This is a genomic window from Clostridium frigoris, assembly GCF_018861865.1.
Lineage (GTDB): Bacteria > Bacillota > Clostridia > Clostridiales > Clostridiaceae > Clostridium_AD > Clostridium_AD frigoris.
Window position 1 is genome coordinate 1 of sequence record NZ_JAHLDV010000015.1, and the last position, 57,671, is coordinate 57,671.

General features: G+C 31.7%; 49 protein-coding genes (2 of these 49 only partly in view). 39 read left to right on the top strand and 10 right to left on the bottom strand.

Annotated features, from left to right (window positions below; genetic code table 11):
• Window positions 1-171 precede the first annotated feature (171 nt).
• Entirely contained in the window at window positions 172-3,822 is a 3,651-nt protein-coding gene (locus KPL37_RS08700; protein WP_246578197.1) for a 5'-nucleotidase C-terminal domain-containing protein, read from the top strand.
• A gap of 79 nt (window positions 3,823-3,901) precedes the next feature.
• On the opposite strand, the gene KPL37_RS08705 is transcribed toward KPL37_RS08700, so the two are convergent.
• Window positions 3,902-4,624 (bottom strand): DUF4397 domain-containing protein, encoded by a 723-nt coding sequence (locus tag KPL37_RS08705; RefSeq protein ID WP_246578198.1) that lies wholly within the window; start codon window positions 4,622-4,624, stop codon window positions 3,902-3,904.
• A gap of 220 nt (window positions 4,625-4,844) precedes the next feature.
• On the opposite strand from KPL37_RS08705, the gene KPL37_RS08710 reads away from it, so the two are divergent.
• The 4 genes from KPL37_RS08710 to KPL37_RS08725 all read left to right on the top strand — a co-directional run bounded on the left by KPL37_RS08710 (window position 4,845) and on the right by KPL37_RS08725 (window position 12,195).
• Complete coding sequence (locus KPL37_RS08710; RefSeq protein WP_216148076.1) at window positions 4,845-5,120, top strand: hypothetical protein; 276 nt, start codon at window positions 4,845-4,847, stop codon at window positions 5,118-5,120.
• 696 nt (window positions 5,121-5,816) lie between these two features.
• Complete coding sequence (locus tag KPL37_RS08715; RefSeq protein ID WP_216148079.1) at window positions 5,817-7,112, top strand: hypothetical protein; 1,296 nt, start codon at window positions 5,817-5,819, stop codon at window positions 7,110-7,112.
• 113 nt (window positions 7,113-7,225) lie between these two features.
• Window positions 7,226-10,993 (top strand): beta strand repeat-containing protein, encoded by a 3,768-nt coding sequence (locus KPL37_RS08720; RefSeq protein ID WP_216148082.1) that lies wholly within the window; start codon window positions 7,226-7,228, stop codon window positions 10,991-10,993.
• Window positions 10,994-11,364: 371 nt separating this feature from the next.
• Window positions 11,365-12,195, top strand: a complete 831-nt coding sequence (locus KPL37_RS08725; protein WP_216148085.1) for a MucBP domain-containing protein — start codon at window positions 11,365-11,367, stop codon at window positions 12,193-12,195.
• A 132-nt stretch (window positions 12,196-12,327) separates the two neighbouring features.
• Here KPL37_RS08725 and KPL37_RS08730 read toward each other — a convergent pair whose 3' ends face one another.
• Genes KPL37_RS08730 through KPL37_RS08740 form a run of 3 tightly spaced genes read right to left on the bottom strand, consistent with a single transcriptional unit; the run spans window position 12,328 to window position 14,307 of the window.
• Complete coding sequence (locus KPL37_RS08730) at window positions 12,328-12,861, bottom strand: sigma-70 family RNA polymerase sigma factor (RefSeq protein ID WP_216148087.1); 534 nt, start codon at window positions 12,859-12,861, stop codon at window positions 12,328-12,330.
• 60 nt (window positions 12,862-12,921) lie between these two features.
• Window positions 12,922-14,016: a DnaD domain-containing protein gene (locus tag KPL37_RS08735; protein WP_216148090.1), complete on the bottom strand. Its 1,095-nt coding sequence runs from the start codon at window positions 14,014-14,016 to the stop codon at window positions 12,922-12,924.
• Window positions 14,017-14,019: 3 nt separating this feature from the next.
• Window positions 14,020-14,307: a helix-turn-helix domain-containing protein gene (locus KPL37_RS08740; protein ID WP_246578199.1), complete on the bottom strand. Its 288-nt coding sequence runs from the start codon at window positions 14,305-14,307 to the stop codon at window positions 14,020-14,022.
• Window positions 14,308-14,790: 483 nt separating this feature from the next.
• Here KPL37_RS08740 and KPL37_RS08745 point away from each other — a divergent pair, with 483 nt between their 5' ends.
• The 3 genes from KPL37_RS08745 (at window position 14,791) to KPL37_RS08755 (ending at window position 19,015) form a co-directional block, all read left to right on the top strand.
• Window positions 14,791-15,747, top strand: coding sequence for a hypothetical protein (locus KPL37_RS08745; RefSeq protein WP_216148093.1), 957 nt, complete (start codon window positions 14,791-14,793; stop codon window positions 15,745-15,747).
• A 275-nt stretch (window positions 15,748-16,022) separates the two neighbouring features.
• Complete coding sequence (locus KPL37_RS08750; RefSeq protein WP_246578200.1) at window positions 16,023-17,015, top strand: RpnC/YadD family protein; 993 nt, start codon at window positions 16,023-16,025, stop codon at window positions 17,013-17,015.
• A 296-nt stretch (window positions 17,016-17,311) separates the two neighbouring features.
• Entirely contained in the window at window positions 17,312-19,015 is a 1,704-nt protein-coding gene (locus KPL37_RS08755; protein WP_216148096.1) for an AAA family ATPase, read from the top strand.
• Window positions 19,016-19,073: 58 nt separating this feature from the next.
• On the opposite strand, the gene KPL37_RS08760 is transcribed toward KPL37_RS08755, so the two are convergent.
• A complete protein-coding gene (locus KPL37_RS08760; RefSeq protein WP_216148099.1) occupies window positions 19,074-20,771 on the bottom strand; it encodes a PPC domain-containing protein in 1,698 nt (565 codons plus the stop codon).
• Window positions 20,772-21,118: 347 nt separating this feature from the next.
• Between KPL37_RS08760 and KPL37_RS08765 the strand changes: the two genes are divergently transcribed.
• The 22 genes from KPL37_RS08765 (at window position 21,119) to KPL37_RS08870 (ending at window position 46,359) form a co-directional block, all read left to right on the top strand.
• Window positions 21,119-21,814 carry a YveK family protein gene (locus tag KPL37_RS08765; RefSeq protein WP_216148101.1) on the top strand — a complete coding sequence of 232 codons (696 nt, stop codon included), beginning with the start codon at window positions 21,119-21,121 and terminating at the stop codon, window positions 21,812-21,814.
• 12 nt (window positions 21,815-21,826) lie between these two features.
• Entirely contained in the window at window positions 21,827-22,606 is a 780-nt protein-coding gene (locus KPL37_RS08770; RefSeq protein ID WP_216148104.1) for a tyrosine-protein phosphatase, read from the top strand.
• Window positions 22,607-22,627: 21 nt separating this feature from the next.
• The gene (locus tag KPL37_RS08775; protein WP_216148108.1) at window positions 22,628-23,359 is read left to right on the top strand and encodes a CpsD/CapB family tyrosine-protein kinase; all 732 of its coding nucleotides are present in this window, start codon (window positions 22,628-22,630) and stop codon (window positions 23,357-23,359) included.
• A gap of 161 nt (window positions 23,360-23,520) precedes the next feature.
• Entirely contained in the window at window positions 23,521-25,407 is a 1,887-nt protein-coding gene (locus tag KPL37_RS08780) for a polysaccharide biosynthesis protein (protein WP_216148111.1), read from the top strand.
• 27 nt (window positions 25,408-25,434) lie between these two features.
• A complete protein-coding gene (locus KPL37_RS08785; RefSeq protein ID WP_216148114.1) occupies window positions 25,435-26,073 on the top strand; it encodes a sugar transferase in 639 nt (212 codons plus the stop codon).
• A gap of 17 nt (window positions 26,074-26,090) precedes the next feature.
• Entirely contained in the window at window positions 26,091-26,654 is a 564-nt protein-coding gene (locus tag KPL37_RS08790; RefSeq protein ID WP_216148117.1) for an acetyltransferase, read from the top strand.
• 22 nt (window positions 26,655-26,676) lie between these two features.
• The gene (loaP, locus tag KPL37_RS08795) at window positions 26,677-27,207 is read left to right on the top strand and encodes an antiterminator LoaP (RefSeq protein WP_216148120.1); all 531 of its coding nucleotides are present in this window, start codon (window positions 26,677-26,679) and stop codon (window positions 27,205-27,207) included.
• Between the two features lie 175 nt (window positions 27,208-27,382).
• On the top strand, window positions 27,383-27,742 hold the full coding sequence (locus KPL37_RS20070; RefSeq protein ID WP_281418651.1) for a prepilin-type N-terminal cleavage/methylation domain-containing protein: 360 nt from the start codon (window positions 27,383-27,385) through the stop codon (window positions 27,740-27,742).
• Window positions 27,743-28,401: 659 nt separating this feature from the next.
• Window positions 28,402-29,787 (top strand): glycosyltransferase family 4 protein, encoded by a 1,386-nt coding sequence (locus KPL37_RS08805; RefSeq protein ID WP_216148123.1) that lies wholly within the window; start codon window positions 28,402-28,404, stop codon window positions 29,785-29,787.
• Window positions 29,788-29,849: 62 nt separating this feature from the next.
• The gene (locus tag KPL37_RS08810) at window positions 29,850-31,694 is read left to right on the top strand and encodes a heparinase II/III domain-containing protein (RefSeq protein ID WP_216148126.1); all 1,845 of its coding nucleotides are present in this window, start codon (window positions 29,850-29,852) and stop codon (window positions 31,692-31,694) included.
• 28 nt (window positions 31,695-31,722) lie between these two features.
• Entirely contained in the window at window positions 31,723-32,946 is a 1,224-nt protein-coding gene (locus KPL37_RS08815; protein ID WP_216148219.1) for a nucleotide sugar dehydrogenase, read from the top strand.
• Window positions 32,947-32,964: 18 nt separating this feature from the next.
• Complete coding sequence (locus tag KPL37_RS08820) at window positions 32,965-34,377, top strand: phenylacetate--CoA ligase family protein (RefSeq protein ID WP_216148129.1); 1,413 nt, start codon at window positions 32,965-32,967, stop codon at window positions 34,375-34,377.
• A 253-nt stretch (window positions 34,378-34,630) separates the two neighbouring features.
• On the top strand, window positions 34,631-35,698 hold the full coding sequence (locus KPL37_RS08825; RefSeq protein ID WP_216148132.1) for a glycosyltransferase: 1,068 nt from the start codon (window positions 34,631-34,633) through the stop codon (window positions 35,696-35,698).
• Between the two features lie 152 nt (window positions 35,699-35,850).
• Complete coding sequence (locus KPL37_RS08830) at window positions 35,851-36,810, top strand: glycosyltransferase (RefSeq protein ID WP_246578201.1); 960 nt, start codon at window positions 35,851-35,853, stop codon at window positions 36,808-36,810.
• Window positions 36,811-36,978: 168 nt separating this feature from the next.
• Complete coding sequence (locus KPL37_RS08835) at window positions 36,979-38,058, top strand: EpsG family protein (RefSeq protein WP_216148135.1); 1,080 nt, start codon at window positions 36,979-36,981, stop codon at window positions 38,056-38,058.
• A 39-nt stretch (window positions 38,059-38,097) separates the two neighbouring features.
• Window positions 38,098-38,826: a glycosyltransferase family 32 protein gene (locus KPL37_RS08840; protein ID WP_216148138.1), complete on the top strand. Its 729-nt coding sequence runs from the start codon at window positions 38,098-38,100 to the stop codon at window positions 38,824-38,826.
• Between the two features lie 38 nt (window positions 38,827-38,864).
• Window positions 38,865-39,959: a glycosyltransferase family 4 protein gene (locus KPL37_RS08845; RefSeq protein ID WP_216148141.1), complete on the top strand. Its 1,095-nt coding sequence runs from the start codon at window positions 38,865-38,867 to the stop codon at window positions 39,957-39,959.
• A 50-nt stretch (window positions 39,960-40,009) separates the two neighbouring features.
• The gene (locus KPL37_RS08850; protein ID WP_246578202.1) at window positions 40,010-41,194 is read left to right on the top strand and encodes a polysaccharide pyruvyl transferase family protein; all 1,185 of its coding nucleotides are present in this window, start codon (window positions 40,010-40,012) and stop codon (window positions 41,192-41,194) included.
• Window positions 41,195-41,206: 12 nt separating this feature from the next.
• Window positions 41,207-42,736, top strand: a complete 1,530-nt coding sequence (locus KPL37_RS08855; RefSeq protein ID WP_216148147.1) for an oligosaccharide flippase family protein — start codon at window positions 41,207-41,209, stop codon at window positions 42,734-42,736.
• Between the two features lie 46 nt (window positions 42,737-42,782).
• Window positions 42,783-43,949, top strand: coding sequence for a Coenzyme F420 hydrogenase/dehydrogenase, beta subunit C-terminal domain (locus KPL37_RS08860; RefSeq protein ID WP_216148150.1), 1,167 nt, complete (start codon window positions 42,783-42,785; stop codon window positions 43,947-43,949).
• A 270-nt stretch (window positions 43,950-44,219) separates the two neighbouring features.
• The gene (gene wecB, locus KPL37_RS08865) at window positions 44,220-45,320 is read left to right on the top strand and encodes a non-hydrolyzing UDP-N-acetylglucosamine 2-epimerase (protein ID WP_216148153.1); all 1,101 of its coding nucleotides are present in this window, start codon (window positions 44,220-44,222) and stop codon (window positions 45,318-45,320) included.
• A gap of 334 nt (window positions 45,321-45,654) precedes the next feature.
• Entirely contained in the window at window positions 45,655-46,359 is a 705-nt protein-coding gene (locus KPL37_RS08870) for a plasmid pRiA4b ORF-3 family protein (protein WP_216148156.1), read from the top strand.
• Window positions 46,360-46,575: 216 nt separating this feature from the next.
• Here the strand turns inward: KPL37_RS08870 and KPL37_RS08875 are convergent, their stop codons facing one another.
• The 3 genes from KPL37_RS08875 to ku are packed head-to-tail and all read right to left on the bottom strand — an operon-like array spanning window position 46,576 to window position 48,590.
• Window positions 46,576-46,830, bottom strand: coding sequence for a hypothetical protein (locus tag KPL37_RS08875; protein ID WP_216148158.1), 255 nt, complete (start codon window positions 46,828-46,830; stop codon window positions 46,576-46,578).
• 15 nt (window positions 46,831-46,845) lie between these two features.
• Window positions 46,846-47,781 (bottom strand): ATP-dependent DNA ligase, encoded by a 936-nt coding sequence (locus tag KPL37_RS08880; protein WP_216148161.1) that lies wholly within the window; start codon window positions 47,779-47,781, stop codon window positions 46,846-46,848.
• Window positions 47,781-48,590, bottom strand: coding sequence for a non-homologous end joining protein Ku (gene ku, locus KPL37_RS08885; protein ID WP_216148164.1), 810 nt, complete (start codon window positions 48,588-48,590; stop codon window positions 47,781-47,783). Before ku ends, KPL37_RS08880 begins: the two co-directional genes overlap by 1 nt.
• Before the next feature lie 208 nt (window positions 48,591-48,798).
• Here ku and KPL37_RS08890 point away from each other — a divergent pair, with 208 nt between their 5' ends.
• Window positions 48,799-49,935: a DNA polymerase Y family protein gene (locus tag KPL37_RS08890; RefSeq protein ID WP_216148167.1), complete on the top strand. Its 1,137-nt coding sequence runs from the start codon at window positions 48,799-48,801 to the stop codon at window positions 49,933-49,935.
• A 296-nt stretch (window positions 49,936-50,231) separates the two neighbouring features.
• Window positions 50,232-50,492 (top strand): M domain protein, encoded by a 261-nt coding sequence (locus tag KPL37_RS08895; RefSeq protein ID WP_216148170.1) that lies wholly within the window; start codon window positions 50,232-50,234, stop codon window positions 50,490-50,492.
• A gap of 106 nt (window positions 50,493-50,598) precedes the next feature.
• On the opposite strand, the gene KPL37_RS08900 is transcribed toward KPL37_RS08895, so the two are convergent.
• Window positions 50,599-51,999 (bottom strand): Mu transposase domain-containing protein, encoded by a 1,401-nt coding sequence (locus tag KPL37_RS08900; protein ID WP_216148173.1) that lies wholly within the window; start codon window positions 51,997-51,999, stop codon window positions 50,599-50,601.
• Between the two features lie 117 nt (window positions 52,000-52,116).
• Here KPL37_RS08900 and KPL37_RS08905 point away from each other — a divergent pair, with 117 nt between their 5' ends.
• From KPL37_RS08905 to KPL37_RS08920, 4 genes are all read left to right on the top strand, one after another.
• Complete coding sequence (locus tag KPL37_RS08905; RefSeq protein ID WP_216148176.1) at window positions 52,117-52,866, top strand: type IV toxin-antitoxin system AbiEi family antitoxin domain-containing protein; 750 nt, start codon at window positions 52,117-52,119, stop codon at window positions 52,864-52,866.
• 221 nt (window positions 52,867-53,087) lie between these two features.
• On the top strand, window positions 53,088-53,792 hold the full coding sequence (locus KPL37_RS08910; protein ID WP_216148179.1) for a plasmid pRiA4b ORF-3 family protein: 705 nt from the start codon (window positions 53,088-53,090) through the stop codon (window positions 53,790-53,792).
• Between the two features lie 159 nt (window positions 53,793-53,951).
• Entirely contained in the window at window positions 53,952-54,215 is a 264-nt protein-coding gene (locus KPL37_RS08915) for a hypothetical protein (protein ID WP_216148182.1), read from the top strand.
• A gap of 201 nt (window positions 54,216-54,416) precedes the next feature.
• Window positions 54,417-54,782 (top strand): DUF5658 family protein, encoded by a 366-nt coding sequence (locus KPL37_RS08920; protein ID WP_216148185.1) that lies wholly within the window; start codon window positions 54,417-54,419, stop codon window positions 54,780-54,782.
• A gap of 153 nt (window positions 54,783-54,935) precedes the next feature.
• Here KPL37_RS08920 and KPL37_RS08925 read toward each other — a convergent pair whose 3' ends face one another.
• Window positions 54,936-55,154, bottom strand: a complete 219-nt coding sequence (locus tag KPL37_RS08925) for a hypothetical protein (RefSeq protein WP_216148188.1) — start codon at window positions 55,152-55,154, stop codon at window positions 54,936-54,938.
• Between the two features lie 123 nt (window positions 55,155-55,277).
• Between KPL37_RS08925 and KPL37_RS08930 the strand changes: the two genes are divergently transcribed.
• Entirely contained in the window at window positions 55,278-57,218 is a 1,941-nt protein-coding gene (locus KPL37_RS08930) for a virulence-associated E family protein (RefSeq protein ID WP_343216238.1), read from the top strand.
• Window positions 57,219-57,477: 259 nt separating this feature from the next.
• A protein-coding gene (locus tag KPL37_RS08935) for a hypothetical protein (RefSeq protein ID WP_216148191.1) crosses the window boundary here: on the top strand, window positions 57,478-57,671 show its 5' portion. The gene runs 22 nt beyond the window's last position; only the first 194 of its 216 coding nucleotides appear in the window; the start codon lies at window positions 57,478-57,480; its stop codon lies beyond the right edge, outside the window.
• A protein-coding gene (locus KPL37_RS08940; RefSeq protein ID WP_216148194.1) for a PDDEXK family nuclease crosses the window boundary here: on the top strand, window positions 57,639-57,671 show its 5' end (the start). The gene runs 258 nt beyond the window's last position; the window shows 33 of its 291 coding nt (coding positions 1-33); the start codon lies at window positions 57,639-57,641; the stop codon falls past the right edge of the window. Before KPL37_RS08935 ends, KPL37_RS08940 begins: the two co-directional genes overlap by 55 nt.

A 57,671-nucleotide genomic window follows, 5' to 3' on the forward strand; every position in this document is an offset into this window, starting at 1 on the left:
ATTCTACAGACTTGTCAAGTGTTTTATGCAAAAAAAATGGGGGAATCAATAAAAATTAATGATACTAAAAATGAGTAATCACAGGAACTAGGGAGTTTCCGTGAAATCTCAATTTGTTTAAGGGGGGCTTAAGAAAACCCAAAAAAATTTTAATTGGGGGGGACAAATTAAATGTATAAAAAAAATCATCAAAAATTACTTAGTTTAATAATAACATTAACTTTAGTCCTATTTAATTTTAGTGGAGCTTTGGGAGCGCAAACGGTAAAGGCGGACCCCGTAGTAACATCAACGACAGCAACGACATCAATGGCAGAGTCGGTATCAACAACGGGAGCGAAATCAACAGAGGTAACAGCAGCATCAACTACAAATAAAACATTTGATATAGTAGATATTACAGATTTTCATGGACAACTCTTAGATTCAACTAATAAAAAACCCGTAGGCGCAGCACTGTCTAAAATAGTTAAGGACGTAAAAGCTACGAATCCTGATAGAACACTCCTCATTTGCGGAGGAGATTTGTACCAAGGAACTCCAGTATCTAATGTACTTCGTGGACTTCCAGTTCAAAAGGTGTTAACAGACATGGGAATGGAAGTTACAGCCCTTGGTAACCATGAATTTGATTGGGGACTAGGAGCAATAGATAAAACAATGATTGGAGCAAGTTACAACATTGTTTGTGCAAATATGTACAAAAAAGGTACAAGCGAGAGACCTTATGCACCATACAAGATAATTACTAAAGATGGAGTTCGTATAGCAGTAATAGGAGCGATACTTCAGGATGCCCCAAACATAATTATGCCAGCTTTAGTCGCACCTTATGATTTTAAGGATGTAGCTACAGAAACTAATAAGGAAGCTAAAAATATAAGAGATAATAATTTAGCAGATATTGTGTTATTAGATGTCCATGATGGTGGTACATCACTTAACACTACAGTTAATAAATTACATGGAGTAGATGCAGTTTTTGGTGGACATACACATACTATAGGCGATATTGTAAACAGGGATGCTGATAATAAAGATGTTCCTACATTAACTGCGTCATCAACGGGTAAAGGTTATATTGATTTAAAAATAACTGTGGGCAGTGATAAAAAAATCATAGCTTTCTCACCAAAAGATACAAATTGGAATCCAATTACGGTAACAGAAACATCCCAAACAGATCCAACGGCTAAGAAGATTGTTGATGATGCAAGTGCAGAATTATTACCAACCTTTAATGAAATGATTGGTAAAGATGCCACTGCTTTAACTAAAGATCAAGTGGATTCACCTTGTGGAGAGTCACAACTTGGAAATTGGATGGCAGACGTTGTGAAAAACTACTCAAAATCGAAAGCTGAGGTAGGAATGGTAAATAACGGAGGTATAAGATTGAGTCCAATTGCAGCAGGTAATGTAACTGTTGGAACAATATTTAATATTATGCCGTTTGATAATACTATTTGTACTACGACAATGACTGGAGCACAGCTTAGATATATATTTGAACAAGCAGTTAAAACTGACGGAGTAGGTATACAAATTTCTGGAGTTAAATTTACCTATGATTCTTCAAAACAATCATATGTATCAGCAAAAGTCGCAACAGATGGAAAGGTTACACCAGAAGTATTAGGAGAAAGGGTCGAAAATATAACTAGGGAAAGTGATGGCAGTATTGTAAAAGATACAGATATAATTAAAGTGAATGCACCTGATTTCGTAGCAACAGGTGGAGACAGCTTTACAGGCTTTTTAAATCCTAATATAAAAGCTAGTTTAGTAGATTCTCATTATACTGTTCGAGATGCTTTAAATGATGATGTTCGTGCTAATGGCAAAATTACAGCTATAATGAACAATAGAATAGATAACGTAATTAGTAAAATATCAATAATAGGAACATCAGATATACATGGAGCAATATACCCATTAGATTATAATACAGGACTTGCAGCAAATGTGGGACTTGCAAAGGTTTCAACATATGTTAAAAGTGTTCGCAAGGCTAATCCAAATACAATGTTAATAGATAACGGAGACACAATTCAAGGAACACCTCTATCATATTATTATGACATGATAGACACTAAATCAGAATATCCAATGATGAAAGTGATGGGAGCCATGGGATATGACACATGGACACTTGGTAACCATGAATTTAACTATGGATTAACTACTCTTAACAGAATTATAGGAGATGCTAATAAAGAAAAAATAGCAGTATTATCAGCTAATACTTATAAATCGGATGATACAAATCTAGTTAAACCTTATATAATGAAGTCTTTCACTGTAAATGGTAAAACAATAAAGGTAGCAGTGCTAGGACTTACTACTAAAACTATAGCAAGTTGGGAAGATCCAACTCATTATGCCGGTCTACATTTTAATGACTTGGTACTTGAGGCACAAAAATGGGTTCCAATAATAAAAGCAGCTGGCGCAGATGTTGTAATAGCATCAATTCACAGTGGAATAAAAGGTGCTAGCGATACTATTCCAGAGAATCAAACAGATGCAGTAGCAACGCAGGTTTCAGGAATTGATGCTATTCTTTGTGGACATACGCACACTGGTAAAACTTATTCTTATACAAACCCTGCAGGAAAAGTTGTGCCAGTAGTTGAACCAAAGAATGGGGATGGAATCTTTAGTCAAATAGATCTTAATATCGACGCTAAAGGTAATTATGTAGGGGTAGATGCAAAGAATATTACATTACCTGCTACTACTGTAGCTGATCCTGAAATACTTGCAATCGCAAAGTCATATCAAGATGCTACACTTAAATATACAAATACAGTGATAGGAAAATCAACAGCTATATATGAAGGAGAAAAACAATTAACTCAGCCTTCAACAATAATGGAACTCGTAAATAAAGTGCAAGCAGATGCTGCGGGTACAACACTTTCAATAGCAGCGCCATTAAGTTTAGCTGCAAAAGTACCACAAGGTGATGTTAAAAGGCAAGATATCATGGGAGTCTATGTATTCGAAAACTTCTTGTTTGGAGTAAAAATGACGGGAGTCCAGCTTAAAAATTGGCTTGAATGGTCAGTAAGATACTATGCACAAGTAGAAAAATCCACTGATCCAATAGTAAAAGACTCAAAACTTAATATTGCAGATTATAACCTTGACCAATTATATGGTGCAACATATGATATTGATTTAACCAAGAAAGCTTGCACAGCGGATTCAAAAGGAAAAGTAATAAGTGGAAGTAGGATAAAGAATTTAAAAATTAACGGAGTACTAGTTAAAGATACGCAGGTTCTAAAGGTAGCGGTTAATAATTATAGATATAATGGTGGCGGTGGATTTATGGCAGCTGCAGGTTTCACTCCTGGAGCTAAAGCTACAATAGACGCGACTTTCTATGATTCAGCAAAAGTTCTAGGAGATGATGGACAGATTAGAAACATGATGTTCAAATATGTTCAAGATAAAGGAACCATAACACCGACTTTATCAAATAATTGGAAAATATCAAGGACTAATGTTAAGCAAGATGCCTCAAATAATATTATTTCTATACCAACAGCAGTAAAAGTGGTACCATCAAAAAATGCTATTAATATTAGTTGGAGTAAAGTAACTGGGGCAAATGGGTACGGTGTTTACAGATCAACATCAAGTGGTGGTCCATACGTCTTAATATCAGCTCCAAAGATTACGAAGTATAATAATGCTGGGCTTAAGGCAAATAAAAATTATTTCTATAGTATAAGATCATATAAGATGGTCCATGGAGTTAAGGTATATAGCGCTTATTCAAACTTAATAAGAGTAAAAGCACTAGCATCCTAATAAAATAATTTAAATAGTAAAATAAATACCAAGCGAATAGTCGCTTGGTATTTATTTAATTTAACGACCCAGGAGATGATTAGTCTTCCCTAAAATCCAGATATGAACTGCCGTCTAATGGTATTAAAGCTTGAAGACCTGGGTGACCACCTGCAAGGCCTATAGCATAAACTGTATAAAAGCGTTGAGCTTTTAATCTTACGTTTGGAACGTATAAAGCGATAGTCTTGGTTCCAGTAGGTCTAACTTCAAATGTATAGGTTCCGGGTGGAACTTGTATATAATCAGTAGATTCTTTGTATTTTACGTTTTTAAAAAGAATTTTACCGCTTGGCAGTGCTACATCCACAGCACCGGCATTAGGTGATAAGTGAGTAAATTTAACATAAGCATTATTAGTAGGATTATTAACTTTAGGTTCTAAAACTAATAATAAATCGATATTAGGTAATGTCCCGATAGCTGACACTGTATAAATCTTTCCTGGCGGGATAAAAACATTTTTGTTAAGTACAGGGGTGGTTTTGGTGCCTGCAGCATATAATTTCACATTATAATCGCCGCTCATAACCTCCACGTAATCTGTAAAAGTACCATAGGAAAGATTTTTGAATTTTAACATATCATTAATATATACATCAACAGCTGGTGATTTAGGTGAAGCATGAAGAACTCTGATATAGGAATTCATAGGTGCAACCCTATAGAGAGAGGATTCATCGTATAGAGGGCTTTGCATATAAATAGGGTTATCTCTATATAAGGAATATGGATCATTATAATCTCTTGGACAATAAAACATAAAGTGCTCCCTTCAAACATTTTTACTATACTAATATATGAAGCAATATCCTATAATGTTACTAAATTAATATTGAAGAGATTATAAAATAATGAAAATTTTTAAAATAGTGCAACTATATTATAGGGACAACCGTTATACAATATGGAAAGATTAAAAATAGGAAAGATAAAAAATATAAACTTATATGTAAGTATACTTGTGAGTGATGGAGGATTATATGAATAAGGAAATTACAAGTTCAGTTGATACTAATTTAATGCCTAATGGTACGGTTGTAATAGGAAATAAGGCTTTTGATTTAGCTTATGCTAATGATGTAGCAAACGAAGAAGAAATTTCTAAAGCAATAGTTACAGGCGGATTAGTTTATGTTAAAGATTATGATGGAAATTGGATAGACAATGTTACAGGCGATATTGTAGAGGGTAGTGTTATACCAGCTGTAGTTTACAAGAGTGATGATAAGACAATTAATTTTGATGCCGTTAATTAAAATAAAAATATTACATTTAAAGAAGAAGTCGAAAATAAGTTGTAATAAATTAAAAATATTATAATAAACATATAAAGTTGCCTATATCAAGTAAAGTATCAATATCAAATAAAGTATATGTTTAAGTTTTATATAATATTAAAAAGAATTTTGAAAAGTGAAACTAAAGTATAGGGACAAGCGTATATAAGTGGAAAGCATGAAAAGGTATTTACAAAATTCATTTATAAAACAAAATAGAATAAATTAATTCTTAAAACTTGCAACTAAAATATAACCATAAACGTTATATAAGTGTAAGCAATAAAAATAATTGATTTATATAAAAATACATGTATAATATGAAAAATTATGAAATATGTTAAGATTATAGTAAAGATGTTAAATTTAATTAATACATTGAGATTTATACAAAAGTGTTATATAATATAAATAATCGTAAATTTTGTGTAAATAGTTTCAAATTATCAGAATATTATATCGCATTCGAGGTTTTGATAAGAAATTAAGTCTTTAATTACTATGTTATTTTAAAATGAAATTATTTCATTTTGTAGTAACAAAAAAAATAGCTCCCTAGGGGGTGTAGTTAAAGAAAAACAAATTGTATTCTTTATAAAAAGACTACAATAATAATTAGGTTTTTATTTTCTAAAATATAAAAACATATAACAATATGGGAGGGGACAAAAAAACATGATACAAATTAAAAAAATACTAAGCATGTCTTTAGTAGCATTATTTGTAACAGTTGGATCTTTAACAAATGTTACAGCACAAGCAGCAACAACAGCAACACCAAAAATCAACTACGCTGGGGTAGAACATTCTCCACTAGTAGTAGGAGATACTGAGACACTTACAGTAACTTCAGCAAAATTTTCAGGAGATGTTCAATACAGAGCATTTATTGAAAATGTAAAAACTGGTAAATGGACTGAACTAACAACTGGATACACAGCTGCAGTAAGTTCTAAAACACCTTATGTGTTACCAGCATCAAAGGCATTAACACTTGGAAAATATAAAGTTTCAATATGGGTTAAAACAGCAGGAAAAACTGGAGTTAAAGGTAATGCAACTGGTAACTTTGATAGTTATTATGTAGCAGCACTTAATTGCGTAAGCAAAGATGATAACAACAGAGTATATACAAACGGAGCAGCAGATGTTGCAGTTACCGGTTTAACAGCTAAATTCAACGGAATAGCTAACATAGGTGGAATCACTGGACCATACCTTTATCAATTATTCGCAATGAATACAGCAACAGGAGCTTGGTCAAATGGACCAGCAGGTTATTCAGCAACACCTTCAATGACATTTAAAACACCAGGAACTTATATGCTTATTGCACATGTTAACACAGAAAAATCAACAACATGGGCTAAAAAAGGATATGAAGGCTGGAAAACAGTAATGGTAAAAGTAACAAATTCATCAACAACTATATTTGATACTACAGTTAAAGCAGCTTCATTCGGATCAGTAGGAAACGTAACTTTAACAGCTGATGGCCTTAAAGCTTTCCCTCTAGCTACACAATATCAAGTAGTTACAGGTACAAGTAATTTATCAGCTAAATCAGTATTAGGAACAGCTACTACAATCTTCCCAGCTAAAGTTGCAGGAGATGCAGTAACAGTTAAATTATTTGATAAGAGTAATAATGAACTTAAAGCTATAGACGTAAAATTAGGACAATCTGGAACAATTGATGTTGCACCAGTAGTACCAGGTACAGCAACAATTTCAGCAACAGTTAAAGCAGCTTCATTTGGAGCAGTAATAAATGTTGCATCAACTCAAGAAGGAGCAACTCAATACCAAGTATTTAGTGGTGAAAGTAAATTATCAGCAGTAGCTAATTTAGGAGTATCTACAACATTATTCCCAGCTAGAGTAGCTGGAGATAAAGTTACAGTTAAATTAACAAATGCAGCTGGAACAGTAGTTGGAACTAATGATGTAGTTTTAACAGCAGCAAAATAATAACTTACTAAAAAGAATTAGCCCTTAATTAAAATTAATTAGGGGTTACCAATAAAAAATATCAAATACAATATAAAATAAAATAAACTAAAATTAATCGGAGGTATATTTATATGAACAAGAAAATTACAAGCACAGCTCTTGCTGCCTTAATGATAGCAGGATCAACATCTTTCTCAGCATTCGCAGCAATGGCTGATGGTACAGTGGTAATAGGAACAAAAGCTTACGATATGGCTTATGCTAATGACCCAGCTAATGCAACAGAAATTACAGCTGCAATAGTTGCAGGTGGAACAGTTTATTTTAAAGATTTTAATGGTAATTGGGTAGACAATGTTACAGGCGCAGCAATAAATGCAAGCGTTATACCAGCAGTAACTTATACAAATGCTTCAGGAACAACTCAAATTGGTGCTGGAGATGCTACTACTTCAGAAGCTACATCAGCAACAGCAACTAATGTTACTGCTAAAAGCTTCAAAGTAACATTTAATGGTTCAGTAACTGATACATCAAAAGTAGTATTTACAGTTAAACAAGGATCAGCATTAGTTAAAACTATGACAACTACTTGGAATGCTGCTAAAACAGAAGCTACATTAACTAACGAATCAAATTTACCAGCAGGAGTTTATACAGTTAACACAATGAATGGTACAGCTGATTTTGGAACATCAACTATAACTTTAGCTCAACAAAAAGTTGCTAAAATTGAAATAACTTCAACTAAATTAGGAGTTAATAATACAAAATCTACTGGCGCTACAGACTTCGGTAAAGGATATGCAACTTATAAAGTATTTGATCAATACGGAGCTGATATTACAACTTCTTCTTTAGCTAACAGTATAACATTCCAAACAGGAGTAGGTTCTATAGACGGAAAAGATGGTGTAATTACTATCACACCATCTATGAGTATTTTACAGTTCAACTCAGTAGTAATTACTGCTTATGATTCAACTAGTGGAGTTAATACAAGTGCTACATTAACTGTAACTTCACAAACTGGTACATTAAGCGACATAAACCTTACAGCTTTAACAAATGCTGATGGTAAAGTTTTAACTGCTCAAGATACTTCAACTTTATTCTATGTTGATTACACAGCAACTGATATCAGTGGTAACCCAACAAAAAATTATGACCTAGTAAAAAATGGTCTAATATTAAATGATAATACTGATGAATTAACTGCAACAAACTCATATATAACTACTAAAGTTGTACATGATCCAAGTGATTCAAATAAAGCAGCTATTCAAGTTCAAGTTAAAAATGCAACAGACAGTCTTTCAATGGATATACCACTTATAATTACTGCTATGACATATACAGGTAAATCATCAACACTTAATGTAACATTAAAGAAAGAAGCAAAAATAGATAAGATTACATTACAATCTCCAGCTTATAATATTGCCATTGGAGAAGATAAAGAAATTCCATTCGTAGCATTAGATCAAAATGGAAAAGTATTAACAAAATATTCAGATATAGCATCTGCAGTAGGAGTTTCAATTTCTGGAGCACATTGGTATAAAAATGCTGATGGAACTTGTTCATTAAGAGCTGGAGACGATGAAAACGGATATCCAACTGATGGACAAAGAGTTGTAACAGCAACAACACAAACAGGTAATTACAGCAGCATAACTATAAATGTTCAGAAAAAAGTTGCAGCTGACTCATTATCTTTAGATACTGCACAGTTTAAAACTATTTTCCAACAAGCAGCAACTCAGAAAATGGATTTTGGATATGATAAGGGTGGCTTAACTGTTAAAGATCAGTATGATAGAATTGTTGATATGACTACAGGTACTAAAACTACTGGTTCAGATAACAGTCAATACTATGTTATTGCAACATCAAGTGACGCATCAAAAGTTGCAGTTACAACTAAAAATGGTACTGCTCAGAATGCAATAAGTACAGGACAACAACAAATTATACTTACAGCTGGAACAGCAGGAACAGCAACAGTTACATTTAAATTATATAATAAAGACACTACTAAGACTGATGGTACTGTAAGAGATCCTCTTGTAGCTGTTGATACTCAAACACAAACATTTACAGTATTAGATAATAAAGATATCAAAGATTATGTAATAGAATCAGTACCAAATCCTATATATGCTGACATTGCGGTAGGTGGAACTGTAACAAATTCTAGACAAGAAGATTATAAAGCTAATCCAGAAGTTTTTGGTACAACATCAAGTGGAGCAAAAGTAAAATTAGCAGGAACACCAATAACTGGATCATCTGTTTCTAATAATACTGACTTTGTAATATTTAATAAAACTGGTGCATCTGATGATGTAAAAGTTGCTGCACGTAAATTAGTAGATCCTGCTAAAACAGGAGCAACTACTACTTTAACAGTAAATGTTTTAGGTGCTGATTCAGAAATGCATCCAGTAACTACAACTATTACTTCTTCAACAGTAGACCCAGAAGCTAAATCAATAGCTATTAACGCAGAAACTGAAGTAAAGGGTATTGACAGAACTAACGATACTATAACACTTACTGAGTCTGCTGGTGTTACTTACAATTCTCTATTAGGTACAAACAAGGATGGCGAATTTAAGTCAATATTTGGTTCTCTTGCAGCATATGATGAAAATGGCGTACAAAAAGGTTCAAAGAATGTTTATATATCAGCTACAGATCAGTATGGTCAAGATAGTATGGCATTATCACAGTTTAGCGTAGTTCAATCAGGAATTGATTCAACTGGTAAATATGCTTCAAGAACTGAGTTAAATGGTCATACATTTACTATTGATAATTATGGAACTATTACAAAAAATACAGCAAAAGCTGGTGACTATGTTACAGTTACTGGTATTACTACTAATGGATTGATGAAGACAATTAGAATTAATTTCGGAGTTAGTACTGTTGTTAGTAGTGATCCAACAATAGCAGCAAATGCAGCAATCTCTAATGCTAATACAGCAGAGAGCGCTTATAAATTAGCTGGCGGTTCAGATGCAGCAGCAGTTTATACAGCTGTAACTTCAGCTAGTGCAGTATTAACAACTAAATTAGCAGCAAGCCCAGTAACTGAAACAACTAAAGCTGCCATTGTTAGTCAAACAAAAGTATTAACAGATGCAGTTGTTGCATTAAATGATGCTACAGTAGTAATAACACCATTAGCAGCAGTAAATAACGCAGCTAATGCAGCAGCTATGAAAACTGCATTAGAAAATACAGCTCTTAAATTAGACTTAACTGTTTATAATAAGTTAAGCAATGCAGATAAACTTGTAGTTGCAGAAAAAATTTGGGGTGGTATAAAATCTCCAGGATTTGCAAGTGCAACAGATGTACAGAATGCTTTAGATGCAATAGTTAAAGTAGAAGATACAGCAACTGCAGCAGTAGTTAAAGCTGAAACAAGTAAATTGTTAGCTGATCAAACAGCAGCAAATACATTAGTAGAAAAATTACCTGCTGGAGCAGTTAAAACAGATCTTACAACTAGATTAGGTAAAATAGTTGTATTGACACCTGCTGAAATGTCAGCAGCAACTGTAGCAGAATTTGATGCAAACCTACTTAAAAATGGCAGCACATTACTAGGTGGTTCTGTAGATAATACAGCAAAAGAAATTACAATAACTGATGCTAGTAAAACAGCTGATACTGGTGTATTTGCAAAACTTGATGCACTTAATATAACTAGTGTTAAAATTGGTGACACAGTAGTTGATCTTAGTGATAAAGTAGCAGCTAAAACATTAGTTACTAATTACTTTATGAAAAATGGTTTAACAAAAGCTACACCAATAATTATTACTGTAACAGGTACAAATGGTTCAGTAGAAGCTTTAAATTATACATTACTTGCAATGAAATAATTATAGCTTAGAACTATGAACAAATAATAATTTGAACAAAAAAGAAGGACAGTTGTGGATCTGTTCTTCTTTTTTTTAAAAAATGAACAAATCAAGTTATACTAACACATCTTGAAATATCTTAAAGTCATAAAATAGTCAGGTCACAACACTGAATGAAAAATAAAATAGTCAAATCATAAGAAGAGTATCCTTGGTGGTACTCTTCTTTTTTGTTAATTGAATTTTATAAAGGGGAAATTAACAATGTTTTAGAGGAAGACTTTAATATATATAACTTATATGTATATTTATAACAATCAACAGTTGAAAATGTTAAAAATTTCAAGTAAAATGGAGAGAGAAATTGATTTGTGCTAGGGGGTTATAAATTGAATAAACTCAAAGGAGTTTTAACCTTGACAATAATGCTTACCATGCTAAGTATATCTGCAAGTGCAGTTGAACTGGATAAATATTTAGTACCAGATTTTTCTATTATTATAGGGAGTAAACTTTATACATTAGACTATGCTAATGATCAAAAGAAAGAAGTGGAAATAACAAAGGCTATCACGGAAAACATAGGTGATATATATATAAAAACTACTGGCAGTGAGTGGATAAACAATTCGTCTGGAAAGGTAGTTACGGATAGTATAATAAATAAATTAGATGTTAAATTCTTTAATGGAGTAGAAGTTGTAACAACGCCTGTGGACGAGGTTACACAAGGTAGTATAATATTTAAGGCAATAGATGTTGATACGAACCTACAGTTAATGGATTCGGTTTCTAGAAAAGGTGAGGTTGGTACCAAATGCATAGGTTATATAAGTGTAATTGATGGGTATGAATTTGTTTTGGCAGACACCAATTTTACCGGTAAATTTACTAGCCTTGATCAAACTGTTACTTTGAGATATAAGAAGAAAACAGTAGTTGTTAATAATCCACCTAGTGCTAAGGTCACGGGTTTAAAATCTGGGTTAACGTTTGAGCATGGTGATCGTAGATACATTCTAGTAGAAGCAGTAGATGAGGATAAAGCAACAACAAATATAAGAGTATCTTTGGATGGAGAAGAAGTGGGCAATTCTAGCGCTCAGTGTTATGTGTTATTAAATACACAAACCTTAGGGGGGCATATTGTAAGAATAAATTCTACAGATAAAGAAGGTTTAAATGGAGAGCAGCAAACTATTACTTATGGAGTTAGGTAAGTAGTGACTGTCAGTTGCCTAAAGGTGCGAAGAAAGTTTTGAACTTAAAGAAAATATCATGCAAGCCAATAAATGAATAAAAAATCCGATAAATTATAATAATTTTATGATTTACCGGATTATAATATATATCTACATAATTGCTTTTAATTTTTTAAGGGCTTTTTTCTTAATTCTTAAATATTGATAATAACTTTTATCAGTTGTGCTAGCTATTTCTGTAAGGGAGTGTCCCATAATATAATATCTTTCAAGTACATAACGTTCAAATGGCTCAAGAGTATTAAGAGCAATATATAAATTTTTAGACTCATCGTAGGCGATTACTTCATCCTCCAAGGTAAATTCATAATGCTCCTGGGCGTCAAAGTCTATCATATTACTGTTTGGGACTTCGCGAAAGTGCTTAATTTCTCCTTGTAATAGTGCTCTAAAGTTCATTCTTATGGCATTGATGCAATACCCGTTAAAGCTGTTGCTGCCTAGTTTATATAGGGCTATAGCTTTTATTACTGAAAGGTACCCATGTTGAATCAGGTCTTGGGTTTCATAGCCTGGAATGTGATACCTTGAAGATTCTTTGAATATAAGGTACTTAAACTTTCCAATTATAAGCTCTGTAGCACCGCTGTCGCCGTTTTTAGCTTTTTCAACCAGTTTTTCCATAGATAAAGCACCGCCTTTTAATTTTTTATTTGAACTATATTAAATACCAGTGATTATTAATTAAGCTATCCCCAGTAGTTGTTTTTCTAGAAGGTCAAAATCATATGATCGTTGCTCGTAGTCGCAGAATTTACTAGGTTTCTCGTAACGCGATCCACTATTAATGCTGCTTTTGTTACTACTAGTCCATTTTCTCTGATAGGCAATAACCTGCTCGGCAGTTTTTATGCCTTTGCTTATCCAGCTATTGATAATTTGTGAGATATATTTAATACTTTTAGCATTGTATTTAACTGCCTCGGTTATAGCCATAATTATGACTTTATCACTTACGTGTTTTGTAAAATCTAATATTTTTTCATATACCAAAGGTGTGATAGCATGTACATTTTCTTCAAATATTTTAATTATAGTGTTTATCCCACCAGACGTAGCAGCAGAATTTTCTGATTTAGTTATTAACGATTCTTTACTTGTCACCACTTCTTTAACAATTACTTTATCTTTTAAAACTAGTTCTTCTACTTCTTCTTTATTTATTATTCTTTGCTCTTTATTTATTATTCTATTACTTGGGAGGGTGTTGGTAGCCCCTATGAAGGGGCTATTAAGGGGCTTAATAATTGTGTTTTCAATAAATTTATTAGCTGTATCAATAGCAATTTTATTATTACTTTTATCCTCAAAGTGATCTTCTTTCATAGGACTTAGATTATTTTTATCAATTGGTACAACATTTACGATAAGCCCTTTGAAAATAGTATCTACATCTAAGCCAGCAACTTCATATTTTTCATATAATAATTTAAGTAATACTTTACTTTTGATGTTTTGAGCCTCCTTTTTTATGCATACAAGGACGTTTACATTATTTGGAATATTGTATTTAATCCAATTTAATATCATAATTTCATTGGTGTCTGCGCAATATAAAATCTTTTTATAATCACAAAATTTTTTAAGCATCTCAGCCACAAGTACTTTGTCATATCCTGCTTCTAGTGAAATAAGTCGAGGAGAAATTTGAAATATTCCGCATTGCGTAGATTTTGTATTCGTTAGAAGATATAGATAAAAAAGTTTTTCCTGTGGATCTAATTCAAGCACAAAGTCATCACTCCAAAATTCCGTATAAAGCTGTCTATATTTAGCCATTATTTATTCCTCCTCACATAATATGTTAACGATTACTTTTTTCTTGTTTTTAGTATTTTTTGTGACTTTATCAGTAGGAGGAAATATGTGTTCCATTTCTACTCCAAAAGCAGATGCTATTGATTTCCTACTTAAATGTCTTGGGTATGATTTGCCTTTCTCCCAAAGCCAATAATTCTTATTATTTGTTAAACATTCTTCTCCTGCTCTTCTATGGCTCCATCCTTTTATTATTCTTAAAACTTCCATTCTTTTATTCCAAGTAAGTCTATTAAATATTTCTTCTATCATTTTATTACCCCCTAATGGCTTAATATCTACATATATTAGCTAATTTAACTAAATATAACATAAAATAAATTGTCTGTACAACCCGCTAAATGGCTACTTAATTACATATTATTCCATTAGTGTTTATTATTCATTATTTACATCCAGTTAGACCGTATATCTCGTATTTAATGACATATTACCGTCAGTGACGTATAAACAATGCATAATTTTGATATTTGAAGAATATTTATTGATTTATTTACAAAAAAACTTGGTTATTAGTAAATAAATATAGAATTTAAATTAAGATGAACATAGACTTGACTAAATATCTTCTATTGATTTTTATAGAATATTTTCTAAATTAAAGAGGAATTAAGAATATGTTATAGAACTATATTAATAAATGCATAACATAAAATTGAATTGTATGATAAATTTGTATGATATAAATAATATTAACTTATATTATTTAGAAAAACAAAACGGGGGTATAAAAATATGAATAAGAAAATTATAGGTTCGTTTCTTGCGGCTATGATGATAGCGTCAACTACTACTATCTCAGCGTTTGGAGCAATGTCCAGTGGTACAGTTGTAATAGGAACAAAAGCATTTGATTTAACTTATGCTAATAACGCATCAAATCTTAAAGAAATATCTAATGCAATAGCTGATGGTGGAGCAGTTTATGTTAAAAATTTCGATGGAAATTGGATTAACAATATTAATGGATTAGCTGCTTTAATAAGTTCTATACCAGCTGTAATTTATACAAATGCTACACAAAAAATAAGTTTTGATGCTGCAGATTTAGACGCAAAGGTTACAACTACAATAAACTCTGCTGCTAAGATTTTAGCAGCTACGCAATCAGTAGTTAAAGCTGAAGCTAGTAAAATACAAATAGATGTCGACACTGCCAAAGCTGCTGTTAATGCACTATTTGTTGATGTTGCACCAAGTAAAATAAGAACAGATTTATTAGCACGCTTAAATATTATTAAAGTTACAAGTACAATTACACCAGGTACAACTACACCAGGTACAACCACACCAAGTGCAGATGTAACTGCTCCAATTCTTAATTCAGTAGCATTAACTGTTGGACAATCAGTTTTAGCTACTAAAGATGCCAGCGGTAATTTTAAAGTGAGCCTAGCTGCTGCAAAAGCTACTGATATGTTTACTTTTTTAAATATTAATGCTAGCGAGAAAGCCACTGCAAAAATTGTTTGTTTGGGAAGGACTAAAACTTTTGCAATAAACAATTCTGGTGATGTTGCTATTCCTGTAGCTGATCTACTTGGGTCATATGCTTCAGGTGGAAATGGTATATCTGTAGGAACTTTAAAAGGTTATCTTGGTCTATTAGGTAATAGCATTACATTAAATGTAACACTTACTGATGCAGCTTTGAATGCAGCAACAAAAACTATTACTATAACTGCTAACTAAAACCCCAGGGGTAAGTGAATGTAAATAAAAACGGCTAGGCTGATATGGATCAGTCTAGTCGTTTTTACGTTTACCCTGAAACCCCAGTGGTAATTTTAAAAACGCAATAGTGACTGTCACTTGTCGAAAGGGGCAAAGTTGGGAGGGAACTACCGAAATATACAAATATATTTACAAAATATCTATTATTGTATTTACCTGAATAGTGTATAATGAAGTTGTAAATAATATATAAAAACAAAAAATAAAATCAAGATAGAAAGTAGGCGAGATAGTTGATAAATACTAAAGATGAACAACGAGTAAAGTTAGATGAGATACTAAAATCACTATTCGCAGTATCAAAGAAAGTACTAATTACAATGATGAACAGTCTGTTTAAAGAAAATTTTGATGTAAAGATGGCAGAAATAACGTTTGAAAATAATGAATTTGTTTCTGATGATTACGACATAATAAGGGGAGATTTATTCTTAAAGATTTCTAAGGGAAATAAACCATACCATTATCACATAGAACTACAAACAAAAAATGATTCAACAATGGTAATAAGAATGTTTGAATATGGGTTTAAAAAAGCAAAAGAATTAGCAAAGAATTATGGGAATGTAGGAGAAACAGTTATTTATATTCCAAAGCAATTAGTGATATTTGTAGAGCAAAACAGGAATATTAAAGATGAATTGAAAATGAAATTGATTTTCCCTGATGGGCAAGAAATAAAATATACTGTGCCAACAATGAAATATTGGGAATATAGTGATATAGACATTATGCAGGATAAAATGTATCCACTACTGCCACTCCAGGTATTCAAACTTAGGTATAAAATGGAACAAGTAAAAAATAAACATGGCGAAGGAAGTTTTGAACTTAAAGAAACTATAATGGAAGCAAAAAAGATATCAGAAGTAATATCTAAAGAGGGAAGTCAATTATTTAATAGTGGGGAAATAGACGGTGATGACTTACACAGAATATTATTAGCAGTAGCAAATTTATTTGAATATTTGAATACTAAATATGGTGAGGATGTAAAATTAAATGAGGAGGTGCGTAGTATGACTAAGACTTTGTATGATCCAGCTGTAGAACAAAGGGGAATAGAAAAAGGAATAGAAAAAGGAAGAGAAGAAGGAATGGAAAAAGGGATAGAAAAACTAATACTTAAGCAGTATAGTAAAGGTCTTTCTATAGAGTATATTGCAGAGATAAATGATTTAGATGTTGAATATGTGAAGGCTGTAGTAAAAAATAATATTCAGTAGAAGGAAGCCAGTTATAATATTATACTGTAAATAAAAACGACTAAACTGATCTAAATCAGTCTAGTCGTTTTTAGGTTAAATCATCTCCTGAGGAGCTGCATTGACGACTTCAGAAGGAGATTTATACTATTACTGAAGTTTTATTTTTGCTAGGGTAGTTAACTCTAACTTATAGAAGTGGGAGACTTTCCTTCTGAAATATCGTTAAAGATTAAAAATTTAGGTTGCTGGGTATATTATTCTACAGGAAAATGGTAATATTAAATATATAGAATGAATATGAGGAGTGGTCTTATATGAAGAGAATACCTTATGGCATTTCTAATTTTGAAGTTTTAAGAGAAAAAAATTATCTTTACGTAGATAAAACGTCTTATATAGATATATTAGAAAAATATGCGCCGTATCAATTTTTTATAAGACCTAGAAGGTTTGGAAAAAGTTTATTTATATCAATGCTTGAGAATTATTACGATATAAATAAAAAGGATAAATTTAAAAAGTTATTTGGTGATTTATATATAGGCAAAAATCCAACTGAGGAGAGAAGTGATTTTCTTGTCTGGAAAATCAGTTTTGCAGGAGTGGATGCTGGACATGGTGAAGAAAATTTAAGAAAAAGTTTTAATTTTAAGGTTAGATCTTCAGCTAAAGAATTTATAATTAGATACCAAGATTTATTAGGGGAAAATAAGTTGTATTTGGAAGAATTAAGCGCGGAAATGGTAGTAGACCATATAAATATACTTTGTAAACTGAAGAATAAACAGGTATTTGTTCTTATAGATGAATATGATAACTTTGTGAATGAATTAATCACTGGAGGCAAGCAAAATATTTATAAAAATATTTTACGACCTGGAGAGGGTTTTCTGAAAGCTTTTTATAGGGCATTAAAGCGTGCTACAACTGATAGCTTTCAAAGGGTATATATTACAGGTGTAAGTCCTATAATGCTAGATGATCTAGCCAGTGACTTTAACATAATTAGAAACTATACTTTAGATGAAAAGCTTAATAGTATGCTTGGTTTTTCACATGATGAACTTTCATGTATTATGGATCAAGTTGATTTGCCTAATTACGAACTTAGTGAAAAGATATGTAATGATATGAATGAGTATTATGGTGGATATAAATTTAACCAAACTTGTGAAGCGGTTTGTAATCCAGTTATGGTTATGTATTTTCTTGATGCTTTTTTAGTATATAGTAGGTATCCACAACAAATGATAGATAGTAATGTTAAAATAGATTATGGTAAAATTAATCAGCTAGCATATAATTTTAATGATAAAGAAGCTTTAAACGAAATAATGTCTACTGGTGAAACAACAACAATTCTTGTGGATAGATTTAATATTCATACTATGTACAGTGAAAAAGAAAATTTTAAATCCCTATTATTTTATTTAGGAATGCTTACTATAAAAGAGCAGGGACCTCTTGGAACGGTATTAAAGATACCTAACTATGTAATAAGAACAATTTATTGGGAGCAATATTTTGACAAAATAAGTGAAGATTATAATATTGAAATTCAAAACATTAGAATTGCAGTAAATGAAATGAGAATGCATGGTGATATTCAGCCTTTAATAGAAATAGTTAAAGGAATACTCGAAAGTTTATCCAATAGAGATCTTATGCAAATGGATGAGAAAAATATAAAGATGATGTTTCTTACGCTTCTTGCTGTAGACAATACTTATTTTATAAGGAGCGAAGATGAAAATAATAAAGGCTATGTAGATTTAATGCTTAGAAGAAAAATACAGCTTAAGGATATAACTAAATTTGAATGGATTATAGAATTAAAATATATAAAAGAGAGTGATAGAAATACTTTAGAAAAGGTAAAGGAGCAAGGGCTAAAACAACTTCAAATGTATGGGGAAAGTAAGATGGTTCAAGAAGAATTGGAAAAAGAAGGATTAAAGAAAGTGTTAATCATTGTTGTAGGTAAAAAAGATATTTATACTGTAAATAAAAACGACTAAACTGATATAAATCAGTCTAGCCGTTTTTTTTATTGACCCTGAAACCCTGGGGTATATGTTATATACTACTTGAGTCTACAGTTTTACCTGTAAGATTATCTATCCAATTTCCCGAGTAATCTTTAACATAAATTGCACCACCATTTACTATTGCATTATTGATTTCGGCGCTATTAGCTGAATTGTTAGCATATTCAAGGCTATAAGATTTATTACCTATTAAAACAGTTCCGTTAGGCATAACATTTAAATCCGCCGAATTATAAGTTGCTTCTTTATTATAGTAAATTCCAAGTCTTGTACTTTCGGTTTTGTATAAGCTTGTTACTGTTACATATACATAACCACCGGCCTTTGCTAATTGCTCAGTGGGATTTATTGTAGTTATATATTGGGATGAATTTATAGTGCAGTTTCCTAATTTTTTTTGAGAAAAAGCGTCCTCATATATAGTTACTCTATCACCATCTGTGAACATATAATTTTTTAAAGTTACAACATCCAAGGTTCCTACTGGATTGTTTGAAATTGTAATCGCATCTGTACTTGTAGGCATAGTCGAAACTGGTATTGTTGATTGTGCTGGTTGTCCATCTGCTGTAACTTCAAGAGTATATTTTCCAGTGTTTAAATTATTGTTTAAAAGTAGTAGATTTTTTTTCGAAACACTAAAATAATAAGTACCTGATTTTAAATAAACAGGCAAAGACCATGTTTTAGGACTTTCAACCGATCCGTAACGTGGGAGTAATGAAAATATTTGATTGCCATCTTCATTCATTAATTTTACATTTACTTCATAAATGGATGAAACCATTTTTATATTGATTTTACCATCTAAAGGAAGTACTATTTTGTAGGTGTTTTGGTCATCATTAGATGATATAAATCCAATGATTGGATTAGAATTTAAATTCAATGGTTGTGCAGTTAAGGTGCCGTTGTTAGGCTCTACATCATCGTTATATACAGGGGTATAATTAACTCCAAGAGAATATTTACCCGTATTTGAATTATTGTTTAATAGGCCAGAGCTTTGTTTTAAAACACTTAAATAATAAGTACCTGCTTCTAAATCCACAAGCTCGGACCAAGTCTTTGGAGATTGTTCAGATCCCGAACCTATATAATTAGAAAAAACTTCTTTGCCATCAATATCATTTAAATTTAAATTTACTCCATAGACTGATGAAATCATTTTGACATCGATTCGACCAGCGATTGGGAGTACAATTTTATATGTATCCTGGTCATCACCAGAGGATATATATCCTATGAGTGGATCAGAATTTAAAGTCAATGGTTGCGCTGTTAATGTAGTATTGTTAGGTTCTACATCATTGGTATAAACCCCAGTAAAGTCAACTCCAAGACTATAGTGTACAGTTTCTGAGCTGTATTTTATAACAGTAAAATAATAAGTACCTGCGTCTAAATCAACAGGCAAAGACAATGTTGTAGATGCAGTATCATTTCCAATACCCGGATAATAAGATAATACTTGTTTTCCATTATCATCCTTTAAATTTAAATTCACTTTGTTATTTGATGAAGTCATTTTGATATTGATGCTGCCAGAGGTGGGAAGTACGATTTTGTATATATCTTCGTCACTAGAGGAAACAATGTCGCTTGTAAAGGTGCTGCCGAAAGTAAGTGTTTGGATAGTAGCTGCATTGGCAATATTAGTTGGTGCTATAATTTGCACTATCAGAAATGTTAATAAAAATAATGATGTAATAATTTTTTTACGCAATTTGTGAGCCCCCTATAATGTAGTGAGTTTTTTATAAACCCTACATATATAATTCAACATAAATGGTTATTTTCCTTTTTTAGAATATTTAAACTATAATACATCTTATTAGTCTTATTTAAATATATTATGATTCAATGTAAGTTATTACCTCACTGAAACCCTTAAGTAAAATATAATCATAAAATATTAGAAAAAGTGCAACTATATTGTAGTAATAGACGTTATATAAGTGTAAGAGACAAAGATATATAGAACTACGTTATTTTATACAAAGGTATTATTTGCCTAAGTAGTAAATAATAATATAATATGGATATATGAACTTTTACTAGGGGGAACTACAAATGGATGAAGAAATGAATGTTAGTATTGAAGATTATCTCGTAATAATAAAAGAAAAATTATGGTTAATAGGTACTATAACGCTTGCAACTGTAATGATTGCGGGTATACTAAGCTTTTTTGTTATTAAACCAACCTATGAGGCAAGTACAAGTATAATAGTTGGTAAGCCACAAGCTACTGACAGACAAAACCAACAATTAAATAGTGATGTAACTATGTATCAAAACTTACTTGTAACATATAGTGAAATTGCTAAGTCTGATTTAGTAGCGCGTGGTGCCCTTGATATATTGAAGGGTAATTTAACAATAGATCAGATTAAAGGTGGAATTACAGTTACTCCAAAAACTGGAACTCAGATTTTAATGATTTCAGCTAAGGGTAAAAATCCGCAGGACGTATTTAATGTTGTAAATGCCGTTTCTACTTCCTTTATAGAAGCTACAAAAAAGGTTTATCCTACGGGTGGGGATATACAGGTAATGGATAAGGCAGTTATTCCAATTAACGCTATTAGCCCTAATAAGAAATTAAACATGGCTATTGCATTTTTCCTCGGACTTATGATATCACTTGGAATTGTGTTCCTTCTTGAATACATGGATAACACTATAAAGACAGAAAATGATGTAGATAAATACTTAGGATTACCAGTACTAGGCGTAATACCTAGAATTATAGAAGATAAAAAGTAAGAAGGTGCTAGGGTGATTGATATACATAGTCATATACTACCAGGTATTGATGATGGCTCAAAAGATATGGAAACGAGCATCAAGATGCTAAAAATTGCACAGGCAAGCGGCACCAAAACTATTGTAGCTACTCCACATTATATAAGGGGCAGATATGAAAATCATTATGAAAATATTTTTGCACTGCATCAAGAATTAAAGCTTGCAGCTGCCAATGAGGGTTTAAAGATAGAAGTGCTACTAGGACAAGAAATAATGCTTGAAAAACATTCACTAAAGCTGTGCAAAGAGGGGATATTAAAAGGAATAAATGGGACAAGTTACCTGCTTATTGAATTTCCAATGGAGCAATTGCCAAAAGATGCTATGGATTTAATTTATGAGTTAAAGGTTCTTAATATTAAACCTATACTTGCACATCCAGAAAGGTATGAATACATAATTAAATCGCCAATTGCTATGAATGATTTTATAAACGAGGGGTGTTTGTTTCAAATTAATGCTGGAAGCTTGCAAGGAATATTTGGAAAAAAAGTTCAGAGTTGTGCAAAGCTACTTGTGAGAGAAAACCTTGCAAACTTTATTGCATCGGATGCACATTCTATTAATAGAAGGTGTCCAGGCCTTAAGGATGGATTTAGGCAAGCAGAAATGTTAGATAAGGATATAGAAAAAAAGGTATCAAAAAATTTAGAACTGATGTTATTAGATAAGGATATAGAAGCAAATAAACAGATAATAAAGAAAAAGAAAAGTATATTCCAGATATTCAAGCATCAATACAATAAATAATATGTAAAGGTAGTGAATCAAATGAAAGATTTAGACTTAATAACATTTAAAGAACCTAATTCACCAATGTCAGAGTCGTATAGAACTCTTAGGACTAATATTCAATTCTCATCTTTTGATAAAAAGATTAGAACGTTACTTCTAACTAGTTCAGGACCAGGAGAAGGAAAAACTACAATTTCTTCAAATTTAGCTATGGTAATGGCTCAAGGTGGTAATAAGACCTTGTTGATAGATTGTGATCAAAGAAAACCACAGGTACATAAGGTTTTTGGACTTTCTAACGAAAAGGGATTATCTAATATGCTAGTAAATGATGAAGATAAAGATGAAGTAAATACAAATATAGGTATTCATGAAACGGTGCAGAAAAATTTGCATGTTTTAACTTCAGGTACAAGGCCACCAAACCCAGCAGAACTTTTAGGATCTGCTAAAATGAAGAATTTCATTGAGGAGCTAAAAAAAACATATGATTATATAATCTTAGATACTCCTCCAATAATACTAGTTACAGATGCACAAATACTAGCTCAGTATACGGATGGTTGCCTTTTAGTTGTTGCGTCAGGGGAATCAGAACGTGATGCGGCTATAAAAGCTAAAGGGCTTCTTGAAAAGGTAAACGCAAAAATACTAGGGACAGTACTTAACAAAGTGGAAATAAAAAAGAAAGGTTATTATAACTATCAATATGAGTATGGAGCACGCGGAAAAGGGGATAAAATTAGAACTAAAGCAAAACAATTTTAGAATGTATTTTTAAAAAAATTGAATTACACAAAATAAATGTAAAGAAAAGACAAGCGAATGTCTATTAGTAAACAAAAATGTAGAACGAAAAATCTGTAATAAAAGTGAAAATATTGTATAATAATTTTAGGTTTTAGTATAGTTGGAAAATGGGGGATAATATGAAAGTTTTAGGAAAATGGAAAAAACCAATATTGATCTTAAGCGATGCAGTTTTAATAAACTTAGCATATATATTAGCTTTCTATTTTAGGTATAATTATAAAAATTTTAAGTTTTATTCAAATGATTACAAAGAGATAGCATTAATTGTAACAGTTATTTATATAACTTGTTTTTATCTCTTTAAGCTTTACGAAAGTCTTTGGAGATATGCAAGTATTGATGAATTTATGCTTATTATTGGTGCATGCCTTACTTCTAATATTGTGATGATTGCCTTTGTTAGAATTATTAAACATCCATTTGCTTATGGAGTAAGTATAATAGCTTGTGCTTTTAGTATTATTTTTATAGTCGGGTTTAGAATGTCATTTAGAGTTTACGGTAGATTTGAAAGCATGGTAAATTGTAATGCAAGTAAAATTGTCCAATCTAGAGTAATGATAATTGGTGCAGGCTCAGCTGCAGCTATGGTTATAAAAGAAATGAAAAGTAGTAGTCAGAGTAAGTATATACCAATTGTTGTAATTGATGATGAAACCTACAAAAAAGGAAATAGTATTGTGGGAGTAAAGGTACTTGGAAATCGAAAAGATATCCCTAGAATAGTGGTAGAAAAGGACATAGAAACAATCCTTATAGCTATTCCAACAATAGACGATGAAGATAAAAAACAAATACTCGAGATATGTAAGAAAACAAATTGTAATATAGAAATTATCCCAGGTATGTATGAAATAATAAATGGGAAAGTTTCATTAAATCAAATTCGAAAAGTTGAGATTGAGGATTTACTAGGACGTAAAGCAGTTAAGCTGGATATGCAGGGAATAACAAGTTATATAACTAATAAAACAATCTTAGTAACAGGTGGCGGTGGTTCCATTGGTTCAGAATTATGTCGACAAATTATAAAATTCGAACCGAAACAATTAATTGTTTTTGATATATATGAAAACAATGCTTATGACCTACAAATGGAACTTGAGTATAAGTATCCAAAGCTCAATTTATTGGTGCTTATAGGATCAGTTAGGGATAAGGATAGACTTGAAGATGTTTTTCAAAAGTATTCACCAGATATAGTTTTTCATGCTGCGGCGCATAAACATGTTCCACTAATGGAAGTTAGCCCAATGGAGGCTATAAAAAACAATGTATTTGGTACATATAATGTAGCTGAGTGTGCACATAAGTTTAATGTAGAAAGATTTGTTATGATATCTACAGATAAAGCGGTAAATCCAACAAGTGTTATGGGTGCAACTAAAAGAATGTGTGAAATGATTATACAATCAATGGATAAAATAAGTAAAACACACTTTGTAGCAGTGAGATTTGGTAATGTTCTTGGAAGTAATGGGTCAGTTATACCACTATTTAAAAAACAAATAGAGCATGGTGGACCAGTTACACTTACGAATAAGTACATAACAAGATTCTTTATGACAATACCCGAAGCTGCACAATTAGTACTTCAATCTGGTGCATATGCGCAGGGTGGAGAAATATTTGTTCTTGATATGGGACAACCTGTTAAGATATATGACTTGGCTTGGGATTTAATAAAACTTTCAGGATTCATTCCAAACAAAGATATAAAGATAGAAATTACAGGACTTCGCCCAGGTGAAAAGCTTTATGAAGAACTCTTAATGAGTGAAGAAGGACTTACAAACACTAAACATGAAAAGATATTTATAGGAAGGCCTACGTTTACTGATTTAGGTGAGATCAAGAAGAAGATGAGGGAACTTGAAGGGGTTATTGAGAAAGATGATGTAGAAGGGTTGATTGAAAAGATTGGGGAGATAGTGCCAACTTATAATAGAGTTTTGGCAGAAATTGCATCTACAAGTAGCTGCGCAGCTACAGCAACAAAATAATTACAAAACAATTAGGGGGGCTATATTGTGGGGAAATTTACAAATCTTATATTTAGTTTAGTATTACTAGTATTATTATCACCATTATTTATTATTGTAGGAGTAATAATAAAGTTGAATTCAAAAGGACCAATATTTTTTACTCAGATGAGAATAGGTAAGGATAATAAATTATTTAAATTTTATAAGTTTAGGACAATGAAAGTTGGAACTCCAAACGTTGCAACAGATAAATTGGATGGCTCAAAAAGTTATGTAACAGCAATTGGGAAGATATTAAGAAAAACTAGTATAGATGAACTTCCACAAATAATTAATATCCTTAAAGGGGATATGGCCTTTGTAGGACCAAGACCTGCACTATATAATCAATATGAACTTAAGAAGCTAAGAACAAAGGCAGAAGTTCATACATTACTTCCAGGAGTTACTGGATGGGCTCAAATTAATGGTAGGGATAATAATGATGATCACGAGAAAACAAGGCATGATGTATATTATTTAGACCATAAATCATTGAGATTTGATGCTAAAATAATATTTAGAACAGTGTTTAAGGTTTTAAGGGCAGAAGGAATTCTTGAAGGAACGCGTATTCTTGATGATGAGGAACAACTTCACGATGGTGTACAACAAAAGAGTAAATCAAATGATGTTTCAGCATAAAGTTGAGGTGAGCTAGAATGAAGAATTTACTTATAATCGGAGCTGGTGGGCATGGTAGAGTGGTGTTAGAGACTGCGGAACTTGAAAGCAGATGGAACGACATAAACTTCCTAGATGATAGAATTGATGTAGATATGGTTTTGGGGCGTAGAATTATTGGTAAGATGGATGATTATGAAAAAAATTCTAAGAAATATGAGTATGCTATTGTATGTATTGGGGACAATGAGAAAAGATTAGAATTGATTAATAAACTATTAAAGATAGGATATAAAGTCCCAGTGATTATTCACCCTAAAGCAAGCGTTAGTAAGTATAGTGAGATTGGCGAGGGTAGTGTGATACTTGCTGGAGCTGTAATTAATACGGGGGCTAAGATTGGCATGGGATGCATTATTAATATTAATAGTTGTGTTGACCATGATAGTGTTATTGATGATGGAGGACATGTTTGTAGTGGAGCTGTGGTTAGAGGAATGTGTAGGATAGGGAGATTATCTTATATTGGGGCTAGGGCTTGCGTTAAACCTGGAACTAACCTTAAAGAGGGATTTGTATTACAGGATGGAATGGTGATTTGAACAAAAAAAGGAGAGTTTACATTTGCATTTAAAAAAGCAAGAAGCGTGGTATGTATTGTTTGTAAATACAAACCAAGAAGAAAAAGTGAAAAAAATCCTTGAAAAAGAAGTTGGAGATGAGTACAAGTTTATTGTTCCTACAAGAGAACTTAGAGAAAGAAAAAATGGGAAATGGCATAATGTAAAAAGAAAGTTGTTTCCGGGTTATGTTTTGATAAAAGGTATCATGAATATAGAAACCTATTATAAATTAAAAAAAGTACCAGGAATAATAAAATTGCTTTCAAGCGAAAATGAAGTTTTGACGGTGGATGAAAGTGAACTAAGGGTACTTAAGATACTTATAGATAATGATGATAATAACATTGGAATTTCTATGTTATATAAGGAAAATGATGATGTTAAAATAGTTGAAGGGCCTTTGATGGGAATTGAAGGTCAAATAGTAAAAGTGGATGGTAGAAAAGGCAGAGCGAAGGTAAGTCTTAACTTTATGAATGAAGAAAGAATAGTAGAACTTGGTATTGAAGTTGTGGACAAAATCTTAAGATGAACTTGGGTGTTTCGGCCCCATAGAAAGATTAAGAGGTTATAGTAAGGCTGTGGTAGCATAAATGGGATTTGTGTGAATGGCGAAGCTATGCCTTTTGGTCAAAAAATCTGTGTGATGTTAGTTTAGAAAATGGTGAAATGGATATTATTTAAATGGATACCCTTTCAAAAATAACATGCACAGAGGTGATGTGACCATATTAAAAACTAAAGGTTTTACGTTGATTGAACTTATAATAGTGATTTCTATTATTGGAATTTTGGCTGTTATAGCAGTACCAAGTTATATTCGGTATATAGGAGAAGCTAGAGAAAAAGTATGTAATGTTAATTGTGTTCAGGTAGAGAGAATGTATGAAATATATTTGGAAAAAGAGGACATAGAAGATACTGATGCTGTTTTTGAACAGTTTTTGCAGGGATATGGAAAAAACTTATGCCCAAGTCATGGAGTTATAACCTATGTGGATGGGAAAGTGCAGTGTAGTGAACATATTAAAGAGGATGATAATGGTGGAGATGTCCCATATCTGTGATTGAATGGTGAGGGCGAAGTGAGTATGTTTTTTGGACAAACCACAATATGTAGTGTATAAAACTAAAAAATACATCGAAAATACACAATATGTAGTAAATTATCCATTCCGCATACTCATCTTTTATAGTATACAGTTTGGATAAAATCATAAAAGCTATGATGATAATTTAAGTGTGAAATATTTCTATGCTACTAGGAAAATGAGAAAAAAAATTAAAATTAATATCAAAGCAAGCATGTCTATTGTACAAACTGTACTTTGTGAAAAGCTAGAGTTTCTAATGGATTTAGGGATTCTGATTGAATGGTAATAGACAAGCATGAGCATGTACTATGGATAAAATGATTATTTCGAAGTGAGTATGCTGTATGGATTAGATGAAAGATGATGAAAGTAGTTAAATCAACGGGTTGAGGTTAATTGATAAAATATAAATAAGGGATAAATAACCTGTTTTAATGGGTTTGAATATATAGGTAAAAATAAGAATGTAGTGGTAGCAACGGTTGTAGGGTTTTGAAAATGATTGGATGGTAGTACGAGGTGAGTATGTGGTATAGATTAAATGGGGGGGAAAGGTTGGACAGGCAGTTGATGTCAAAAGTAGGAGTCAATATATAGAAAATTACAAAAAAGAAATATGGGGGGAATAACATATGGCTGAAGAAAGAGAGTTAATAGAAAACAATAAAAAAATATGGACATTCCATCACTACGCCACATTGCCTAATCTTAATGGGCATATTAGGCCGTATAATTTTGGAAAGTACATGAAGGATCGGAACATAGAAATGACGATATTTGCGGCATCATATTTGCATTTTTCGAATAGAAATTTAATTTCTGATAATCGTAAATGTTTAACAAATGATAAATTTGGTATTCCTTTTGTTTTTATTAATACACCTTCCTCAAAATCTGCTAGATTTGCCAGAGTTAAGAATATGCTTGCATTTTATTTTAGGTTATTTGGTATAACGAAAAAATATGAACAGATTCATGGCAAGCCTGATGTAATAATTGCTTCAAGTCCACAGCCACTGGCAATGATAGCTGGAATTCAAATCGCAAAGAAATATAAAGTACCATGCATATGTGAGATACGTGATTTATGGCCTGAAGCCATATTTGCAGTTAGCAACTTGAAGGAGAAGAGTTTAATTGGAAGGCTTTTAACAGCAGGTGAACACTGGATTTATAAGAAGGCCGATGCTCTAATATTCACAAAGGAAGGTGACACTGACTATATAAAAGAAAAAGGTTGGGATACAGACCATGGTGGAGATATAGATTTGAAGAAATGTCATTATATAAATAATGGTGTTGATTTAGATGCTTACATTAAATCTATTGATTTAAACAAGTTAGATGACCCAGATCTTGAAACTGATAAATTTAATGTAGTATACGCTGGTGCAATTCGGACTGTAAATAATGTTGGAAATATTATTGATGCCGCTAAGTTACTTAAAGAAGAAAAGGATATACAATTTCTTATCTATGGTGATGGCAATCAAGTAGAGGCGTTAAAACAGAGAATAGTGGATGAAGCACTGACTAATGTAAAGATAAAGGGATTTGTGGAAAAGAAATATATTCCATATATTTTAAGCAAGTCGTCTGTCAATATACTAAATTATTCACAAACAAAATATAATTGGACAAGGGGAAATAGTTCTAATAAGCTATTTGAATATATGTCTAGTGGTAAGCCGGTCATATCAACTGTGAAAATGGGATATTGCATTCTTGATAAATATAAGTGTGGTCTTTCTTTAGAAAAAAGCACACAGGAAGAACTGTCCAAGGCAATACTTAAGGTGCGTGATATGCCTAAAGAACAATATGAAAAATTGTGTTTAAATGCGAGAAATGGTGCTAAAGATTTTGATTATAAAGTGTTAACAACGAAATTAATAGATGTAATAGAATGCGTAGAGAGCAAAGAGACGGCATTACATTATAGAAAAATATTAGAGTGGCCGTTCAATAGAAAAGAAAACGCACGAAAAACTGGACAAGACCATACCGCAGGTATGTGATAGAAAGCAGGAAGCAGCAGTGAAGGTTAAATTAATTAAATTGAGGAAGGTGAAGTATTGTTATGATTAAATCGCTTTTAACTGAATATGGCTTAAATTGGACAGTAAATCGCTCACTATATTCAGCAAAGCTGAAGATGATGACAACAATACCAGCCACAGAGAAGATTTTTGAAAAAAAAGTAGATGTTAAAAGACTTAATATTTTTAATATTGATGTCCTAACGATAAAAGACTTCTTAAAAAATATATCAGATGAGAAAAAAACTGAAATAATAACAGTGGCTGATAAAGCAGCTGTTGGTATCATAACAGGGTTCTCTTCAATTGAGCTTGATTATGGGAATCCTATTAAATGGAATTATAGCCCGCTGACAGGTGTTGAAAGTAGTAAAGATGTAAAGTGGTATAGTATACCTGATTTTGATGCTGAACGGGGGGATATAAAAGTTGTGTGGGAAGCTTCACGGTTTACTCATTTCTTTTATTTTACCAGAGCTTATTTGATAACAGCTGATAATAAATATTATAATGCATTTTCACAACAGCTTAAAGGGTGGTTGAAAAGCAATCCATACCCATACGGAGCAAACTATAAGTGTGGGCAGGAATGCACATTAAGAATGATAAATGCACTGATGGCTTATACGGTATTTCAATCTGAGGGGTTAACTACAGTTGAGGATGAGAGTAATGTAACAAAAATAGTGGAATTATGCTATAAAAAGGTCTTAGCCAATTTTTTCTATGCCCACAAATGCATTAAGAATAACCATACCTTCTCCGAAATATGTGGACTTATTATTGGTGCATGGTGTTGCCAGGATGGATCAGGAGTCAGAAGAGGATATAAATTGCTTGATAAGGAAATAGTTAAGCAATTTTTGCCAGATGGTGGGTTTAATCAATATTCGTTCAATTACCAAAGATTCACTCTGCAAATTATAGAGTGTGTAAATAAAATTGGAGAGAATACAGGTATTTATATTATCGAGAAAGAAAGAATAAAAAATAGTGTGCTTCTGATGTACCAGGTTCAAGCTGAAAACGGCGATGTGCCAAACTATGGTTCTAATGACGGAGCTCTAATATTTCCAGTTACGGCTTGTGGATACAGGGACTTTAGACCAGTGCTCAATACAGTCTATGCTCAAGTTGAGGAGAAAAGGCTATATGTACAGGGCGATTATGATGAAGAAATGTTGTGGTTCTGCAATGGTAAGGACCTGGCATTAGATAATATCGAGAGGAAGGCCTCGGCATTTAATAATTCTGGATTTTATACACTACGTCATGATGATGGGTTCTTGATGACATGTTTACAGAATTTCAACTCAAGACCAGCACATATGGATCAGTTGCATATAGATTTATGGCATAAGGGCATTAATATATTCTGTGATAGCGGAACTTATTCATATGCCAGTGATCTTGGAAAAGAGCTCACCTCAACGTCCGGCCATAATACAGTAAAAATTGATAATTTAGAGCAGATGAATAAACATGGCGCATTCTTAATTTACGATTGGACAAGCTGCAAAGATGTTAAGTATGATGAGAAAAGTTTCACGGGTACTATGATCTCAAAGAATGGCTATGAGCATAAAAGACAGATAGTTAAAACACAGCAAGGATATGAGATAGTTGATGAAGTAATTGGTAGTTGTGATAGCTCCAGTTTTTTCTTTCATACACCTTGTGATGTAAGTGTAAATACATATGGATTTGAATTATTTAGTGATGAAAAAAAGATATGTACTGTTAAAATTGATTCTGGTGATGTAGAAATTCATAAGTTCTATAGAAGTTTATATTACCTTAGAAAAGAAGAAATCAATTGCGTCATTGTTAGATGTAAAATGAATAATCATAGATGTAATATGAAGACTTCTATAGTTTTACTATAAATATTGAAGAGTAAGAGAGGGGTAAATGATGATTAACGTTATAGGATTAGGGTACATCGGTTTGCCAACAGCATTGATGTTTGCTTCCCACGGTGTGGAAGTAGTTGGAACAGACTATAATAAGGAACTTGTAAAGACACTTCAATCAGGTGAAACTACCTTCGAAGAGGATGGATTAGATGAGTTATTTAAAGAAGCGGTATCTAAAGAAATTAAATTTTCAACTGAATATATTAGTACAGATGTGTATATAGTAGCAGTACCAACTCCTTATGATAAAATTAGCAAGAAAATTGATGCTTGCTATGTTATAGGTGCAGTGGAAAATGTTATGGAGGTTTGTCCCAAAGGTGCAACAGTTGTAATTGAATCAACGATTTCTCCTGGAACCATTGATAAATTCGTAAGACCTATAATTGAGGCTAAAGGATTTACTATTGGAGATGATATCAATATTGTGCATGCTCCAGAAAGAATTATTCCAGGCAATATGGTGTATGAGTTAAAACATAATTCACGTACTATTGGCTCTGACAATAATGAAGTTGGGGAAAAAATTAAAGAATTATATTCTTCATTCTGTCAAAGTGAAATTGTGGTGACTGATATTCGTACTGCTGAGATGACAAAAATTGTAGAAAATACATTCCGCGATATTAACATTGCTTTTGCTAACGAACTGACAAAAATATGTCGATTGGGTAATATGGACGTTTATGAAATCATTAAAATAGCCAATATGCATCCGCGTGTTAATATATTGCAGCCAGGACCTGGTGTAGGTGGTCACTGTATTTCTGTTGATCCATGGTTTTTGGTTGGGGACTATCCTGGACTTGCAAACATCATTCTTGCAGCTCGTAAGATTAATGACTCTATGCCGGAATTCGTGCTTGAAAGAATTAATGAAATTATGAAGGAAAACGGAATTATGGATGTTGCAAAGGTCGGCTTGTATGGTCTTACATACAAAGAGAATGTTGATGATGTGCGTGAAAGTCCGACACTTCAGATAATTGAGAGCATGGAGAGACACCTTTCAAGTGGGGTTATCAAGGTTTACGACCCTAATGTTAAGAGAGATCTTGTACCAAATCAATACCATGATTTTGATAAGTTCATTGCTGATATTGATATGGTAGTTCTGCTTGTCGGGCACGCTCAAATTAAGAATAATATGGACATGCTAAAAGGCAAGGTTGTATTTGACACAAGAAAGATCTGCGATTTAGAAGGAACATATAGATTGTAATTAAAGGAGAGAAAAGTAATGGCAGTTATCGACTTTATTAAGAAGGTATATATACATGTTCCAATAAGACTGATTAATCTTGCGGCACCAATATATTATTTAATTCCGGACTCAATCAGATATGGCAGTACATTTAAAAAGCAAAAAAAGTTTTTGAAAACAAAAGAGTTTCTTTCTGAAAGTGAACAGGCCAATATTACAAATCAAAACTTTGTGGAACTTATTAATTACTGTTATCAGAATGTTCCATATTATCATGAGTTGTTCGACAATAATGGCTTAAAAGTGGATACTTTTAAGACTGTAAGTGACATAAAGAGAATTCCATTTCTTACAAAGGAAATTTTGCGTGAAAGAATGGATGATTTGATTGCTGATGGAACTGATCGCAATAAATTATTATTAATTACATCATCGGGAACAACCGGTACTCCAATTGGAGTATATGTCGACCATGATAGCACCATGATAGAGTGGGCTTATACGCTACACATTTGGAGACGTGTTGGTTACAAACTCAATAGTAGTAGAGTGGTTTTACGTGGGAAGCATTTTAGAGAAGAGATAATAAAAGGTAAATGTTGGCAGTATGATGCACTGAGACGAGAACTTAGCTGCAATATTCATGATATGTGTGAAGATAATCTTGAACAGTATTGTGTAGCCATTGAAAAATACAAACCGGAATTTATTCATGGGTATCCTTCAGCAATTTATACATTATGTTTGTATATAAAGAAAAGAGGGCTAGAGCATCAGTTCAAAGCGGTACTGGCTGTAAGTGAGACAATAATAACTGAACAAAGAAAAATAATAGAAGAGGTTTTGAAAACTCGAATTTTTGCGTTTTACGGTCATTCAGAAAGGCTCATAATGGCGGGTGAATGTGAATACAGTAATAAGTATCATGTTGAACCTCAATATGGCATTGCGGAAATTGTTGACGAAAATGGTGAGATTATTACAAACAATACAGTTGGCGAGTTGGTAGCAACGGGGTTCAGTAATAGGTCTATGCCTTTGTTGCGGTATAAGACAGGAGATTTGGCGAATTGGAGTGAACAACAACATTGTGAGTGCAACAGACATTATAAATTGATAGAACAAGTATTAGGCAGAAAAAAAGAGGTACTGATTAATAAAGTTGGGATTCCTGTTTTGCTTACATCGATGCACTATGAGTTCTTTGAGGAACATGTAAAGCAGTTCAAGTTTTATCAAGAAGAAATCGGAAAAGTCAAATTGATTGCAACAGTAGACATGAATTATTCGGATGAAGACGAAAAAAGCATATTAAAGACTTTAGAAGGAGACACAAGAGGCAGTATTGATTTTGAAGTTGTGATTGTGAATGAACTTTCTGCAAAATCAAGTGGAAAAAGAGAAATGGTAATTCAAAAACTTGATACAAGACAAATGGGAATAAGATGATTGTTGACTTGAAGGCGTAGAATTGAGATGTAATTATTTAGGATCATTTCCACTGCCATATGGTGGAGCTACAATTTAAAATGATATCTACAAGAAATTAGGAGAACATGTAGAGGTCACCCTGTGCTAAGATAGTTGTCGTATTATCGCATATGATCCAAAGTATTTTAAGTGGATAAAAAAAATCAAACAGGTGTATGTGGAAACAGAAGATAAAAACAGAAAATAATAGAGATATAAAGGAAGTGAGACTTTGAGATTAGCATTAATTCTCCCAGCAAATGTATTGCATGCACCTTACTTGAACTATTACACTGAAATTTTAGATAAAACTAAAGTTCAATATGACATCATAAATTGGAATAAATTGAATCTTAAGGAAGATATAATAAATGCTTATACATTTAACTTTAAATGTGGTTATAAATCTAACACTTTAAGCAAAATTGTTGGGTATTATTTATTTTCTAAGTTTGTAAAGAGGATTTTGTGTAAAGAAAAATATGATAAATTAATTGTATTTATACCACAATTTGCATTATTCTTGAGTGATATATTAAGTAAAGAATATAAACAAAAGTTTATATTAGATATTAGAGATTATGGAAAAGCAAATAGATATATTAAAAGGTTAGAGAGCATTATTAATAATTCTGAATTTACTGTAATATCTTCTGCAGGATATAAAAAATGGCTTCCATTAAAATATAATTATGTTATATCACACAACACTTTATTTACAGATTATAACGCCATTGATGAAAGGGACAAGTTTGATCTAAGAAATAAAACAGAAATTATAATTAGCAATATAGGGGTTATAAGAAATTACCATGAAAATTGTAAAGCAATAGACTCATTTAAACAATCAACAAAGTTCAAATTAAGGTATATTGGCAAAGGTATATGTGAAGAAGATCTAAAAAAATATTGTAATAACAATAACATAGATAACGTTTCTTTTCATGGAAAGTATTCTAAGAATGAAGAATTAAGATTTTATCAACAAAGTGATATTATTAATTTAATTGTGCCTATGAATAGTGTTGGGAATAATAGTGCAATGGCTAATAGATTTTACAATGCATGTATTTCAAGGTGCCCATTGATAGTTAACAAAGGGTCATATATGGCGGAGATTGTAAAAAGCTATAATTTAGGCATGGCAATGGATATAGATAATGATAACATGATAGAAGAGGTTTCTAAATACATTAATAATTTTGATTATGACAAATTTATAAAAGGTTGTAAGGTTTTTTTAAGTAAAATTGAAAATGAACAAAAAATATTTTGTGAAAAAGTAATGAAATTTATATAATTATTTTTTTGTAAAGGTGTATTCTATACATGTTTAAATATACAATTGGATAGGATATTATTTGAAAATTTGCTGTAAGATATAGAAAAAAGTTCGATGATAATAAATTGTTGATATTTACTTTTAAGTTAAGAATTAAATGAGAGGTGATTATGATGAAGTCGGTAATATCAATTATTGTTCCTGTTTATAAAGTTGAAAAGTATTTGGATAGATGTGTTCAGAGTTTAATAAATCAGACATGTAAAAATATTGAAATAATCCTCGTTGATGATGGGAGCACTGACAATTGCCCAGATATATGTGATGGCTATGTAGAAAGAGATACTAGGATTAAGGTAATACATAAAACAAATGGTGGCTTATCCGATGCACGAAATGCTGGTATAAGGGAAGCTACCGGCGAATATATTTTGTTTGTTGATTCTGATGATTACATTAATTTAGATACATGTGAACAATTTGTTTTAACGATAGACGATAATGTACCAGATATAGTCGTAGGAAATGCTAAGAGTATAGAAAATAAGAATACATCTAATATTCAACATAATTTTATTGCTAGTCGTAAAGTGGTAACAGGAAAGCAGTATCTAAAAGCAGAATTGAAGTCAAGAACCATGTATATGATGGCTTGGTTAAATATGTATAATAGAGTTTTTATTTTGAATAATAATCTAGAGTTTAAAGTTGGATTATTGCATGAGGATGAGGAATTCACACCAAGAGCATTTTTAAAGGCAGAAAAGATAATCAGCACAGATATTGTTTTTTATAATTATGTAATACGAGAAGATTCGATTACTACAACAAAAAACAAAGCTAAAAATGCAGAACATCTAATGCGGACTTGTAAAGAATTAGAGCTGATTTATAATGAAATTGAGGATGCTGAATTAAGAAGATTGTTAATGGATAGTTTGGTAAATAAATTTCTAAGTATATTTCAGGCTGCTGGTTTGCATAGAAAAGAATACTCATATTTAGTTGATAAGAGTTTTTTAAGAGGCAAGGAATATACAATAAGAAACAAATTAAGAGTGGCACTGTTTATATTTAATAAAAAGATATATTACTATGTAAACAAATTTGGTAAATATCTGAAACGATAACATGTTAATTATAATTTATATGATTAAAAGTTATAAAACTAGTTTTGATACTAGCAATTATGTTTAGAAGTATATCAAGGCTCGATATCCAGTACTACTAGGACCTATAACATGCTTTTTATGGGATAATCAGTTTGTTAAAATATTTTGAAAAATGAGGTTGTCTTAATGATATTTTATTTTAGTTGGTTTATAATAACTTTTCTATTAGTAGTATTCAAAAAAGAGGAAAGTAACAAGAATATTATTTTTGTTTTTATTTTATTTACATTAGTGTACGGTTGTAGGAATTATGGTGGTGTAGATGATATGGCATATATATCAGCATTTAATAATACAGTTAACGGGAATATAGTGTATGGGATTAAAGATGAATCTTTTTTAGTAATATCGAGAATTATAGGTGCATTAGGTTTTAATTACAAGGCTGTGTTTTTATTATATGCATCTATTTCATTCACTTTTGTGTACTTAGCGTATAGGGAACTGTGCTACAACAAATATGAGTGGATAGTTGCTATTTTAGGATTTTTAGTCTTTTGCTTTTTACCTACCATAACTGTAATGCGACAGTTTGTAGCCGCTTCTATCATTATCTATGCATTTACACTAAAACAAAAGAATAAAAATAAACTTTCATTAATTTTCATTGCATTGGCATGCATATTTCATTTGGGAGCAGTAATTGGTTTTGTATTATTTCCTTTGTTCTCAATTAAATTTAAAACTAAGACAAAGGTCATAGTACCTTTGGTTTGCCTCGGTATTGGCTATCTTGGATTCTTTGCCGCAATACTTAATAATTTGGTGTTTTTAATCCCAACTAGTTATTTGGGTTATTTAGATGAATATGCCAATACTGAACCTCGCATAGGGATAGTACATATTATATTGATATCAACCTATCTGATTCAATTTGTTTTATTAAATATTAACAAAACAAATAATCCTTCAGATAAAACTGTAGATTTTTTGGAACGTGGACAAATGATATATTTTTCATTATTCTTTATTACTTTATCAAGTGGGTGGATGAGTCGTTTGAGCATATATTTTTTATTGTTTACTCCTTTCATTTTCAAAACATTTATTGCAAGATTTTCACTAATAAAAGATAAGAAAATATTATATGGAGTATGTTATGTGGCATTCCTATTATTGTTTATGTATCAAATCATAAATATTCCATACTCGACAAATATGAATAAAATTATACCCTATAATGGGTCTTTTGATTTTATGAGATAAGATATTGTTTTAAATAATAATGGTAAATGGAGGTTAATTATGTCAATACCTAAAATAATTCATTATTGCTGGTTTGGTAGGAATTCACTACCACCATTAGCTAAAGAATGCATTGACAGCTGGAAAAAATATTGTCCGGATTATGAAATAATAGAATGGAATGAAGATAATTTTGATATTAATTCTAATAAGTATGTAAAGCAAGCATATAAAGCAAAAAAGTATGCTTTTGTAACAGATTATGTTAGATTATATGTATTATATGCATATGGTGGTATATATATGGACACCGATGTTGAAGTATTAAAGTCACTAGACAAGTTTTTAAAAAATGAAGCTTTTTCAGGATTTGAGACCATACAAACTGTACCTACAGGAATAATGGCCTGTGTAAAAAAATTTCCTTTTTTTAATGAACTTCTATCATATTATGATTCAAGAGATTTCATGAAAAAGGATGGTTCTTATGATTTGACAACCAATGTAACAATTATTACAGACTATTGTATACAGAATGGATTAAAACTTAATAATACATTGCAAACAGTGAAAGGTTTTGCATTTTATCCTAAAAATTATTTTTGTCCAAAAGACCATTTATCCGGTAATATTCATTTAACGTCTGAAACTTATACAATTCACCATTTTGCCGGCTCATGGATATCTAGAAAAGATAAAATGAAAGCTAAAACAATTAGGTTATTGGGTCCCAATATTACACATGTTATAGTAGATTTTAAAAAAATTATAAAAAAAATAGCTAAATAAATATATATCAATAAGATTTATAGAAAGGATGTATTTACATGATTATTTTGCAAGTGTGCCATTTTATTTCAAGTTGTCCAGGAAACTTTATTTCATCATTAGAATGTTTAGAAAATAAACTTGATCAATTGGGACATGAAACGATTTATGTATTTCCAGAGCCAGCTAAAGATACAAGCTGGTGTAAAAATATTCAAAAGAGAAGAAAAGTATATTTCATTCCATATACAGAGGCATTAAAAAAAATAAGTACTTACATAAAGTTGAGAAAAATATTCAAGGAAAATAGAATTAATGTAGTCCATAGCCACTATGATGTTTATGATTTCCCAGTAACATTAATGGCTCCTAAAAATACAAAAATATTTCTTCATTTGCATAATGCTTTACCAGAAGACTATTGGGCTAAAGGTGGGATTGTTAGAAAACTTAAGTATACTTTAGGTAGATATGTGTATAAAAAAGCCTATCTTATTTCAGTTTCAGATTATTACCGAAATATAGCGTGTAAGAAAAGATTCAGACGAGAGCAATCTACTATTTTAGTTAATGGGGTTGTGCTGAAAAATATACCCAAAACGGAATGTACAACAAAAAAATACGATTTTTTAACATTTGCAAGCGACTTTTATGGTAAAGGTGCTGATATTATCATAAAAGCTAGCAAAAAACTTAAAGATGATGGATATAACTTTAAAGTGTTATTATGTGGTGGTGGAAGAGAAACAGGATGGAAAGATTTAGATGACTATTTGTCCGGAGAAACAACTAAACAAAATTGGTTAGAGACAACTAATGTTGTTAATGATGTAGGAAGTTTATATAGTGTTTCAAGTTCATTTATTTCAGCAAGTAGGAGAGAAACATTTTCATTATCTGTTTGTGAAGCTGCATATGCTGGGATTAAAGTTGTTTCAAGTGATATTCCAGGACTTGAATGGGCAAAGGAAATTCCAACGGTCAAGTTTTTTAAAGATGGTGATTGGAATGAGTTATACAAATGTATGAAAAGTATTCTAGATAACAAACATTCTATTTATAATAAGATTGAAGAGAGTAGAAAAATAATAGAAGAAAAATATTCAATTAATCTTTGGGTCGAAAATTTAGTACATATTTATACAACAAAATAAAAAAGTATTATTTTTCAAGTAACATGAACACAGAATATAGGAGGAAGATTATGAAAGAAAAAATATTTTTGCTGTATGCAAATGGAAGTTCAGAGAATCATGGTTGCGAAGCGATCAGACGCTCTTTAATAGATATATTATCGTTAGATAAAGAAAATGCTGTGATTACAACAACTAGTATTTCAACTGAACAAAAATATAAATTGACTGATTTAGTAGAAAATTTTGAATTTGAATATGATAGAAAGCTTGGTTCGGTATTTATATTTTTAAATAAAGTTACAAATAAGCTAATTGGGAAGAAGTTTATTTTAGGAAAATATAAATTTGGAGAATTTATAGAGTATATTACAAAAACTAAAATAGCAATATCTTCTGGAGGTGATAATTACTGCTATGGATACAATGATTGGTTAGTAAAACAAAATCAAATAGCACTAGATAAAGGATGTAAATTAGTGCTCTATGGATGTTCTATGGATAAAAGAAGTCTTGGTATTGAAGAAGTAGTCAAGGATCTAAAACAATTCTCATTAATTATTGTAAGAGAATCTCTCTCGTATGATAACTTAGTAACAGCAGGTATAGTTAAAAATATTAAGCTATATCCAGATCCAGCATTTGCATTAAATTTCAATAATCTAAAAATATCATCGGAATTTAGTAATAATAACACTATTGGAATTAATATTAGCCCAATGATTATAAATAATGAACAAAAAAAAGGTATATGTTTGTTGAATTATAAAACCTTGATTAAGCATATTATTGTAAAAACAAAAATGCAGATTGCTTTAATACCACATGTAGTTTGGAATACCAATGATGATAGAAAACCTCTTAGAGAGTTATATAATGAATTTAAAGATACTGGTAGAGTTGTTTTCATTGAAGATCATAACTGTATGGAGTTGAAAGGTTATATATCAAGATGTCGCATGTTTGTAGGTGCTAGAACTCATGCTACTATTGCAGCTTATTCAACTTGTGTTCCAACATTGGTTGTGGGATATTCCGTAAAAGCTAAAGGCATAGCTAAAGATATTTTTGGAACATATGAAAATTATGTTATTCCTGTACAGGCTTTTACTAATGAGGATAATTTAACAAAATCTTTTCAGTGGATTTTTGATCATGAAAACGAAATAAGGACACATTTACAAGAATTTATGCCTTCTTACATTGAGAAAGCTTGGCAAGCAGGTGAAGAAGTAAAAAAATTAATAGAAAGTTAAGGAGAATAATAATTGAAAAATAGTCAACTTAAGGCAGGGGCAATTTTATCATATGTTTCAATTTTTTTAAGTAGTGTTATAAGTTTAGCTTATACACCATTTATGCTTCGTTTGATGGGGCAGTCACAATTTGGGTTGTTTTCGCTTACCGCATCAGTAGTTGGATACCTTACTATATTAGATTTTGGGTTTGGTAGTGCTATTGTGCGATATACTGCAAAATATAGGGCATTAAAACAAAAAGAAAATGAATATAATTTAAATGGTATGTTTTTAATCTTGTATACTATTATAGGCTTAATAACAGCAGTGGCCGGCATGATATTGTATTTTAATACCGAGAGAATATTCGGCGCTAAGATGTCATTCTCAGAGATTAAAATAGCAAAAACACTAATATTATTGCTTGTATTTAACTTATCCATATCATTTCCTCTTGGTATATTTAGTTCAATTATGAATGCTTATGAGGAATTTGTTTTTTCTAAAGTTATAAATATCCTTAGAATTATTATTAATCCATGCATTATGATACCTCTATTACTTTTAGGGTATAGGGCAATAAGCATGGTAATAGTTATAACCATTTTAAATATTATATGTTTACTAATAAATATGTGGTTTTGTTTTTCTAAGTTAAAGATTAAAATATATTTTAAAAAATTTGAATTTGGTATATTAAAAGAAATAGTTGGTTATTCATCTTACATATTTTTAGGTATGATTGTTGATAAGATAAATTGGAGTGCTGATCAATTTATTTTAGGAGCTGTATCTGGAACTGTTGCCGTTGCAATTTATTCTGTTGCAGCACAAATAAATACGTATTACTTATCATTTTCAACTGCAATTTCAGGCGTATTTCTACCAAGATTAACTGCTATGGTTGCAAAAAACGCATCGAATAAAGAGTTTTCAGATACTTTTATTAAAATAGGAAGAATTCAATATGTTATTATGGCATATATATTGGGTGGGTTTTTGCTTGTAGGACAGGACTTTGTAAATACATGGGCAGGAAAAAATTACAGCAGTGCATTTTATATTGCAGCTATATTAATAGTACCAGTAACAGTGCCTCTAATACAAAATTTAGGTATTACAATATTGCAGGCCCAAAACAGGCAAAAGTTTAGATCTCTTGTTTATATCCTAGTTGCATCTATTAATATTGGCATAAGCATACCGCTTGGTAAAATATATGGTGGAATAGGATGTGCTATTGGAACATCTGTTGGCCTAATTTTAGGCAATATTGTTATCATTAATATTTATTATTACAAAAAGATACATTTAGATATTCCACGATTTTGGAAAGAAATATTTATAATGACTATACCAGTTGCAATTGCTTTTAGTTTTGCATTTTTTATAAGTATTTTTATAGGTGGCAGTGGGTACGCATCTATTCTAATAAGAGGATTAATATTTACTGTAGGTTATATTCCTTTAATGTGGTTTATGGGAATGAATGAGTATGAAAAGAACTTATTTGAGGCTCCTGTTAGAAAGATATCTAGAAGATTAGGATTTAGGAGCTAAAAATTTATTTTATAATGATATAGGAAACAGGAGGATGTAATTAAACATGATTAAGATAAATCAAAAACAAAATTGCTCTGGCTGTAGTTCCTGCGTTAATGCATGTCCTAAACATTGCATAGAAATGGTGGAGGATAATGAAGGCTTTTTATATCCACAAGTTGATGTATCAAAATGTATTGATTGTGGTTTATGTGAGAGAGCGTGCCCTATTATTAATAAAGTTAGCACAGAGCATACACCGACTGCCTATGCCTGTATAAATAAGAATGAGAATATAAGACTACAAAGCTCATCGGGGGGTGTGTTTACAATAATAGCTGAAAATGTTATAAATAATGGAGGAGTGGTATTTGGTGCAGCCTTTGATGATAAATTTAATCTAGTACATATCTATACTAATACTATTTTAGGTATATCAAAATTTCGTGGCTCAAAATATTTGCAAAGTAAAATTGGTGACACATATAATCAAACTAAGGAGTTTCTTGGTAAAGGCACTAAAGTACTATTCTCAGGGACACCATGTCAGATATCTGGACTTTTATCTTATATAGGAAGACCAGATAATAATTTAATATGTATGGATATAATATGTCACGGCGTTCCATCTCCTAAAGTTTTCAGAATGTATAGAACTAAGCTTGAAAAACAACACTGTGCTACTACAAGAAGAATAACTTTTAAGTGCAAGGATTCTAGCTGGAAGAATTACTCTATATCATTATTGTTTAGTAATAATAAGGAGTATAAAAAAGTTGTTATGCAAGATATATTTATGAAAGGTTTTTTACAAAACTTATATCTTCGCCCATCATGCTATGATTGTAAATCTAAATCGTTAAATAGATTGAGTGATATAACTATTGGGGACTTTTGGGGAATTGAAAATATTGTTCCTGAATTAGACGATGATAAGGGAACATCATTGATTTTAGTTAATTCTGACAAGGGAAAAACGATGTTTAATCAATTGCGAGACAAAATGATATTAAAACAAGTAAATTGTGATGAAGCTATTAAATATAATTCTTCTGCGATAGAATCAGTGCCTATTAATTCTAAACGTGATAAATTTTTTAAGAATTTAGACTCTCGTTCTGATGATATAAGTGAACTAATAAGTAAATACACAAAAATAAGCTTTTTCAAAAGAGTGTATAGGAAAATGGGAGCAATTTTGTCAAAAGAGAAAAGAAAGTTATTGAAATAACCTGTAAAATGCTCAATTTTATGCAAAATAAGGTTACAGTCATTTAACTTATTAATTTATTAACTTTTATAGCCCGTTTTTAGAAGGGCTATAAAAGTTCCTTATAAAAGTATGGTACATTTAATAGTTTTTTTTGATTAAGTAATCAAGTTAGATGGAATATAAATTACTAATTTGTATGCAGCATTGTAAAGTATTCTAAAGTTATGAAAACTTATAGGCTATAAAACACTATGAATAATAAATAGAAAGAGGGAAGTGAAGTTTAAAGTGAAAAAAGTTATGTTAGTATTTGGAACGAGACCAGAAGCAATAAAAATGTGTCCGCTGGTTAAGGAACTTAAAACAACAAAAAATATTAAGACTATTGTTTGTGTGACAGGTCAGCATCGTGAAATGTTAAACCAGGTGTTAGAGGCCTTTGATGTTGTACCTGATTATGATTTAGCAATAATGAAAGACAGACAAACACTGTTTGATGTAACAACTAATATTTTAAATAAAATTAAACAGGTACTTGAAGAGGTTAAACCAGATGTAGTATTGGTTCATGGTGATACATCAACAACTTTTGTAACAGCCTTAGCTTGTTTCTATCTTCAGATACCAGTTGGGCATGTTGAAGCTGGGCTAAGAACTTATGATATATATTCTCCATATCCTGAGGAATTTAATCGCCAGGCTGTAGGAATTATTGCTAAATATAATTTTGCTCCAACCGAACTATCAAAGCAGAATTTGGTAAAAGAAGGTAAGAATCCAAATTCAATCTATGTTACTGGAAATACGGCTATAGATGCTTTGAAAACTACGGTTAGAGATGATTATGCGCATGAGCAGTTAACTTGGGCATCTGATAGTAGACTTATTATGCTTACTGCCCACCGTAGGGAAAATCTTGGTGAACCAATGCATCACATGTTTAGAGCAATTAGACGTTTGGTAGATGAAACACCAGATATTAAAGTAATATATCCAATACATATGAATCCTGTAGTAAGAGAGGCAGCTAAAGAAATTTTGGGGAAATGTGACCGTATTCGAATTATTGACCCACTTGATGTTTTAGACTTTCATAATTTTTTATCACAATCTTATTTAATATTAACAGATAGTGGTGGAATACAAGAGGAAGCTCCTAGTCTTGGTAAACCTGTACTTGTAATGCGAGATACTACTGAAAGACCAGAAGGAATAGCAGCGGGAACACTTAAGTTAGTTGGAACAGATGAGGAAGTCATCTATAAAGCATTTAAAGAATTATTAAATAATAAAGAAGAGTATGAAAAGATGAGTCATGCAAGCAATCCATACGGTGATGGATTTGCAAGCAAGAGAATAGCTGATATATTGGTTGATAAGTTAGTATAAGAGATTATAAATAGTTGTGTTTATATCGGAGAGCTAAAAAACTATTTCCAGATTTATTTGTTTTGAAAATTAGTCTTGAAGATACATATGATGTTAAAGCTGTGTTTAGTAATGATGTATTTAAAGGTGGCAGGTATTTGGTTATAAAGTAGAAGTAAAGACCCGATGAGCTGAGAAATTGGCTTGGCGGGTATTTTTTTTGGGGATTTACGTTTAAAGTTTAAATAAAGTTTGTTATAATTAATTGAATGAGACAAATTAGAATTCAGACACACTAATTTTAAGAAGCATGTCAGCTGAGCTACGTTATTGGCTGAAAATTGGGAGGCCGAACATGAAGATATTAAAGCATAAAATTATACTTGATGAAATTGAGCCAGAGATCTATAGAGAAGTACTAATAGAAAAAGAAGCTACATACCATGATTTGCATTTGGTCATTCAAAAGGTATTTGGTTGGGAAGATTATCATTTATATGATTTTACTGTAGATGACAAAAGAATAGGCTTGGAAGAAATTGATGAATCTGGCGAAGCAGATTATGATTCTAACGATACAGTTATTTTCAGTGATAAAAAATCATTTAGCTATGAATATGATTTTGGCGATGGTTGGTGTCATACCATTAAAATTATAGAAGAACTAGACGCTGACCCAAATATGAATTACCCAGTCTGTGTAGGTGGGAAAAGAGCTTGTCCTCCTGAAGACTGCGGAGGGGTGCCAGGGTACGAAGAAATTATTAGTGCTGATGGAGATGATAAAAAAGAATTAATAGACTGGTTAGGATATGAGTTTGATCCAGAAGCTTTTACTGTAGAATGGGCCAATGAAAGATTAAATGATCCTGACTGTTGTAGAAAGGGATATACTGTAGAGGATCTTGCAGGGATGGCTGGAAAAACACCTGCTACAATAAAAAAGTGGGTTAAAAAGTTAGAGGATAATGAGTTAAGGGATTATCTTTGGAAATATAAAGGTAAGACTTTATTACTTGATCCAGAGGGCGTGCCTGTTCTATTTAGTAATTTGAGATAGAAATAGAAAACATAATACTCGTCGAGCTGAGAAAATAGCTTAGCGGGTATAAATTTAAAAGGAGCAAATTTTAAAAGTACTTACTTATTATTTATATAAAACGCGAGCTTTTGGCTTATAATAAATAATTATATAAAGAAATTTTTAAGAAGAACCAAAAGAGCCAATTAGGCTCTCTTTTATATTGCATTAATAAGTGATACTCAATGGGATGACTTATTTATCGTAAAAATCATATTCACCATCAAATTCAATTTTTTCCGTATGACAATTAGGGTACTCGTTTATATCTTCTATTTGATCTTTCAAATTAGCAATCTTATCCGCCATATTTACGCTAATGTCGATATTATCAGCAAGTTTATCTTTTAAATAATCAATTTCGTCTGTTTGACTATCTATAAGAGTTACCATTTCTGAAAGCCCATATATAGCATCACTCGAAAACTCTTTAGCTTCTTTCTTATCCATAATAACCACTCCTTATTATTTTAAGATACATTCCTTAGGGGTTTTATCATTCCTCAAACCTTTGAATACTGGTTGTCGCAAGCCACCACTGGCCGTTTTCATCATAAATTTTACTACACATACAAGACTAGGCTCTATCCACACAGCATTATTATTTCCAGTAGGTAAGTCATTAAAAGGATGGGAATCTAATTTAGGGGTTGATTCAATTACCTTAAAATCTTCTGAGGATAATCCCATAGTAACATGGCCTTTATACAATAGTTGTTTACCAGAATATTGTCCTAGGACGATACTAATTACACCTTTTCTTTTAAGGATATAACCACATACCACAAAATCATCATCCAATAAATATTTAATTTTTATCCAGTCTTTAGTTTTCTTGTCCTGATAATATTTACTATCTTTTCGTTTAGCAACTATACCTTCTAGTTCATTTTGTTTAGCGAGCTTATAAAATTGTATTCCCTGCTGCTTTATATATCTAGAAATAGCAATGCGTTCATTTTCTTTAACAACCTTTTCAAGTAGCTTTTTACGTTGCATTAATGGCAAATCCATAACTTGATGATCGTCATAGTAGAGAATATCAAAGGCGGTGAAAGTGGCTGGAAGTTTAGCTGCAGCAAGTTGAATTTTAAATGTATTTCCCAACACAGACCGCCTTTGAATCTCAAAGAAATCTGGCTTTCCATCCTTAATGACTATTAATTCACCATCTAAAATACAACGTTTTTTAACTTGTTTATGTATATTGGACAGTTCTGGAACCTTAGAAATCAATTTAACATCTCGTTTGTTGCGTATATCCGTTGAATCATTGTCAAGATAAACAATACATCTGTGACCGTCTAATTTTAGCTCATAGATATAACTAGGGCTATCAAATGCGTCTTGCATTTCACCGATTAACATAGGCTTAATTCCTTTAATATCGAACAAATCCATTATGCACCTTTTGGAATTTTACGTTTTGTCTTAGGCTTTGGTGTTTCTTTAGCTTTATTTTGTTCAATGCTCGCTTTAAGTGCATCCATAAGATTAATTACATTACCTGGAGCCTCTGATTTAGAAGCAACAATTTCTTTACCAGCTATTTTTGTTTCAAGTAGTTCACGTAGCTTAACCTGGTACTCATCCTTATATGATGCAGGCTTAAAAGGAGTTATCATAGAATTAATTAGAGCTTTTGCCATCGTAAGTTCAGCATCCACTATATCTGGTTTATTATAAGATTTTGCTAGATCCTTTATCTCGTCTTCATAATACATAGTAGAAATTAATATCCCATCTTCACGTGGAATAATAGCAAGTAAAGTTTCTTTTGTTCCCATTACAGTTTTACCTATTGCAATTTTTTGTTCGGACATAAGTGCAGCACGTAGAAGCTCAAATGCTTTATCTCCACCAGCTTCAGGAGTAGCCTGGTATGTTTTATCATAATAAATTGGTGATATTTGATTCAGTTGTGCAAAGTGCATTATTTGTATAGATCTTTCTTTTTCAGTTTTAATTTTTTCTAAGTCCTCATCTGTTACGACAACATAATGATCTTTATCATATTCATAACCTTTGATAATGTCTTTTGATGTAATTTCCTGTCCACAATGACTACAAGATTTTTTATATTTTATTCTAGAATTATCTTCTTTGTGGAGCTGGTTAAAATGTATGTCATTGTCTTGAGTAGCGGTATACATTGAGATTGGAATAGCAACAAGACCGAATGATATTACTGTTTTATGAGCTACAGCCATTTAAAAACACCTCACTTTTTTAGTTAGTATAACCATAGTGTCACCTTTTTAATATAAAACTTCTAACTTTAGTTAAACTTATGAAAGTGCTAAAATAATGTCCTAATTTGGTAAATGAAAATACTTCTAAAAATCAAGAAAGTAGTATATAATAAATACGAACTGATGTTCTAGTAATTAATAATAAGCTGCAGAAAGGAAGATGTTTATGAGCAGACTGATATTTCATATAGATGCGAATAGTGCTTACCTTTCATGGGAAGCAGCATATAGACTTCAACGAGGAGAAACATTTGATCTTAGAACTGTACCATCTGTAATAGGTGGAGATGAAGAGAGTAGACATGGTATTGTCCTAACTAAATCAATACCTGCTAAAAAATTTAATATAAAAACAGGAGAAACTTTATATAATGCTAGGGCAAAGTGTCCAGGGCTAGTAATAGTACCACCAAGGTATTGGCTTTATATGAAATGTAGTTCAGCTATGAATCAAATATTCCAGGAATATACTCCACAGATTCAACGATTTAGTGTAGATGAAAGTTTTTTAGACTTTTCCAATATGGAGCATTTATATCCTGACTATATGATACTCGCTGAAACTATAAGTGAAAGAATAAAAAAGGAACTTGGTTTCACCGTAAATATTGGAATCTCAGATAGAAAACTACTCGCGAAGGTAGCTTCAGATTTTAAGAAACCGGATATGACTCATACCTTATTTCCACATGAAATAGAAAAAAAGATGTGGCCACTTCCTGTAGAGGATTTGTTTATGGTGGGTAGAGCTACAGCTCCCAAACTTCATAACTTAAACATTAATACTATTGGTGATTTAGCAAACTATGATTTAGAAATTTTAAAATATAAACTGAAGAGTCATGGAAAAGTAATTTGGAATTTTGCCAATGGTATAGAATTTTCAGAAGTTAGAAAAAGTAATTATATTCAATTGAAGGGTATAGGTAATTCAACAACTATAAGCTTTGATGTTGAAGATAAAGATACAGCTCATAAAGTGTTACTATCCTTATGCGAAACTGTAGCTATGCGTTTAAGAGATTCACAGAACTGCTGCTCGGTAGTTAGTATAAGTGTTAGAGGCAGTGACTTAATCTTTTATTCTCGCCAAAAGAAATTAGAAGTAGCAACTGATTCCACTCGTAAAATATACGAAATAGCATGTTATCTATTTGACAATGTTTGGAAGGGAAATGCAATAAGGCACCTAGGCATTCGCATAACAGACTTTTGTGGAAATGATTTTTATCAGTGTTCTTTACTTGATACATTTAATTATGAGAAAGATAGAGCAATTAATAAAACTATAGATGGTGGATAAATTAATTTACTTTTCACTAAAACCACTAATTAAGGTTGGTATGGATTTTTGTGAATAAGACAATAAAAAAAACCCATTTATAGTAGGGTACTGAAAAAGTAAATTTTAAAATCAATATTAAGACCTAAAATATATTTTGCATTTTAGGTTAACTTTCACTTTTAACCACAAGTATATTTATCTAAAATATAATACTTAGTTTATTGTAAAAATGTAATTTCTTATAGCTTGATAAGAAAGTTTGAAGATGTTATAATTAGTTTACTTGAAAATTAAAATAGTGGTGGTGATTTAGAATGGATAATGAAACAAAGAAAATGTTCGAAATATTGATGAAGAAATTAGATACTATAGAAGAAAATCAAAAGGAAATGTATGTAAGCCAAAAGAATATGGAAATAAGACAGGATGAAATATTTTCTGTTGTAAATGCTATTGAACATAGTAATACTACGCATAAAGCAGAGATTGATAATATAATTTATAAAGTTGCACATACAGAGGGAACAATTAATAAGATAGGCGATGTAATTTCTGAGAGCAGAGCCGTAAAATAGATTCTAATCCCTTTATATTTATTAATAGCAAATAAATGTAATGAATACTGAGAATAAAAACAAAAAAAAGCCCTTTAATAGGGGCTTATTTTTATTGTTTTTGAAACTAAAGTCGCTTTATCTCCTTTTCAAGAATTTCTACTGTTAATTCATGATATTCAATTTGGTTTCGCCTCAAACATTTTTTTAGGAAATCTTTTTGCTTACCTTGTGTAGATTCCAAAAAAGAAATAAAGGTTGATGTATCCTCATTAAATATTTCAATATAAAGTGTTTTAAGCCATTTAGGCATTGATCGATATTCTTCACTAAAAGTAAAGCCATGTGGCTTCATTTTTAGTTTGTTGAGCATATGCCATACCCGGTAAGTTCTTGATTTCTTTTTTCTTGAAACTGGATGCTTCGCTAAGACATCACCATTATTGGATACTATGTATAAAAGATAATCATTATAACGCAATGTAATTTGTTCTCCTTGATAGCCCTCGGGAACGGCGTATTTTGAATTTTTTGATGTAATCATGCTATCACGATTGACAGTTCTTTTCTTTAAGGCATAATAAGTGTATTGCCGCTGCGGAAGCCTCTTTAAGAGTGCCTCTTCATGAGCAAACAGTTTTTGGCAAGTATCGTTTTTTGAAGGATGCATTCTCTTATTAGATGCATTAATGATTTCATCAATAAAGGACTGGACATCATTCAAATCCTTAAAACATTGAATATATGTTTTTTTCAAGGCTTCTTTGATTATGCCTACACCATTTTCTACTGATCCTTTCTGATTTGGGCGCCTAGGTGCGCAAAAAGATACTTCAAATTCATAATGCTTAGACAATTCGCTGAAAAGCAATGTGAGCTGTTTATCCTTTTGGGTAGGATCGTGAATTCGTTTAGCAATTTTCATATTATCAATGACAAAAATAGGGGCTGTTCCACATACATCATTGGTGAATTTATTAAATGTTTTGGCAAAAGATTTTCCATCTTCTTTTTCAGTCACATAGGCTATTTTGTAATTGCTGTATGGAAATAAGTAGACTGCAAAATAGATTCTCTTGTTTTTCCCATTGATGTTAAGAAGTCGATAACCCCAATCAAATTGTATAATTTCACCTGGGTTATAGTGTATTTTCAAATAACTTTCTTTCCTTTTGTTGTTTTCAATTGTATATAGTTCTTTAAATTTAGTTTTAGTAACATAAAAGCCAGCATCTTTGATCAATTCATAGATTTCATCGGAATTTAGCTTAACGGTTTTATACAACTGACAGGTATTTCGCGATTGATTTATATAATAGTTGATATAGCTTGAAAGTTCTTTAATATATGGGTCATATTTTGATTTCCTAGTCCGTGACGGAAATATTGTTGCCAGTTCATTTTCTCTTTTTTCTAAGGCAGTCACTGTATTTTTCGAGACATTGAGCATAGCGGCAATAGTTTCGTAAGGAATATCCTCAGAAATTAGCTGGTGGATCGCTATGTATTTGTTTGGTTCATATATCATGTATCATCTTCCTTTTTTAATATGTCATCACATGTTATCACAAGATTATCAAAAAGTAAATTAAGTTCAATAAATAAACCGATAGTTCAAATAAATATATAAAGGGGAAACAATATCATGGATAGTATAACAGAGTATAAAATATTGAGTAAATTACCCACATTCACTATTGAAGATGTCAAGCAGTTAACAAAGACTCAAAAGGCGGCATATATTCTTCTAAACGTATTAATAGAAAAAGGACTTATTGAAAAAATTAGAAGGAATCTATATTCAGCAGTAAATCTCATAACAAATAAAGTTGTTGCATCAAAGTATCAAATAGCTTGTGGTACTAATGATAATGTTTATATATCTCATCATACAGCTCTTGAGTATGATGGAGTTGCAAATAAAATTAAAAATATAGTATATATATCCTCTAATAAAAGATTTAGGGATTTTGAGTTTGAAGGCCTATATTACAAGTATATTTTATCTAAAACATCCTGTGGTATAATTACACCAAGTAATGATGAGGGAATTAGGGTTACGGATATGGAAAGAACAATTATTGATAGCATAAAAGATTTTGAAAAAATTGGTGGTCTTAAAGAGTTAATGAATTGTTTGTTAAAAATTGATTTTTTGGATGAAGAAAAATTAAGAACGTATTTAGAGGCTTATAATATACAGATGGTTTACCAGAAAACTGGATTTTTATTAAGTAAATACAATGATAGACTGCAGCTTTCTAGATCTTTTTTTGATTTCTGTAAAGGTAATATTGGAAAAAGTAAGCGATACTTATCTGGTGATGCCAAAGTAGGGGGAAATTATGATAGCGACTGGCGGTTGGTGGTACCTGAAGGACTATTTGTAAGATGAGTTATTTGTACGGTATGTGAAGATATCTGGTTATAAAGTAGAAGTAAAGACCCGTTGAGCTGAGAAATTGCTTGGCGGGTCTTTTTTTTGGATTTACGTTTAAAGTTTAAATAAAGTTTGTTATAATTAATTAAATGAGAGAAATTAGAATTCAGACACACTAACTTGAAGAAGCATATCAGCTGAGCTAAGTTAATTGGCTGAAAATTGGGAGGTCGAACATGAAGATATTAAAGCTTAAAATTATACTAGATGAAATTAAACCAGAGATTTATAGAGAAGTACTAATAGAAAAAGAAGCTACATTCCATGATTTGCATTTGGTCATTCAAAAGGTATTTGGTTGGGAAGATTATCATTTATATGATTTTACTGTAGATGACAAAAGAATAGGTTTGGAAGAAATTGATGAATCTGGCGAAACAGATTATGATTCTAACGATACAGTTATTTTCAGTGATAAAAAATCATTTAGCTATGAATATGATTTTGGCGATGGTTGGTGTCATACCATTAAAATTATAGAAGAACTAGACGCTGACCCAAATATGAATTACCCAGTCTGTGTAGGTGGGAAAAGAGCTTGTCCTCCTGAAGACTGTGGAGGGGTGCCAGGGTATGAAGAAATTATTAGTGCTGATGGAGATGATAAAAAAGAATTCATAGACTGGTTAGGATATGAGTTTGATCCAGAAGCTTTTACAGTAGAATGGGCCAATGAAAGATTAAATGATCCTGACTGTTGTAGAAAGGGATATACTGTAGAAGATCTTGCAGGGATGGCTGGAAAAACACCTGCTACAATAAAGAAGTGGGTTAAAAAGTTAGAGGATAATGAGTTAAGGGATTATCTTTGGAAATATAAAGGTAAGACTTTATTACTTGATCCAGAGGGCGTGCCTGTTCTATATAGTCATTTGAGATAGAAATAGAAAACATAATACTCGTCGAGCTGAGAAATTGGCTTGGCGGGTATTTTTTTACGTTGATACCTATGAATTCTAATTTTACAGGAAAACATTCCCCTTTTTATTAATCCTATAATGTTGTATAATATATACGAACATATGTTTGGAGGGGATAGTATGAAAATTGTAGCAAAGGGGATAGAAGTAGTTTCTTGGACTGATATAGCTGGGAACATAAATCCTGTAAGATTTAAAATTATTAAAGAAGATGGAAGTAATTCTGTTGTAAAAATAGATAAAGTTATTTGTGTAGATAAAGAAAAGCTAGCAGGTAACAATATGCGCGTGTATAAATGTCAGAGTGTAATTAATGGAGCTGATAGGCTGTATGAACTTAAATATGAATTGGGTACATGCAGGTGGGTATTATACAAGATTTAGATATAAAGTAAAAATACCGCACCTAGGGGGAACCCAGTGCAGTATTACCTTTATTAGTTCGTTAGTTATTAAATTAAAAGGATATTTAAATTATAGACTATTTTAAAATTTCTATTCACTGGAACTATAATTTAGGTCAAAATAAAGAAGAGGTTTAAAGGGCATAGACATGGTCAATACTTCTAAATAGAGGTGTTGACCATGTTTTTTATTATTTCTACATTAAAAACGGGCGATTTGTGTTCAATAAAAAGAAAATTAATTTCAATATACTTATTAAATGTAACAGATATTATATTTACGATTATACTAGTCAACACAGGTTTGTTTTTAGAGTTCAATGCTATAATGGCATCACTTGTGAACAACAGTCAATTATTAAGTATAATAGTTAAGGTGTTATTGCCATTTGCGCTATTGCTTGGCGTATACCAAAGAATGAAAGATGCTACGGTAAAACAACTATATCAATCAAACATTATTATTAATGGGTGCTTAATATTTTATGGACTTATAAATATATCCCACGTTGTTTGGTGTATATTATATGCTGTTGTGAAAGTTTAGGGTAGGTTTTGGTGTATTCGATAAAAGTATAAAAGTAGATACCAGTTGAGCTGATAAATTAGCTTGTCGGGTATTTTTTTTGTTTTTTTGTTTCTATAGAGTAAAGATTCCATCATCGGTAAAATTTTATGACATGTCGGAAATGACATCTCTTTATTGTTCGTAATTACATAGTTTTTCTTCTTTTATAACTTGACCTTTATCTAAATCTATAAGCATAACGTAAATATTTGCTCTTAAAGATAATGGTGGTCTTCTAAAAAAATAATCAAATGATTTTATATCGTTTACCACTATAGTAAATTTATCAATAGTACTAAGTTCGGTCATAGCAATCATAGCGTAGACATTTTGGAAATGCATTAATGGCATAGAGCCTCTACTGTTAATTGTTGCTTTAAATTCTAAATACCATTTTTTGTATTCAGACTAAGGCTTGTAATTCCTTTAAATAGAGCTGTTACTCCAGACGAATATCAGGCAATAGCAAGAAGAGTGGCTGGGGATTTAGGCATTGATTTCTTTGATGATACAACATATCAGCCACAAAGATTAATGTATTGGCCATCTACATCATCAGATGGACAATTTGTATTTAATGTTTTAGATGAACCTTGGCTTAATGCTGATGAGGTTCTTAAAAGATATGCTGACTGGAAGGATTCTTCCTTCTGGCCTGAAAGTTCAAGGAGTAAAACTGAGAGAAAAAAGATAGCAGACAAGCAAGGAGATCCAAGAGAAAAGTCTGGGGTTATAGGAGCCTTTTGCAGGAATTACACAGTAGTTGATGTTATAGATAAGTTCTTAAATGATGTGTATTCGCCTTGCGAGGAGCCAAACCGTTATACCTATACAAAAGGAAGTACAGCTGGGGGACTTATCATTTATGAAAATGGTGACTTTGCATATTCCCATCATGGAACTGATCCTGCTTCAGGGAAGCTCTGCAATGCTTTTGATTTAGTAAGGCTTCATAAGTTTGGTGATCTTGATGAAGATATCACAGAAGGAACTCCTGCTGTAAAGCTCCCTTCTTTTATAGCCATGATGGATTCTGTTATGAAAGATGGAGAGGTTAAAAAGCTGATCATAACGGAAAGAATAGCTGAGGCTGAGGAGGATTTTAAAGATGATGAAGACTGGCAGACTAGGCTTACTATAAATAAAAATGGACAGATAAAAGATGGCTTACAAAATCTTGTGCTTATTATGCAAAATGATGAGAGCCTAAAGACAATTGCCTATAACCAGCACCGTGATGGAATAGATGCTAAGGAAGGCTTACCGTGGAAACAAATTAAAGAAGGATGGAGTGATTGTGATATGTCAGCACTAAAAGTATATTTCGATAAAACCTATGGAGTTTGGTCTCCAACTAAAACAAAAGAGGCGCTCATTGCAGTTTCAGCAGAAAGGGCCTACCACCCAATAAAGGAATACCTAGATGCACTTCCAGAGTGGGATGATATAGAAAGACTTGATACCCTTTTAATAGACTACCTAGGAGCAGAGGATAATGAATATTCAAGAGCAGTAATTAGAAAAACACTTGTAGCAGCTGTTGCAAGAATATATGAGCCAGGTACGAAATTCGATAGTGTTTTAATTCTTAATGGCCCACAGGGAATAGGTAAGAGTACCTTCTTTTCAAGACTCGGTAACAAATGGTTTTCAGATAGTTTAACTATAACTGATATGCGTGATAAAGCTGCAGCAGAAAAGCTTCAAGGCTATTGGCTCTTAGAACTTGGGGAACTTGCAGGTATAAGAAAAACAGATGTGGAAACTGTTAAATCCTTCGTATCAAGAACCGACGATAAGTATCGTGCCAGTTATGGAGTTAATGTTGAAAGTCATCCAAGGCAATGTGTGGTAGTAGGTAGCACAAATAGTGAAAGTGGATTTTTAAGGGATACAACAGGAAATCGTAGATTTTGGCCAGTTAGAGTTACTGGCAATAGTGTGAAGAAAGCATGGGAGCTTGAAGAGGTAGATCAGATATGGGCAGAAGTACTATGTGTTTATAGAAAAGGAGAAGTTCTATTCTTAAAGGGTGATGAAGCTCAAATTGCCATATCTGAGCAGGCAGATGCTATGGAAACAGATGATCGTGAAGGCTTGGTGCGAGAGTACTTGGAAAAGGCATTGCCAGGGAATTGGAGTTCAATGGATTTATGCGACCGAAGGAATTTTTTAAGTGGTGGTGATTTTGGTGTCGCTGAAATTGGAACTGTTAAGCGTAATATTGTTTGTCCTATGGAGATTTGGTGTGAGGGTTTTGGAAAGGACTCAGCTAATCTTAAGAAGACAGACTCTTATGAAATTACAGCTATAATGGCAAGAATTGAAAACTGGAAACCTTATGATGTAACGAAAAGTGGAACAACAAGATTTCCAATTTATAATAAGCAAAGAGCATTTATGAGAGTGGAATAAGAAATAAAAGATTATACCATAAACAACTGGAATGAGAGGTACAAGCCGTTAGGTTGTTCCAAGGCTATGTTCCAGTAAAGAAGTTAGTAGTTAAGCCATTTGGCATGGTCAGAGGAATAATGGAACAAGGGTTACTATTTAGATAAATAATAATAAATAAGTAGTATATATAATGTAATATGTGATATATGACCCACGAGGCATTTTGAGCCTTTGTTCCACCTCTTGTACCTTTGCATTTTGAAAGGGGATTTTATTAATGGAGAGAATTATTGAAAATATATTAAAAGATGATTTTGTTGAGTATGCCAAAGTTTATGAATTAGAAGCACTCAATGGAATGTCTAAGAAGGAAGTTAAAATAGTTAAGAAAAAGTTGGGAATTCAAACAGTTACCTCAGTGAAGCAAGAGGAGAGATTATGGCTATGGTATATTCCGAAAAACATCTGGAG

What these genes read in the sequence shown, in the direction of transcription:
- KPL37_RS08745 (WP_216148093.1), top strand. Translation starts at nt 14,791, where the DNA reads ATGAATAAGAAAATTATAGGTTCGTTTCTTGCGGCTATGATGATAGCG.
- KPL37_RS08815 (WP_216148219.1), top strand. Translation starts at nt 31,723, where the DNA reads ATGATTAACGTTATAGGATTAGGGTACATCGGTTTGCCAACAGCATTG.
- KPL37_RS08715 (WP_216148079.1), top strand. Translation starts at nt 5,817, where the DNA reads ATGATACAAATTAAAAAAATACTAAGCATGTCTTTAGTAGCATTATTT.
- KPL37_RS20070 (WP_281418651.1), top strand. Translation starts at nt 27,383, where the DNA reads ATGCACAGAGGTGATGTGACCATATTAAAAACTAAAGGTTTTACGTTG.
- KPL37_RS08720 (WP_216148082.1), top strand. Translation starts at nt 7,226, where the DNA reads ATGAACAAGAAAATTACAAGCACAGCTCTTGCTGCCTTAATGATAGCA.
- KPL37_RS08775 (WP_216148108.1), top strand. Translation starts at nt 22,628, where the DNA reads ATGAAAGATTTAGACTTAATAACATTTAAAGAACCTAATTCACCAATG.
- KPL37_RS08925 (WP_216148188.1), bottom strand. Translation starts at nt 55,154, where the DNA reads ATGCCATTAATGCATTTCCAAAATGTCTACGCTATGATTGCTATGACC.
- KPL37_RS08870 (WP_216148156.1), top strand. Translation starts at nt 45,655, where the DNA reads ATGAAGATATTAAAGCATAAAATTATACTTGATGAAATTGAGCCAGAG.
- KPL37_RS08915 (WP_216148182.1), top strand. Translation starts at nt 53,952, where the DNA reads ATGAAAATTGTAGCAAAGGGGATAGAAGTAGTTTCTTGGACTGATATA.
- KPL37_RS08850 (WP_246578202.1), top strand. Translation starts at nt 40,010, where the DNA reads ATGAAAGAAAAAATATTTTTGCTGTATGCAAATGGAAGTTCAGAGAAT.
- KPL37_RS08890 (WP_216148167.1), top strand. Translation starts at nt 48,799, where the DNA reads ATGAGCAGACTGATATTTCATATAGATGCGAATAGTGCTTACCTTTCA.
- KPL37_RS08780 (WP_216148111.1), top strand. Translation starts at nt 23,521, where the DNA reads ATGAAAGTTTTAGGAAAATGGAAAAAACCAATATTGATCTTAAGCGAT.
- ku (WP_216148164.1), bottom strand. Translation starts at nt 48,590, where the DNA reads ATGGCTGTAGCTCATAAAACAGTAATATCATTCGGTCTTGTTGCTATT.
- KPL37_RS08905 (WP_216148176.1), top strand. Translation starts at nt 52,117, where the DNA reads ATGGATAGTATAACAGAGTATAAAATATTGAGTAAATTACCCACATTC.
- KPL37_RS08860 (WP_216148150.1), top strand. Translation starts at nt 42,783, where the DNA reads ATGATTAAGATAAATCAAAAACAAAATTGCTCTGGCTGTAGTTCCTGC.
- KPL37_RS08845 (WP_216148141.1), top strand. Translation starts at nt 38,865, where the DNA reads ATGATTATTTTGCAAGTGTGCCATTTTATTTCAAGTTGTCCAGGAAAC.
- KPL37_RS08900 (WP_216148173.1), bottom strand. Translation starts at nt 51,999, where the DNA reads ATGATATATGAACCAAACAAATACATAGCGATCCACCAGCTAATTTCT.
- KPL37_RS08700 (WP_246578197.1), top strand. Translation starts at nt 172, where the DNA reads ATGTATAAAAAAAATCATCAAAAATTACTTAGTTTAATAATAACATTA.
- KPL37_RS08740 (WP_246578199.1), bottom strand. Translation starts at nt 14,307, where the DNA reads ATGATAGAAGAAATATTTAATAGACTTACTTGGAATAAAAGAATGGAA.
- KPL37_RS08920 (WP_216148185.1), top strand. Translation starts at nt 54,417, where the DNA reads ATGTTTTTTATTATTTCTACATTAAAAACGGGCGATTTGTGTTCAATA.
- KPL37_RS08840 (WP_216148138.1), top strand. Translation starts at nt 38,098, where the DNA reads ATGTCAATACCTAAAATAATTCATTATTGCTGGTTTGGTAGGAATTCA.
- KPL37_RS08875 (WP_216148158.1), bottom strand. Translation starts at nt 46,830, where the DNA reads ATGGATAAGAAAGAAGCTAAAGAGTTTTCGAGTGATGCTATATATGGG.
- KPL37_RS08710 (WP_216148076.1), top strand. Translation starts at nt 4,845, where the DNA reads ATGAATAAGGAAATTACAAGTTCAGTTGATACTAATTTAATGCCTAAT.
- KPL37_RS08755 (WP_216148096.1), top strand. Translation starts at nt 17,312, where the DNA reads ATGAAGAGAATACCTTATGGCATTTCTAATTTTGAAGTTTTAAGAGAA.
- KPL37_RS08810 (WP_216148126.1), top strand. Translation starts at nt 29,850, where the DNA reads ATGATTAAATCGCTTTTAACTGAATATGGCTTAAATTGGACAGTAAAT.
- KPL37_RS08790 (WP_216148117.1), top strand. Translation starts at nt 26,091, where the DNA reads ATGAAGAATTTACTTATAATCGGAGCTGGTGGGCATGGTAGAGTGGTG.
- KPL37_RS08805 (WP_216148123.1), top strand. Translation starts at nt 28,402, where the DNA reads ATGGCTGAAGAAAGAGAGTTAATAGAAAACAATAAAAAAATATGGACA.
- KPL37_RS08705 (WP_246578198.1), bottom strand. Translation starts at nt 4,624, where the DNA reads ATGTTTTATTGTCCAAGAGATTATAATGATCCATATTCCTTATATAGA.
- KPL37_RS08835 (WP_216148135.1), top strand. Translation starts at nt 36,979, where the DNA reads ATGATATTTTATTTTAGTTGGTTTATAATAACTTTTCTATTAGTAGTA.
- KPL37_RS08765 (WP_216148101.1), top strand. Translation starts at nt 21,119, where the DNA reads ATGGATGAAGAAATGAATGTTAGTATTGAAGATTATCTCGTAATAATA.
- KPL37_RS08880 (WP_216148161.1), bottom strand. Translation starts at nt 47,781, where the DNA reads ATGGATTTGTTCGATATTAAAGGAATTAAGCCTATGTTAATCGGTGAA.
- KPL37_RS08910 (WP_216148179.1), top strand. Translation starts at nt 53,088, where the DNA reads ATGAAGATATTAAAGCTTAAAATTATACTAGATGAAATTAAACCAGAG.
- KPL37_RS08895 (WP_216148170.1), top strand. Translation starts at nt 50,232, where the DNA reads ATGGATAATGAAACAAAGAAAATGTTCGAAATATTGATGAAGAAATTA.
- KPL37_RS08820 (WP_216148129.1), top strand. Translation starts at nt 32,965, where the DNA reads ATGGCAGTTATCGACTTTATTAAGAAGGTATATATACATGTTCCAATA.
- KPL37_RS08830 (WP_246578201.1), top strand. Translation starts at nt 35,851, where the DNA reads ATGATGAAGTCGGTAATATCAATTATTGTTCCTGTTTATAAAGTTGAA.
- KPL37_RS08735 (WP_216148090.1), bottom strand. Translation starts at nt 14,016, where the DNA reads ATGGCTAAATATAGACAGCTTTATACGGAATTTTGGAGTGATGACTTT.
- KPL37_RS08730 (WP_216148087.1), bottom strand. Translation starts at nt 12,861, where the DNA reads ATGGAAAAACTGGTTGAAAAAGCTAAAAACGGCGACAGCGGTGCTACA.